Source organism: Pseudomonas sp. GW823-FHT03E05 (genome assembly GCF_058796855.1).
On record NZ_JBXAJB010000005.1, the window covers coordinates 56112 to 112016 of the forward strand.

Annotated in this window: 56 protein-coding genes (2 of these 56 running past the window's edge); 44 read left to right on the plus strand and 12 right to left on the minus strand. The window is 65.4% G+C overall.

Features of this window, described 5'->3' with window-relative positions:
* The 4 genes in view from AC1RCO_RS20690 to AC1RCO_RS20705 are tightly spaced (at most 38 nt apart) and all read right to left on the minus strand, a layout consistent with a single transcriptional unit that may run on beyond the window.
* Window positions 1–238, minus strand: the beginning of a protein-coding gene (locus AC1RCO_RS20690; RefSeq protein WP_011059054.1) for a DUF4136 domain-containing protein. It extends 320 nt beyond the left edge of the window; the window shows 238 of its 558 coding nt (coding positions 1–238); the start codon lies at window positions 236–238; its stop codon lies beyond the left edge, outside the window.
* 38 nt (window positions 239–276) lie between these two features.
* On the minus strand, window positions 277–885 hold the full coding sequence (locus tag AC1RCO_RS20695) for a DUF4136 domain-containing protein (protein WP_019095460.1): 609 nt from the start codon (window positions 883–885) through the stop codon (window positions 277–279).
* Between the two features lie 11 nt (window positions 886–896).
* The gene (locus AC1RCO_RS20700; protein ID WP_011059052.1) at window positions 897–1646 is read right to left on the minus strand and encodes a methyltransferase; all 750 of its coding nucleotides are present in this window, start codon (window positions 1644–1646) and stop codon (window positions 897–899) included.
* Window positions 1643–1948, minus strand: a complete 306-nt coding sequence (locus AC1RCO_RS20705) for a MazG-like family protein (RefSeq protein ID WP_011059051.1) — start codon at window positions 1946–1948, stop codon at window positions 1643–1645. The genes AC1RCO_RS20700 and AC1RCO_RS20705 overlap by 4 nt, the downstream gene beginning before the upstream one ends.
* 190 nt (window positions 1949–2138) lie before the next feature.
* Here AC1RCO_RS20705 and AC1RCO_RS20710 point away from each other — a divergent pair, with 190 nt between their 5' ends.
* Both AC1RCO_RS20710 and AC1RCO_RS20715 read left to right on the plus strand, forming a co-directional pair.
* Entirely contained in the window at window positions 2139–2432 is a 294-nt protein-coding gene (locus tag AC1RCO_RS20710; RefSeq protein WP_011059050.1) for a hypothetical protein, read from the plus strand.
* Between the two features lie 67 nt (window positions 2433–2499).
* On the plus strand, window positions 2500–3846 hold the full coding sequence (locus AC1RCO_RS20715; RefSeq protein ID WP_011059049.1) for an MATE family efflux transporter: 1347 nt from the start codon (window positions 2500–2502) through the stop codon (window positions 3844–3846).
* A gap of 86 nt (window positions 3847–3932) precedes the next feature.
* On the opposite strand, the gene speA is transcribed toward AC1RCO_RS20715, so the two are convergent.
* The 4 genes from speA to AC1RCO_RS20735 all read right to left on the minus strand — a co-directional run bounded on the left by speA (window position 3933) and on the right by AC1RCO_RS20735 (window position 8232).
* Window positions 3933–5846, minus strand: a complete 1914-nt coding sequence (speA, locus tag AC1RCO_RS20720; RefSeq protein WP_041115725.1) for an arginine decarboxylase — start codon at window positions 5844–5846, stop codon at window positions 3933–3935.
* Between the two features lie 222 nt (window positions 5847–6068).
* Window positions 6069–6440, minus strand: coding sequence for a translation initiation factor Sui1 (locus AC1RCO_RS20725; RefSeq protein ID WP_015634001.1), 372 nt, complete (start codon window positions 6438–6440; stop codon window positions 6069–6071).
* 184 nt (window positions 6441–6624) lie between these two features.
* The gene (locus AC1RCO_RS20730) at window positions 6625–7161 is read right to left on the minus strand and encodes an NUDIX hydrolase (RefSeq protein ID WP_011059046.1); all 537 of its coding nucleotides are present in this window, start codon (window positions 7159–7161) and stop codon (window positions 6625–6627) included.
* A gap of 3 nt (window positions 7162–7164) precedes the next feature.
* On the minus strand, window positions 7165–8232 hold the full coding sequence (locus AC1RCO_RS20735) for a DUF2333 family protein (RefSeq protein ID WP_011059045.1): 1068 nt from the start codon (window positions 8230–8232) through the stop codon (window positions 7165–7167).
* Window positions 8233–8520: 288 nt separating this feature from the next.
* Between AC1RCO_RS20735 and gcbA the strand changes: the two genes are divergently transcribed.
* The 18 genes from gcbA (at window position 8521) to AC1RCO_RS20825 (ending at window position 28583) form a co-directional block, all read left to right on the plus strand.
* The gene (gene gcbA, locus AC1RCO_RS20740) at window positions 8521–10188 is read left to right on the plus strand and encodes a diguanylate cyclase GcbA (RefSeq protein WP_015634000.1); all 1668 of its coding nucleotides are present in this window, start codon (window positions 8521–8523) and stop codon (window positions 10186–10188) included.
* Window positions 10189–11159: 971 nt separating this feature from the next.
* Window positions 11160–12203, plus strand: coding sequence for a methyl-accepting chemotaxis protein (locus tag AC1RCO_RS20745; protein WP_370511281.1), 1044 nt, complete (start codon window positions 11160–11162; stop codon window positions 12201–12203).
* Between the two features lie 230 nt (window positions 12204–12433).
* The gene (aroQ, locus tag AC1RCO_RS20750; protein WP_011059042.1) at window positions 12434–12886 is read left to right on the plus strand and encodes a type II 3-dehydroquinate dehydratase; all 453 of its coding nucleotides are present in this window, start codon (window positions 12434–12436) and stop codon (window positions 12884–12886) included.
* A gap of 48 nt (window positions 12887–12934) precedes the next feature.
* Entirely contained in the window at window positions 12935–13393 is a 459-nt protein-coding gene (accB, locus tag AC1RCO_RS20755; RefSeq protein WP_011059041.1) for an acetyl-CoA carboxylase biotin carboxyl carrier protein, read from the plus strand.
* Window positions 13394–13410: 17 nt separating this feature from the next.
* Complete coding sequence (gene accC, locus AC1RCO_RS20760) at window positions 13411–14772, plus strand: acetyl-CoA carboxylase biotin carboxylase subunit (RefSeq protein ID WP_015633996.1); 1362 nt, start codon at window positions 13411–13413, stop codon at window positions 14770–14772.
* 229 nt (window positions 14773–15001) lie between these two features.
* Window positions 15002–15880 carry a 50S ribosomal protein L11 methyltransferase gene (gene prmA, locus AC1RCO_RS20765; RefSeq protein ID WP_065364917.1) on the plus strand — a complete coding sequence of 293 codons (879 nt, stop codon included), beginning with the start codon at window positions 15002–15004 and terminating at the stop codon, window positions 15878–15880.
* A 30-nt stretch (window positions 15881–15910) separates the two neighbouring features.
* A complete protein-coding gene (locus tag AC1RCO_RS20770; RefSeq protein WP_053148860.1) occupies window positions 15911–17215 on the plus strand; it encodes a DUF3426 domain-containing protein in 1305 nt (434 codons plus the stop codon).
* 195 nt (window positions 17216–17410) lie between these two features.
* The gene (gene dusB, locus AC1RCO_RS20775; protein ID WP_011059037.1) at window positions 17411–18424 is read left to right on the plus strand and encodes a tRNA dihydrouridine synthase DusB; all 1014 of its coding nucleotides are present in this window, start codon (window positions 17411–17413) and stop codon (window positions 18422–18424) included.
* Entirely contained in the window at window positions 18421–18741 is a 321-nt protein-coding gene (fis, locus tag AC1RCO_RS20780; protein ID WP_003186237.1) for a DNA-binding transcriptional regulator Fis, read from the plus strand. Before dusB ends, fis begins: the two co-directional genes overlap by 4 nt.
* An 82-nt stretch (window positions 18742–18823) precedes the next feature.
* Window positions 18824–20431, plus strand: coding sequence for a bifunctional phosphoribosylaminoimidazolecarboxamide formyltransferase/IMP cyclohydrolase (gene purH, locus AC1RCO_RS20785; protein ID WP_065364915.1), 1608 nt, complete (start codon window positions 18824–18826; stop codon window positions 20429–20431).
* A 189-nt stretch (window positions 20432–20620) separates the two neighbouring features.
* Complete coding sequence (purD, locus tag AC1RCO_RS20790) at window positions 20621–21910, plus strand: phosphoribosylamine--glycine ligase (protein WP_011059035.1); 1290 nt, start codon at window positions 20621–20623, stop codon at window positions 21908–21910.
* A gap of 98 nt (window positions 21911–22008) precedes the next feature.
* A complete protein-coding gene (locus AC1RCO_RS20795; RefSeq protein ID WP_019096153.1) occupies window positions 22009–24795 on the plus strand; it encodes a hybrid sensor histidine kinase/response regulator in 2787 nt (928 codons plus the stop codon).
* Between the two features lie 64 nt (window positions 24796–24859).
* Window positions 24860–25456, plus strand: coding sequence for a MarC family protein (locus AC1RCO_RS20800; protein ID WP_011059033.1), 597 nt, complete (start codon window positions 24860–24862; stop codon window positions 25454–25456).
* 38 nt (window positions 25457–25494) lie between these two features.
* Window positions 25495–26403, plus strand: a complete 909-nt coding sequence (locus AC1RCO_RS20805; protein ID WP_065364914.1) for a hypothetical protein — start codon at window positions 25495–25497, stop codon at window positions 26401–26403.
* A 3-nt stretch (window positions 26404–26406) separates the two neighbouring features.
* Window positions 26407–27084, plus strand: coding sequence for a hypothetical protein (locus AC1RCO_RS20810; protein WP_065364913.1), 678 nt, complete (start codon window positions 26407–26409; stop codon window positions 27082–27084).
* A gap of 33 nt (window positions 27085–27117) precedes the next feature.
* A complete protein-coding gene (locus AC1RCO_RS20815; protein WP_015633990.1) occupies window positions 27118–27570 on the plus strand; it encodes a hypothetical protein in 453 nt (150 codons plus the stop codon).
* Between the two features lie 27 nt (window positions 27571–27597).
* On the plus strand, window positions 27598–28143 hold the full coding sequence (locus AC1RCO_RS20820; RefSeq protein WP_065364912.1) for a CPCC family cysteine-rich protein: 546 nt from the start codon (window positions 27598–27600) through the stop codon (window positions 28141–28143).
* Complete coding sequence (locus AC1RCO_RS20825; protein ID WP_065364911.1) at window positions 28140–28583, plus strand: SMI1/KNR4 family protein; 444 nt, start codon at window positions 28140–28142, stop codon at window positions 28581–28583. Before AC1RCO_RS20820 ends, AC1RCO_RS20825 begins: the two co-directional genes overlap by 4 nt.
* Here AC1RCO_RS20825 and cobJ read toward each other — a convergent pair.
* The 4 genes from cobJ to cobG are packed head-to-tail and all read right to left on the minus strand — an operon-like array spanning window position 28580 to window position 32964.
* The gene (gene cobJ, locus AC1RCO_RS20830) at window positions 28580–30301 is read right to left on the minus strand and encodes a precorrin-3B C(17)-methyltransferase (protein WP_220223634.1); all 1722 of its coding nucleotides are present in this window, start codon (window positions 30299–30301) and stop codon (window positions 28580–28582) included. The two genes, AC1RCO_RS20825 and cobJ, sit on opposite strands and share 4 nt — an antisense overlap.
* Window positions 30301–31032, minus strand: a complete 732-nt coding sequence (locus AC1RCO_RS20835) for a precorrin-2 C(20)-methyltransferase (protein WP_026020077.1) — start codon at window positions 31030–31032, stop codon at window positions 30301–30303. Before AC1RCO_RS20835 ends, cobJ begins: the two co-directional genes overlap by 1 nt.
* Entirely contained in the window at window positions 31032–31658 is a 627-nt protein-coding gene (locus AC1RCO_RS20840) for a precorrin-8X methylmutase (RefSeq protein ID WP_011059025.1), read from the minus strand. Before AC1RCO_RS20840 ends, AC1RCO_RS20835 begins: the two co-directional genes overlap by 1 nt.
* The gene (gene cobG / locus AC1RCO_RS20845) at window positions 31651–32964 is read right to left on the minus strand and encodes a precorrin-3B synthase (RefSeq protein WP_492618006.1); all 1314 of its coding nucleotides are present in this window, start codon (window positions 32962–32964) and stop codon (window positions 31651–31653) included. Before cobG ends, AC1RCO_RS20840 begins: the two co-directional genes overlap by 8 nt.
* A gap of 138 nt (window positions 32965–33102) precedes the next feature.
* Between cobG and cbiE the strand changes: the two genes are divergently transcribed.
* From cbiE to AC1RCO_RS20965, 24 genes are all read left to right on the plus strand, one after another.
* Complete coding sequence (gene cbiE / locus AC1RCO_RS20850) at window positions 33103–34317, plus strand: precorrin-6y C5,15-methyltransferase (decarboxylating) subunit CbiE (RefSeq protein ID WP_125062434.1); 1215 nt, start codon at window positions 33103–33105, stop codon at window positions 34315–34317.
* Between the two features lie 93 nt (window positions 34318–34410).
* Window positions 34411–35508, plus strand: a complete 1098-nt coding sequence (locus AC1RCO_RS20855; RefSeq protein WP_053156138.1) for a cobalt-precorrin-5B (C(1))-methyltransferase — start codon at window positions 34411–34413, stop codon at window positions 35506–35508.
* The gene (locus AC1RCO_RS20860) at window positions 35505–36233 is read left to right on the plus strand and encodes a cobalt-precorrin-6A reductase (RefSeq protein ID WP_011059022.1); all 729 of its coding nucleotides are present in this window, start codon (window positions 35505–35507) and stop codon (window positions 36231–36233) included. Before AC1RCO_RS20855 ends, AC1RCO_RS20860 begins: the two co-directional genes overlap by 4 nt.
* Window positions 36234–36416: 183 nt before the next feature.
* On the plus strand, window positions 36417–36719 hold the full coding sequence (locus AC1RCO_RS20865) for a type II toxin-antitoxin system RelE/ParE family toxin (RefSeq protein WP_492618007.1): 303 nt from the start codon (window positions 36417–36419) through the stop codon (window positions 36717–36719).
* A gap of 3 nt (window positions 36720–36722) precedes the next feature.
* Window positions 36723–37013: an addiction module antidote protein gene (locus AC1RCO_RS20870; RefSeq protein WP_011059020.1), complete on the plus strand. Its 291-nt coding sequence runs from the start codon at window positions 36723–36725 to the stop codon at window positions 37011–37013.
* A 100-nt stretch (window positions 37014–37113) separates the two neighbouring features.
* A complete protein-coding gene (locus AC1RCO_RS20875; protein ID WP_011059019.1) occupies window positions 37114–37512 on the plus strand; it encodes a DUF2946 domain-containing protein in 399 nt (132 codons plus the stop codon).
* A 49-nt stretch (window positions 37513–37561) separates the two neighbouring features.
* A complete protein-coding gene (locus AC1RCO_RS20880; RefSeq protein WP_401402510.1) occupies window positions 37562–38056 on the plus strand; it encodes a copper chaperone PCu(A)C in 495 nt (164 codons plus the stop codon).
* A 55-nt stretch (window positions 38057–38111) separates the two neighbouring features.
* Complete coding sequence (locus AC1RCO_RS20885; RefSeq protein ID WP_065364904.1) at window positions 38112–38522, plus strand: DUF2946 domain-containing protein; 411 nt, start codon at window positions 38112–38114, stop codon at window positions 38520–38522.
* 88 nt (window positions 38523–38610) lie between these two features.
* Complete coding sequence (locus tag AC1RCO_RS20890; RefSeq protein WP_401261744.1) at window positions 38611–40743, plus strand: TonB-dependent copper receptor; 2133 nt, start codon at window positions 38611–38613, stop codon at window positions 40741–40743.
* 99 nt (window positions 40744–40842) lie between these two features.
* A complete protein-coding gene (locus AC1RCO_RS20895; RefSeq protein ID WP_492618008.1) occupies window positions 40843–42225 on the plus strand; it encodes a PepSY-associated TM helix domain-containing protein in 1383 nt (460 codons plus the stop codon).
* A 155-nt stretch (window positions 42226–42380) separates the two neighbouring features.
* Window positions 42381–44510, plus strand: coding sequence for a TonB-dependent receptor (locus AC1RCO_RS20900; RefSeq protein ID WP_492618009.1), 2130 nt, complete (start codon window positions 42381–42383; stop codon window positions 44508–44510).
* A 41-nt stretch (window positions 44511–44551) separates the two neighbouring features.
* The gene (locus tag AC1RCO_RS20905) at window positions 44552–45340 is read left to right on the plus strand and encodes an ABC transporter ATP-binding protein (RefSeq protein WP_492618010.1); all 789 of its coding nucleotides are present in this window, start codon (window positions 44552–44554) and stop codon (window positions 45338–45340) included.
* Window positions 45337–46296: an ABC transporter substrate-binding protein gene (locus tag AC1RCO_RS20910; protein WP_011059012.1), complete on the plus strand. Its 960-nt coding sequence runs from the start codon at window positions 45337–45339 to the stop codon at window positions 46294–46296. Before AC1RCO_RS20905 ends, AC1RCO_RS20910 begins: the two co-directional genes overlap by 4 nt.
* Entirely contained in the window at window positions 46293–47303 is a 1011-nt protein-coding gene (locus AC1RCO_RS20915; RefSeq protein WP_492618011.1) for a FecCD family ABC transporter permease, read from the plus strand. The genes AC1RCO_RS20910 and AC1RCO_RS20915 overlap by 4 nt, the downstream gene beginning before the upstream one ends.
* A gap of 149 nt (window positions 47304–47452) precedes the next feature.
* Window positions 47453–47752, plus strand: coding sequence for a 7(1) septoil knot domain-containing protein (locus tag AC1RCO_RS20920; RefSeq protein WP_083541081.1), 300 nt, complete (start codon window positions 47453–47455; stop codon window positions 47750–47752).
* 225 nt (window positions 47753–47977) lie between these two features.
* Window positions 47978–49243: an urea ABC transporter substrate-binding protein gene (urtA, locus tag AC1RCO_RS20925; protein ID WP_019094029.1), complete on the plus strand. Its 1266-nt coding sequence runs from the start codon at window positions 47978–47980 to the stop codon at window positions 49241–49243.
* A 147-nt stretch (window positions 49244–49390) separates the two neighbouring features.
* On the plus strand, window positions 49391–50893 hold the full coding sequence (gene urtB / locus AC1RCO_RS20930) for an urea ABC transporter permease subunit UrtB (protein ID WP_011059008.1): 1503 nt from the start codon (window positions 49391–49393) through the stop codon (window positions 50891–50893).
* A complete protein-coding gene (urtC, locus tag AC1RCO_RS20935) occupies window positions 50893–51972 on the plus strand; it encodes an urea ABC transporter permease subunit UrtC (protein ID WP_492618012.1) in 1080 nt (359 codons plus the stop codon). Before urtB ends, urtC begins: the two co-directional genes overlap by 1 nt.
* On the plus strand, window positions 51969–52829 hold the full coding sequence (urtD, locus tag AC1RCO_RS20940; RefSeq protein WP_015633970.1) for an urea ABC transporter ATP-binding protein UrtD: 861 nt from the start codon (window positions 51969–51971) through the stop codon (window positions 52827–52829). The genes urtC and urtD overlap by 4 nt, the downstream gene beginning before the upstream one ends.
* A 103-nt stretch (window positions 52830–52932) precedes the next feature.
* Window positions 52933–53631: an urea ABC transporter ATP-binding subunit UrtE gene (gene urtE / locus AC1RCO_RS20945; protein WP_123397731.1), complete on the plus strand. Its 699-nt coding sequence runs from the start codon at window positions 52933–52935 to the stop codon at window positions 53629–53631.
* 30 nt (window positions 53632–53661) lie between these two features.
* Window positions 53662–54501, plus strand: coding sequence for an urease accessory protein UreD (locus AC1RCO_RS20950; protein WP_492618013.1), 840 nt, complete (start codon window positions 53662–53664; stop codon window positions 54499–54501).
* 57 nt (window positions 54502–54558) lie between these two features.
* Window positions 54559–54861 (plus strand): urease subunit gamma, encoded by a 303-nt coding sequence (ureA, locus tag AC1RCO_RS20955; protein ID WP_011059003.1) that lies wholly within the window; start codon window positions 54559–54561, stop codon window positions 54859–54861.
* Between the two features lie 9 nt (window positions 54862–54870).
* Window positions 54871–55404 carry a GNAT family N-acetyltransferase gene (locus tag AC1RCO_RS20960; protein WP_011059002.1) on the plus strand — a complete coding sequence of 178 codons (534 nt, stop codon included), beginning with the start codon at window positions 54871–54873 and terminating at the stop codon, window positions 55402–55404.
* 7 nt (window positions 55405–55411) lie between these two features.
* Window positions 55412–55905, plus strand: the 5' portion of a protein-coding gene (locus AC1RCO_RS20965) for a GNAT family N-acetyltransferase (protein ID WP_011059001.1). The gene runs 40 nt beyond the window's last position; 494 of the gene's 534 nt are visible here — the first part of the coding sequence; it begins with the start codon at window positions 55412–55414; its stop codon lies beyond the right edge, outside the window.

A 55905-nucleotide genomic window follows, 5' to 3' on the forward strand; every position in this document is an offset into this window, starting at 1 on the left:
GGGCCGGACGCAGGCCGCGCTGGTCCAGTTGCTCGGCCACCGCCTGGCGGATGCGCTGTTCGGTCAAGTCGCTCTTGATCCGTGGATCATCCGGGCGGTATTGCAGGGCGGGTTCTTTCCAGTTCCAACTGCGGTAGGCACCAAAGTCCCGGCTGGCGTCGAAGTCATGATTGACCTGGTTGGCGGCGCAGGCACTGAGCAAGGCGGCACACACCAGTAGAGCGATTCGATGGAACATGCTGTTTCTCCGCTTGAAGACAAAAACCGGGGGCGATCCTAACTGGGAGGATAGGCCGCCATTGCCTTTTGCACCGCCTCACGCAAGGCATCGGCCCGCTCGCCGAGGCTGCCGCGGCTGCTGGTCTCGGCGCTGGCGCTCCAGACCGGCTGGCCGCTGGCGCCGTCATACAGGTTGACCCGCACCACCACCACTTCCACCTCGTAGGTGCGCACCACCGGCACGCTGCCGTACATGCCGTAGCCCGGGCCATAACGGTTATAGCCGCCGTAACCGCCATACCCGTAGTCGTCCTGGACCTGGCGCAGGCGCTTTTCCAGGTGCAGGTCGGCGCTGACCCACAGGTCCGCCGGCCGGTTGTCATGCACAGGGCGCAAACCCTGCTGATCCAGGGCATTGCTGACCGCCTCGGCAATCTGCGCCGAGTCGGCCCAGGCCGAACCGCTGGGCAGGCGGCCATTGAGCCAGGCCCAGTTGCGGTAGCGGCCATAGTCCCGTTGCGGCGCCGGGTAGGCGCTGCGGTCAAAGGTGTTGGCCGCTTGCGGCGGGGCCGGCGGCAGCGGGTTGGAGCTGGCGACATAGGGGTTGCTGCCCTGACAGGCGGCAAGCCCCGAACACAGGAGGATCAGACCCAGGCGGTGTTTCATTGCACACTCCGTTAGACCGGCCGGCACAGCCAATGCAGATAACGCCCAAGCCCGGCGAAACTTGGGTGTCGACGGTGAGCCAGCTCCATTTCCAGCAGATCCGTCAGCTCGGCACGGGCCTGGAACTCCACCGGCATGTAATCGTGGAAAACCCGCACTCCGCTCTGGCTTTCGACTCGCCACAGGCCCTCAAGTTGCGCCGCCAGCTCGCGAGGATCAAGGGGCTGTTGCGGGGTCAGGCTCTGTTTCTCGCCGGCCATGTCGTTCTTGCGCATCTTGCGGAAGTGGCCCTTGAGCAGGTTGCGGTAGACCAGTGCGTCGCGGTTGTAGAAGGCCAGGGACAGCCAGCCATCAGCGGCGGTCAACTGATGCAGCACCGGCAGGATCGCGTGGGGTTCGGCCAGCCATTCCAGCACCGCGTGGCACAGCACCAGGTCGTAGGGTTCGGTCAGTTGCCCCAGCAGTTCCTGCCAGGGCGCCTGGATGAAGGTGGCCTGCTGCCCGGCGTCGGCAAAGCGCTGGCGGGCGCCTTCAAGCATGGGCGCGGCGGGCTCGGCCAGGGTGACCTGGTGCCCGCGCTCGGCCAGCCACAAGGACATGTGCCCCAGCCCGGCGCCGATATCCAGCACCCGCAGTGGCCGCTCGGGCAGCGCTTCCTTGAGATCGGCCTGGAGCACCGCCAGGCGGATCGCGCCTTTGGCGCCGCCATAGATCTTCTCGGCGAAACGGGTCGCCAACTGGTCGAAATGCCGGTCGCTCATGAGCAGAACCGCCGTTCGCTGTCCGCCAGCTTGCTGCGTACCACCTGGTCCATGTCCAACCCCAGCTCGCTGCACAGCAACAGCAGGTAGAGGACGATATCCCCCACTTCCTGGCCGGCATGGGCCAGCTTGTCTGCTGGCAGTTGCCGCGACTGGTCCTCGCTCAGCCACTGGAAGATTTCCACCAGCTCGGCCATTTCGACGCTGGCGGCCATGGCCAGGTTCTTCGGGCTGTGAAATTGCCGCCAATCGTTGCGGTCACGAATGGCGTGCAGGCGTTGGGTCAGTTGCTCTAGGTTCATCGGGGTCTCCTGAAGGCGTATAGCTTCCGGGGGATGGGCGTGGGACGCAAGAGCGCTTTCGCTGGCCAGCCGGCTCCTCCAGAATGCGCAACCCCCGGCAGCTTCTATGCTTAACAGGGAACTCGCCACGGGTGTTCATGGCCCAAGCTTGAGCTCGGGCACTCGGCCCATCTTTCATCAGGACGCGCACATGCAGGTAGAAAGTTTCTTCGAATGGCTCGGCCAGGCCATCGGCTCGGTGATCCGCTTTATCGTCGACCTGCTCAGCGGGTTGTTCAATACCCTGACCCACGCCGGGGGCAACTTTGTCGACGGCCTGTCCCGCGCTCTGGGCATGGACACCTCGATCGTCAGCATCATTGCCCTGATCATCGGCCTGATGTTCCTGTACTCGGCGATCCGCGCCTTCATGCGAGCCTCTATCATCCTCGGCATCATCTGGCTGGTGCTCGGCCTCTGGCTGCTGAGCTGGATCATCCACTGATCCCCCCGCACTAACCCCCGGCGCCCGCGGGCGCCGGGTACAATGCCCGCTCTCGCAAGGAGCCTGCATGCCCCCCCTGATTTCCGATTGGCGTCACCGCCCCACCCATCGCCGCGTCTGGGCCCTGGCCGCGCCGATGATCCTGTCGAACATTTCCGTGCCCCTGGTAGCGCTGGTGGACAGCACGGTGATCGGCCACCTGCCCCACGCCCACCAGCTGGGCGCCGTGGCGGTCGGTGCCAGCCTCTATACCTTCCTGGCCTGGGCCATGGGCTTCCTGCGCATGGGCGCCACCGGCTTCGCCGCCCAGGCCGCCGGGCGCGGCGACGGGGCGGCGCTGCGGCAGATCCTGCTCCAGGGCTTGATACTGGCCATGGGGCTGGCGCTGCTGCTGGGCGCCATAGGCGTGCCCCTGAGCGGCGCGGCGCTGCACCTGATGCAGCCCTCGGCGGAGCTGGACCAGATGACCCGGAGCTTTTTCCACACCCGCCTGCTGGGCCTGCCCGCGGCCCTGGCCAGCTTCGCCCTGGTGGGCTGGTTTCTCGGTACCCAGAACGCCCGGGCACCGCTGGCCATCCTGCTCAGCACCAACGTGCTGAACATCGCCCTCAACCTGTGGTTCGTCCTCGGCCTGGACTGGGGCGTGGTGGGCTCGGCCCGGGCTTCGGTGATCGCCGAATGGAGCGGCGCGCTGGTCGGCCTGGCCATGACCCGGCCGGCCCTGCGGGCCTATCCGGGGCAAATCGCCTGGGCGGCATTGCGCCGCTGGCAGAGCTGGCGCCCGCTGCTGGCGGTCAATCGTGACATCTTCATCCGCAGCCTGGCCCTGCAATCGGTGTTCTTCCTGATCACCGTGCAAGGCGCCCGCCTGGGCGATGCCACAGTGGCGGCCAATGCCCTGCTGCTCAACGGCCTGCTGCTTACCGCCCATGCCCTCGATGGCCTGGCCCACGCAGTGGAGGCCCTGTGCGGCCACGCCATCGGCGCCCATGACCGCCCGGCCCTGCGCCGCTCGCTGGTGGTAGCCGGAGGCTGGTCGCTGCTGGCCAGCCTGGGGTTCGCCGTGCTGTTCCTGCTGGGCGGTCACCTGTTCATCGAAATGCAGACCGATATTCCCGACGTGCGCCAGACCGCCTTTACCTACCTGCCCTACCTCGCCGTACTGCCGTTGATTGCGGTCTGGAGCTACCTGCTGGACGGCCTGTTCATCGGCGCCACCCGGGCCCGGGAAATGCGCAACGGCATGCTCCTGACCGTGCTCCTGCTGCTGCCCTTTGCCTGGGCTCTGCAAGGCCTGGGCAACCACGGCCTGTGGCTGACGTTCCTGCTGTTCATGTTCCTGCGCAGCCTGACCCTTGGCGCCTTCGCCTGGCACCTGCAGCGCCGCGACCGCTGGTTCGCCGAGGCTCGCTGAACCTCGTGCCCGCAGGCCGCACAGCCTGAATTGCGGGCAAAAAAAACCCACCGCAAGCGGTGGGTTTCCAGGGTTCGCCGGGGCTGTCAGGAAGACAGGTAGGACGAACGGGTCAGGCCCAGGCGCAATGCGTCAAGGAACTGGGTACGCTCGGCGGCGCTGATCTTGGCGCTGGCCACCTTGTCGCGGTAGTGGGTCATCAACTCCTCCGGCGACAGGTGCACGTAGCGCAGCATGTCTTCGATGGTGTCGTGGGTCTCGATCCCGGCGTGGTACACGCTGCCATTGGCCCGCTGGTAGATGTTCACCGAGTCGGTGTCGCCGAACAGGTTGTGCATGTCACCAAGGATTTCCTGGTAGGCGCCCACCAGGAAGATCCCCAGCAGGTAGTCCTCGCCCTCGTTGAGGCCGTGTACCGGCAGGCTGGTCTCGATGCTCTGCTCGTCGACGTACTGCTTGATCTTGCCGTCGGAGTCGCAGGTCAGGTCCTGCAGCACCGCGCGGCGCAGCGGCTCTTCGTCGAGGCGGTGCAGCGGCAGGATCGGCAGGACCTGGCCGATGGCCCAGGTGTCCGGCAGGCTCTGGAATACCGAGAAGTTGCAGATGTACTTGTCGGCCAGCTTGTCGTTGAGCTCGTCCAGCACCTGGCGGTGGGAACGCTGGCGCGCCTTGAGCGAGTTGTGCAGGCGCCGGCATACGGCGAAGTAGCACTGCTCGGCCAGGGCTTTCTCGGCCAGGGTCAGCTTGCCGTCGGCGTACTGGGCGGCCACGTCGCTCATGTAGTGAGTGGCGCGCCAGTAGGTTTCGGTAACCATTTCAATGTCGGTCGGGCCCAGCAGGTCCACCAGCCATTGCACGGTTTCCGGCAGCTCCTGCTTGTTGTCGATCTGCGGCACGTCGTCGTTGTGCTTCTCGACGTCGGTGACCTGCACCACCAGCATGGCGTGGTGGGCGGTCAGGGAGCGGCCGCTCTCGGAGAAAATGTGCGGGTGCGGCAGGTTCTGCGCGTCGCAGAATTCCTTGAGCATGCCCACCACCACGCCGGCGTAGTCGTCCATGTCGTAGTTGATCGAACTGGCGTTGCGCGAGTGGGTGCCGTCGTAGTCCACACCCAGGCCGCCGCCGACGTCGATGTGGTCCACCGGCAGGCCGAGGTTGCGCAGCTCGCCGTAGTAGCGGATCGCTTCCTTGAAGCCGTGCTGGTAGTCCGCCAGGTTGGCGATCTGCGAGCCCATGTGGAAGTGCAGCAGGCGGATGCCCTGGTCCAGGCCGGCGGCGCGGAAACGTTCCACCACCGACAGCAGTTGCGCCGCCGACAGGCCGAACTTGGACTTTTCACCACCGGTGTCGGCCCACTTGCTCGAAGCCAGGGACGACAGGCGCACCCGCAGGCCCACCTGTGGCTTGACCTTGAGGGACGCCGCTTCCTCGATCACCAGGCCCACTTCGGACTCTTTCTCGATGACGATGAACACGTTGTGGCCCAGCTTCTGGCCCATCAGCGCTAGGCGGATGAACTCGCGGTCCTTGTAGCCGTTGCAGACAATGGTGCCGCCCTTGGGCGCCAGGGCCAGTACCGCCAGCAGCTCCGGCTTGGAGCCGGCTTCCAGGCCGATGGAAACATTCTGGGTGGCGATGATGTTCTCGATCACCGCTTCTTGCTGGTTGACCTTGATCGGGTACAGCGCGGTGTACTTGCTCTGGTATTCCAGGCGCCCGATGTTAGCGTCGAAGGCACCGGTCAGCTGGCGCACGCGGTCCTGGAGGATGTCCGGGAAGCGCACCAGCAACGGCAGGGACAAGCCGCTCTTGCGCAGCTCCTCGACCTGCTCGAACAGATCGATGGGCAAGCTGCTCGGGCCGTTCGGACGAACTTCGACGCGACCGGCGTCATTGATCGCGAAATACCCGGCCCCCCAATGGCGAATCCCGTAGACACTGCGGCTGTCCGCAACTGTCCATTGGCTGCCATCGTCTTTACGTGTGCGTCGTACGGACATCGAAGTCCCCTATAAAGAAGTCATAGAGCGCCGCCCCACTCCAGGGCTGGCGCAGTCTAAAGAATGAAAATGACGATTAGCCTGCAAGCGCAATAGACCGCGCCCGCCGTGCCGAGTTTAGAAACCGTTCATGAACAGGCTCTGTGAAAACCATGGAGACGACGCCGGTGTCCTGAGCGAATCAAGACAGGGTCCAGTCACAGGTGGTTTTCACAGAGGCTGCTAGCCGCCGGACTTCTTCGCCTTGAAACCGTGCTTGACCAGTTCCGCCAAGAGTAGCTCGACATGGTCGCCCTGGATTTCGATGACGCCGTCTTTCAGGGCGCCGCCGGTGCCACAGCGTTTCTTCAGCGTCGTGGCCAGCTCCTTGAGAGCATCTTCGGCCAGGGGCACGCCGGTGATGGTAGTCACCGTCTTGCCGCCACGGCCCTTGCTTTCGCGGCGCACGCGGGCAATGCCGTCGCCGGCCGGGATCACGGTTTGTTTGCAGATACAGGCGGCTACCGGCTGGCTACAGTCCGGGCAATGTCGACCTGCGTCGGTGGAAAATACCAGGCCACCAAGGGCGGCGAAGGATGCGGCTTTTTTGGCCACCGGCAATCCTCTTGGGAGGACAAAGACTGGTCGAAGCACATGGCGGTGCCATCGACCGCGAAGCCCCACTCAGGCAGGGGCAGCGCTACTGAACCAGGGCAGCCTGGTTCAGCTTGAAAAGTCGCGCAGTGTAACGGCAAAAAGCCCGGTTGCTAAGAGCCAATCAGCGCCAATTTATGCAACTTTAGCGACGCCGTGCCAGATAGCGCTGCAGGGCAGCCAGGGAGTCCGGGCAATAGGGCTTTTCGTGGATTTCCCGCAGCACCTGATCCAGTGGCATGAAGTGCGCTTCGAGGACTTCTTCCGGCTGCAGGCGCAGCGGGCCGTCCCACACCGCACAGAACGCCGAGCACCAGAGGCGGTTGCCGGTGTCCTCGAAGAAGAAATGATCGTGGGCGACCAGCTCCACCCCGCTCACCCCCAGTTCCTCCTCCAGTTCCCGGGCGGCCGACTCGGCGTAGCTCTCGCTGGCCAGGACCATGCCGCCGGCGGCGACGTCCCAGTAGCCCGGGTAGATGGCCTTGCTCAGGGTTCGCCGGTGCACGCACAGCTCACCGGCGGAGTTGAACAGCATGATGTAGGTGCCACGCCCGATCAGGCCGCGCTCGCGCAACTCGGAACGGACCATGGCGCCCAGCAACTGGTCTTCGCCATCGACCCAGGCAATCTGTTCTGCATCGGAGGCGGCGCGGTGGGCCGCCTCTTTGTCGGTTGCGACCATGGATCAGCCTTGATTGAGCAATTGACGCAAGTCGATGACCGCCGCGTTGGCCCGGGAAATATAGTTGGCCATCACCAGCGAGTGGTTGGCCAGCACGCCGAAGCCGCTGCCATTGAGAATCATCGGGCTCCAGACCGGCTCCTGGGACGCTTCCAGTTCGCGAATGATCTGGCGCACGCTGACGGTGGCGTTCTTCTTCGCCAGCACATCGGCGAAGTCCACCTCGATGGCCCGCAGCAGGTGCGACAGCGCCCAGGCCTGGCCACGGGCTTCGTAGAACACGTTGTCGATCTGCATCCACGGGGTTTCCACCACTTCTTCATCAACCTGCGGGCCCTGGCCCGGGGCCGGCACTTCGGTCTTCAGAGCAGTATTGAGCTTGACCCGGCCGACGCTGGCCGACAGGCGCTGGGACAGCGAGCCCAGGCGCGTGCCAACGTCACCCAGCCAGTTGTTGAGGTTGTCGGCGCGGGCATAGAACTGCGCGGTCTTCTGGTTCGGATCGGACAGACGCGCCTGGTAGCGGCTCAGGGAGTTGATGCCTTCCTGGTACTCCGATTCGCTGGACGGCAGGATCCAGCTCTTGTTGTCGAAGTTGAAGCGCGGCTCGGCCTTGGCCAGGTCGGCGTCTTCGGCGGACTGCGACTGGGAACGGGCGAAGTCCTTGCGCAGGGCACGGGTCAGGTCGCGGACCTGGACCAGCACGCCGTATTCCCAGCTCGGCATGTTGTCCATCCACAGCCCCGGTGGAAAACGGTCGTTGGAAATGTAGCCACCCGGCTTGTCCAGCAGGGTGCCGACCACGGTCTTCAGGGTTTCCACGGTGGTGTAGCCCACCACCATCTGTCGGCCTTCCTTCTCGGCGGCGATCTGGGCGTTCTGCTGGACCGGGAACAGCGCCGGCTCCTGGCTCCAGTACCAGCCCAGGGCACCGGTGACCAGCAGATACAGGCCCAGCAAGGTGGCCAGGGCACGACTGAACAGCAGGCCACCGAAATAGCTGCGTGTCGCCGACTTGGGTTCGGCAGCACGATCTGGCGCGCTGCCTGCGCGATTCTTCCAATCCAGCATGGCTATGTCCTTTCAATCACTTGAGTTCATCGGTTCGACCACAACCCTACTCCATCGTGCCTTGCCTTGACGGGATAAATCTTCCGGCAAATGCGCGCCGCGCAATGATTGCGAATCAGCTGGCCACTATAAATGAAGCACAGTCCGGAGCCTACGCGACCAGTCGGTCAGGAACTGAATAACGTCGCTTTGCACATTATTGACGTACGACACTCATGGGACACAAAAGTGGTGCTAGCATAGAGCCACCAGTCGATCTCAGCATGCACCCTAACTAGTAGTCAGGATATGACCGAGCCAGAAGACCCCAGCCGTGAGCGCCTCAAGCACCACTTTGCCCAGCGGGTAATTCATCAGGCACGTCAGATTCTTGAGATATGGCAGCGTCTGCAACGCAGCGAATGGTCGACCACCGACATGTCGGAGCTGTGCGAGGCCAACCTGCGCCTGCTGCGCTTCGCCGAACGTTTCGAACAACCCGAACATACCCAGCTGGCCCGCAGCATCAGCCAGTCCCTGGAAGCGGTGGACGCCAACCGTGGCCGCCTCAGCAGCAACCTGATCACCGACCTCAACCGCCTGATGCAGCGCCTGTCGCGCACCGGGCTGCGCCACGGCGACCAACTGGAACAGACCTTCCTGCCGCCCCTGCGCAAGCCGATCTACGTGATGCTGCAGGACCACGACCGGGCCGAGCGCCTGGCCAAGCAGTTGGAATTCTTCGGCCTCAGCGCCCAGTCCCTGGACAGCATTCCGGCCTTTCGTTCGTCCATGGTCGAACGCCTGCCGGCGGCCATCGTCATCGATGTGGATTTCTGCGGTGCCGGCATGGGCCTGACCCTGGCCGCCGAGGCCCAGGTCGGCCTGGAGCAGAAACTCCCGCTGCTGTTCTTCAGCCTGCATGAAACCGACACCCCGACGCGCCTGGCCGCAGTGCGCGCCGGCGGCCAGGAATTCCTCACCGGCACCCTGGAAGCCTCCAGCCTGCTGGAAAAAATCGAAGTACTGACCTGCGTCGCCCAGTACGAACCATATAAAGTGCTGATCATCGACGACTCCCGGGCCCAGGCCCTGCACACCGAGCGCCTGCTCAACAGTGCCGGGATCGTCACCCGCACCCTGATCGAACCGATCCAGGCCATGGCCGAGCTGGCGGACTTCCAGCCGGACCTGATCATTCTCGACATGTACATGCCGGCCTGCACCGGCACCGAACTGGCCAAGGTAATCCGCCACAACGACCGCTACGTCAGCGTGCCGATCATCTACCTGTCCGCCGAGGACGACCTGGACAAGCAGCTGGACGCCATGAGCGAAGGCGGCGACGACTTCCTCACCAAGCCGATCAAGCCCCGGCACCTGATCACCACCGTGCGCAACCGCGCGGCCCGGGCGCGCAACCTCAAGGCGCGAATGGTCCGCGACAGCCTCACCGGCCTGTACAACCACACCCATATCCTGCAACTGCTGGAAGACTGCAGTTTCCGCGCCCGTCGCGAGGGCAAGCCGCTGAGCTTCGCCATGCTGGATATCGACCACTTCAAGCGGGTCAACGACAGCCACGGCCACCCCATGGGCGACCGGGTGATCAAGAGCCTGGCGCTGTTTCTCAAACAGCGCCTGCGCAAGACCGACTTCATCGGCCGCTACGGCGGCGAAGAATTTGCCATTGTCATGCCCGACACCGACCAGGACGCCGCGTGCAAGGTTCTGGACGAAATCCGCCAGCGCTTTGCCGAGATCCACTACCCCGCCCAGCCCCAGGACCTGTGGTGCACCTTCAGCGCCGGGGTGGTGGAAATGCAGGAGGATTCCGACAGCCTGATGATGGCCAGCCAGGCCGACGAAGCCCTGTACCGGGCCAAGCATGGCGGGCGCAATCGGGTCCAGGCCGCGCGATCAAGTCAAAGTGCCATCTTTTCATCCGAATCCACCGATTCGGTCATAACCTTGTAATACAAACGCAATAAATTCAGGCGCTTACCATTTAAGCCGTTGGTAGAACCCCGATGCGCCTGAAGCTGCTGACCAATCTCAATACCCTGCTGCTCGTTGCCGTTTGCCTCGCCCTTGGGGCGACGCTCTGGTGGTCGCAACGGGCCCTGGAACGCCCCTATCTATTGATGGAGCGCTACCTGGGGCTGTCCCAGCAGTTTCAGAACCAGGTGGCGCGCAATATCGAAGACTACCTGGCCAGCGGCGATGCCCTGCGCCTGAGCAGTGCGGCCCAGGCCCTGGAAACCCTGCAGGGCGAGCTGGGCGAACTGCCGCCACCGCTGGCGCAAAGCCTGCGCCCGAGCCTGGCCAGCCTCGACGACTTCAGCAAGACCGACCTGCTGGCCGCCGGCAAGCTGGCAGGCGATCCCCAGGCCCTGCTGTTGCAGGCCGAACGCGAGCTGGGCGCCAACCTGGAGCAGCTCAGCCAGTACGCCAGCGGGGCCAAGAGCGCGGAAGCCGCGAACTACCTGCCTTTATTGCTCACCGCCTCCCAGCACCTGGGCAAGCTCTCCCTGGCCCGGGACAAGCTGGTGAGCAGTGGCCGCAGCGAGCTGGCCGCCGATGTGGAACGGGAAGTGAACAGCATCCGCGCCCAGGCCGATCAGCTCGAAGCCCTGCCTTTATTGGGCGTGGCCGCCAGCAGCGAATCGGGCACCGATGATTTCGCCGCCATGATGGGCCTGGAAAACACCGAGAAAGCCGCCGCCGAAGATGCCGGCATAGGCTTCAAGCGTGAACTCAACAGCCTGCTCAGCCGCTATCCGGCAGAACTGCAGCGCACCCGCGAGCAGATCCAGAAGCGCGCCGACCTGAGCGCCGCAACCCTGCTGAAGATCAACGCCGTGCGCCAGGCCATCGCCGAGCTGGAACCGGCGGTACGGGCCCAGCACGGGCAGATCCAGGGCGAAGTGCGGCTGATGCAGGGGCTGATGATCGGCCTGATCCTGTTGATCGCCCTGGTGATCGACACCTTGCAGCGCAAGCTGGCGCGGGTTCTGACCAACCTCGCCCCGGCGCTGTCGACCTGGGCCGAAGGCGACTTCAGCCGACCGATCCAGCTGGGCAAGACCAACCGCGAGCTGCATGACATCGAGGAGTCCCTGAACCGCCTGCGCGCCTACCTGGTGGACCTGGTGGGCACCATCCGCCAGAACGCCGAACAAGTGGCCGGCAGCAGCCGTGCCCTGGCCGACCTGAGCAGCGGCCTGCACAGCGGCGCCGAGCGCCAGGCCGGCGACACCGCACAGATCCGCGATGCCCTGGGCGAACTGGAAGCCACCATCCAGCAGGTCGCCGGGGACGCCAGCCAGGCCGCCGACGCCAGCCGCAGTGCTGGCCTCGCCGTGCAGCAGGGGCAGAAAGTCATAGGCCTGAGCCTCACCGGGCTGCACGCCCTTGTCGGGGAAGTCCAGGGCAACGCGCAGATGATCGAACACCTGGCGCAGGAATCCGCCACCATCGGCGGCGTGCTGACGGTGATCCGCTCCATCGCCGACCAGACCAACCTGCTGGCCCTCAACGCCGCCATAGAAGCCGCCCGCGCCGGGGAAATGGGCCGCGGTTTTGCCGTGGTCGCCGAAGAAGTGCGCTCCCTGGCCCAGCGCACCGCCGGGGCCACCGCGGAGATCCAGACCCTGATCGCCGGCCTGCAGGCCGCCGCCCAGCAATCGGTACAAGGCATGCGCGCCCAGGTCGAACACGCCGAGGCCACCGCCGGCCAGGCCCAGGCCGCCGATGGCGCCCTGGACGAAATCGTCGGGGCGATCCAGACCATCGCCGATACCGCCGTGCGGATCGCCGATGTCACTGCCCAGCAGAGCGGCGCGGTGAGCGAAATCCGCGATCACAGCGAACGCATCCACCAGTTGGGCGGCGACAACCTGCTGCGCATCGGCGAAGGCCGGGCCCAGGGCGAAAACCTGCTGGACCTGGGCGGGCAATTACATACGGCCGTCCAAGCGTTCCGCGTCTAGGCTCTGAAACGGGCGCGCAAACCACAACCCACCGCCATCAGCGACGAAACGGGCGACAAGAAGCACGCCCCCCTTCTTGAGGGCAAATGACCGGATTTAACCTGTCGGTCACATATTTTGCGCAAACATCGGTCATCGTGCTGGCTATTGCAGAGAACTGGACAGTCATAAAGTCTTTCCGGCATAGTCGCCGGGTTCTGACAACAGCCCCCGATAACAAGGAACAACCGATGGCCACCCTACTGGTTCTTCACGGACCCAACCTGAACCTGCTCGGCACCCGTGAACCGGGGGTCTACGGTGCAACCACCCTGGCCCAGATCAACCAGGACCTGGAGCAACGGGCCCGTGATGCCGGGCACCATCTGCAGTACCTGCAGAGCAATGCCGAGTACGAATTGATCGAGCGCATCCATGCCGCCCGCGATGAAGGCGTGGATTTCATTTTGATCAATCCAGCAGCTTTTACGCATACAAGCGTCGCATTACGTGACGCGCTGCTGGCGGTGAGCATCCCATTCATCGAAGTGCATTTGTCCAACGTGCACAAACGCGAACCTTTCCGTCATCACTCCTACTTCTCCGATGTTGCGGTGGGAGTGATCTGCGGCCTTGGCGCCAGCGGTTACCGACTGGCCCTGGAGGCCGCCCTAGAACAGCTTGAACGTCAGGCAAACGCTTGAACGACAAGCGATAAACGCCCCTGACCGACCCTTGGGAGTTGATGATTCATGGATATCCGTAAAGTTAAGAAACTGATCGAACTGCTGGAAGAGTCCGGCATCGACGAGCTGGAGATCAAGGAAGGCGAAGAGTCCGTACGCATCAGCCGCCACAGCAAGACTCCAGCCCAGCAGTACTATGCACCGGCTCCGGTTGCCGCTCCAGTGGCTGCGCCTGCCGCTGCCGCTCCTGCCGCCGCCGCTCCTGCAGCACCGGCCGCACCCGCGCTGAACGGCACCGTGGCCCGTTCGCCGATGGTCGGTACTTTCTACCGCAAGTCTTCGCCTACCTCGCCAGCCTTCGTTGAAGTCGGCCAGAGCGTGAAGAAGGGCGACACCCTGTGCATCGTCGAAGCGATGAAGATGATGAACCACATCGAAGCTGAAACCAGCGGTGTGATCGAGTCCATTCTTGTCGAAGACGGCCAGCCGGTTGAGTACGACCAACCGCTGTTCACCATCGTTTGAACCGCGGAGAGTCTTTGATGTTGAAGCCTGCGAAGTTGGAAAAAGTCCTGATCGCCAACCGCGGCGAAATCGCCCTGCGGATCCTGCGTGCCTGCAAGGAAATGGGGATCAAGACCGTAGCCGTCTACTCCAAGGCCGACAAGGAGCTGATGCACCTGGGCCTGGCAGACGAATCGGTATGCATCGGCCCTGCGCAAGCCGCGCAGTCCTACCTGCACATCCCGGCCATCATCGCGGCCGCTGAAGTCACTGGCGCCACGGCGATCCACCCTGGCTACGGCTTCCTCGCGGAAAACGCCGACTTCGCCGAACAGGTGGAAAACTCCGGCTTCGCCTTCATCGGCCCGAAAGCCGAGACCATCCGCCTGATGGGCGACAAGGTTTCCGCCAAGCACGCCATGATCGCTGCCGGCGTACCGACGGTTCCAGGTTCCGACGGCCCGCTGCCGGAAGACGAGGAAACCGCCCTGCGCATCGGCCGTGAAGTCGGCTACCCGGTGATCATCAAGGCCGCCGGTGGCGGTGGTGGTCGCGGCATGCGCGTGGTGCACAAGGAAGAAGACCTGATCGCCTCGGCGAAGCTGACCCGCTCCGAAGCCGGCGCGGCGTTCGGCAACCCGATGGTCTACCTGGAGAAGTTCCTGACCAACCCACGTCACGTGGAAGTCCAGGTGCTGTCCGACGGCCAGGGCAACGCCATCCACCTGGGCGACCGCGACTGCTCGCTGCAGCGTCGTCACCAGAAGGTCCTCGAAGAAGCGCCGGCACCGGGCATCGACGAGACCGCCCGCCAGGAAGTCTTCGCCCGCTGCGTCAAGGCGTGCATCGACATCGGCTACCGTGGCGCCGGCACGTTCGAGTTCCTCTACGAGAACGGCCGCTTCTACTTCATCGAGATGAACACTCGCGTGCAGGTAGAGCACCCGGTATCGGAAATGGTGACCGGTATCGACATCGTCAAGGAAATGCTCAGCATTGCCGCCGGCAACAAGCTGTCGTTCACCCAGGACGACGTCGTGATCCGCGGCCACGCGCTGGAATGCCGGATCAACGCCGAAGACCCGAAAACCTTCATGCCAAGCCCAGGCACGGTCAAGCATTTCCATGCCCCGGGCGGCAACGGCGTGCGCGTCGACTCGCACCTGTACAGCGGTTACGCGGTTCCACCGAACTACGATTCGTTGATCGGCAAGCTGATCACCTACGGGGCCACCCGTGACGAAGCCATGGCGCGCATGCGCAATGCGCTGGACGAAATCGTCGTCGACGGGATCAAGACCAACATCCCGCTGCACCGCGACCTGACCCGTGACGAAGGCTTCTGCAAAGGGGGCGTGAACATTCACTACCTCGAGCACAAGCTGGCCGAGCAACACTGATCGGCACCCGCCACACCGACAAGGCCGCTTTCGAGCGGCCTTGTCGTATCCGCCGCCGCCCTGCAGGAGCGAGCCTGCTCGCGAACCGCGCAGCGGCCATTCCCTGATCAACCGTCCTTGCGACCAAGCACAGGGCATCCCCCTCGCTCCCAAGGGGCGTCTCGCGTAAACTTGCGCGCTTCTCGCGGCCCACTAGGCTGCACATCACATATTTTCAAAGGTGCCCGCCATGCCTTGGCTGCAAGTCCGTCTCGCCATCAGCCCAGAACAAGCCGAAACCTACGAAGACGCTTTTCTTGAAGTCGGTGCCGTCTCGGTCACCTTCATGGACGCCGAGGATCAGCCGATCTTCGAACCTGAACTGAACACCACCCCGCTCTGGTCCCACACCCATCTGCTGGCCCTGTTCGAGGGCGGCACCGAAGCCGCCAGCGTACTCGCCCACATGGAACTGCTGACCGGCGGCCCGCTGCCCGAGCATCACAGCGAAGTCATCGAAGACCAGGATTGGGAGCGCAGCTGGATGGACAACTTCCAGCCCATGCGTTTCGGCCAGCGCCTGTGGATCGTTCCCAGCTGGCACGCCGCGCCGGAGCCCGAGGCCGTGAACCTGCTGCTGGACCCGGGCCTGGCCTTCGGCACCGGCACCCACCCGACCACCGCCCTGTGCCTGGAATGGCTGGACGGCCAGGACCTGAAGGACTGCAACGTGCTGGACTTCGGCTGCGGCTCGGGGATCCTGGCCATTGCCGCCCTGTTGCTGGGCGCCAAACAGGCGGTGGGCACCGACATCGACGTGCAAGCCCTGGAAGCCTCCCGTGACAACGCAGGGCGCAACGGCATTGCCGACGAGCTGTTCCCGCTCTACCTGCCCGAGCAGTTGCCCCAGGAGCAAGCCGATGTGCTGGTGGCCAACATCCTGGCCGGGCCACTGGTGGCCCTGGCGCCGCAGCTTTCGGGGCTGGTCAAGTCTGGCGGGCGCCTGGCGCTTTCCGGCATCCTTGCCGAACAGGGCGAGGAAGTCGCCGCGGCTTATGCCCAGGACTTCGATCTGGACCCGATCGCCACCCTTGATGGCTGGGTGCGCATCACCGGCCGTCGGCGCTAGAATGGCCGCCTGCATAATCCGGATGGCCGCATGACCGACAGTTTCGTCACCCAGTGCCCGCATTGCCAAACCCGCTTCCGCGTCAGCCACGCCCAGTTGAGCGTGGCCCGTGGAGTGGTTCGCTGTGGCTCCTGCCTGCAGGTGTTCAACGCCGCACGGCAGTTGCTCGAGCAGCGCGCGGCCAAGGAAGCTGCCACCTCGAAAGCCGCTGCCAAACCCGTAGCGCCACCGGCTGCTCCCGCAGCGACCGTGGCGCCGGCACCGGCGGCACCCGAGCCGGATCTGCCACCCCCCGCGGCCCCTGCCGCTCCTCAGCGCGCCATCAGCCAGAAGCAATGGTCGGCCGCCGAGATGGACCTGGATCACCTGGACCTCGATGAGGAACTGGCCAAGCTCGAACAGCGCGAAATCCAGCCAGCCAAGGCCTTTGGCCAGGAACGCGAGCACAAGGAAGGCAGCCTCAGCGCCCGGCGCGACACCCAGGACGCCGACGAGGCGCACTGGCCGGACGGACTGTTCGGCAGCGCCGCCGAACGGGACGACAGCGAGCCTTCGCCCCCCAAGGTGCAACCGGACGACGCCGAACCCAGCGCCGAACCACCCAAGCCCAGCCGCACCGAACCGTCGCTGTCGTTCAACCTCGCGGACCTGGACGACGAACCCCAGGCGCCCAGGTTGCGCCTGGACGATGACCTGGAACCTCACTCGCCTGCCAACCCGGACGACCAGGACGACGAGCCCGCCGTCTCCGGCAAGAAGCGCCGCGAGCGCAACGAGCCCGGGGTCAAGGAAGAGGTGCTGCTGGACCTGGTGGACGACCCGCTCCACCTCGACTGGCAGAAGCGCCGCTCGCCCTGGGGCAAGCGCCTGCTCTGGCTGCTGCTGATCCTGCTGGCCGCCGGCGGCCTGGTGGGACAATACGTCGCCTATCACTTTGATGAGCTGGCCCGCCAGGACCAGTACCGCCCCTGGTTCCAGCAACTGTGCCCGGAATTCGGCTGCACGGTACCTTCCCGGGTCGACATCGCCCGGATCAAGAGCAGCAACCTGGTGGTACGCAGCCATCCGGAATTCAGCGGCGCCCTGGTGGTGGACGCCATCATCTATAACCGCGCGCCCTTCTCCCAACCCTTCCCGCTGCTTGAGCTGCGCTTCGCCGACCTCAACGGCCACCTGATCGCCAGCCGCAGCTTCAAGCCCGGGGAATACCTGGGCGGTGACTTGCAGGATGCGGCGGAAATGCCGCCGCAGACCCCGATTCACATCGCCCTGGATATTCTTGACCCCGGCCCGAAAGCGGTGAACTACAGTCTGAGTTTCCACTCGCCTGAGTGAATCGGCTGCACAAGTTCACGGACGACTCTGGATTAACGACAGTTTTATGACTGTTTCGCCTGGATTGCTCCCAGGACGTTACAGAAGAACTGTTCAGATTTTATCCAATTCAGCCTTTATCCGGTCATCGAGAGCGGGTATCATGCCAACCCTTTTTCGAACTCTCATGATCCGGCCCCACAACAGGGAAGTCCTATGTCGGCGGTACGCATCGGCCCATATACAGTGCACAACGGTTTGATTCTCGCCCCGATGGCGGGGGTTACAGACCAGCCCTTTCGTCAGCTTTGCAAGCAATTGGGCGCGGGCCTTGTAGTCTCGGAAATGGTCACCAGCGACATGAGCTTGTGGAACAGCCGCAAATCGCGGTTGCGCATGATCCACGAAGGCGATCCCGAGCCCCGCTCGGTGCAGATTGCCGGGGGTGATGCACAGATGCTGGCAGACGCCGCCCGCGCCAACGTCGAGTTGGGCGCACAGATTATTGATATCAACATGGGTTGCCCGGCCAAGAAGGTCTGCAACAAGGCCGCCGGCTCCGCGTTGCTGAAGGACGAAGCCCTGGTCAACGAGATTCTCCAGGCAGTAGTGGCCGCTGTGGATGTACCGGTCACCCTGAAGATCCGCACCGGCTGGGACCGGGAGAACAAGAACGGCCTGACGGTGGCGAAGATCGCCGAGCAGGCCGGCATCACGGCACTGGCGGTCCATGGTCGGACCCGGGCCGACCTGTACACCGGTGAAGCCGAGTACGACACCATTGCCGCGATCAAGCAGGCGGTGTCGATCCCGGTCTTTGCCAATGGCGATATCGACTCGCCGGAAAAGGCCCGGCGGGTGTTGCACGCCACCGGCGCCGACGGGCTGTTGATCGGCCGGGCCGCCCAGGGGCGGCCATGGATTTTTCGTGAGATCGAACACTTCCTCAGTACCGGTGAAACCCTCCCGGCACCGGAGCTGTTCGAGGTGGAACGTATTCTGCTAGAGCACCTGGCCGCGCTGCATGCCTTCTATGGAGATGTCATGGGCGTACGCATTGCGCGCAAGCATGTGGGCTGGTATCTCGCAACCCTGCCGGGCGCCAGGGAGTTTCGCGCCCACTTCAATCGTTTGGAAGATACGGAAGCACAATGCGCCAACGTTCGTGAGTTCTTTGCCGGACGTTACAAGAGCCTGGAAACAGGGGACGGAGAGGGGGTGGCCGCATGACGATGATGACCGAGACTTTAGTGAGTGGAACAACACCCGTGAGCGACAACGTGAATTTGAAACAGCACCTCAATACACCCAGCGAAGAAGGCCAGACCCTTCGCGGGAGTGTCGAGAAGGCGCTGCACAATTATTTCGCCCACCTTGAGGGCGCTGCCGTCACGGACGTGTACAACCTGGTGCTCTCCGAAGTCGAGGCTCCGTTGCTCGAAAGCGTGATGAACTACGTCAAGGGCAACCAGACCAAGGCCAGCGAACTCCTGGGTCTAAACCGCGGTACCCTGCGCAAGAAACTCAAGCAGTACGATTTGCTGTAAGCATTCAATCAAACCAGAAAGGCGCCCGCGTAAAAAACGGTCGCCTTTTTTGCTGACTCCTTTGCTTTTGATGGAAATTGAGATGACCGACCAGACTACCCGCCTGCCGATCCGCCGCGCCTTGATCAGTGTTTCCGACAAGACCGGGATCCTCGAATTCGCCAAGGAGCTGGAAGCCCTTGGTGTGGAGATCCTCTCCACCGGCGGGACCTTCAAACTGCTGCAGGACAACGGCGTGTCCGCAGTGGAAGTCGCGGATTACACCGGTTTCGCGGAAATGATGGATGGCCGGGTGAAGACCCTGCACCCGAAAATCCACGGCGGTATCCTCGGCCGTCGCGGCATTGACGACGCCATCATGAACGAGCACGGGATCAAGCCGATCGACCTGGTCGCGGTCAACCTCTACCCGTTCGAAGCCACCATCAACAAGCCAGGCTGCGACCTGCCGACCGCCATCGAGAACATCGACATCGGCGGCCCGACCATGGTCCGCTCGGCGGCCAAGAACCATAAGGACGTGGCCATCGTGGTCAATGCCAGCGACTACGCCGGCGTCCTGGAAAGCCTCAAGGCCGGTGGCCTGACTTACGCCCAGCGCTTCGACCTGATGCTCAAGGCCTTCGAACACACCGCTGCGTACGACGGCATGATCGCCAACTACATGGGCACCGTGAACCAGGCCGCCGAAACCCTCAGCACAGAAGATCGCAGCGAATTCCCGCGCACCTTCAACAGCCAGTTCATCAAGGCCCAGGAAATGCGCTACGGCGAGAACCCGCACCAGAGCGCGGCGTTCTACGTTGAGGCCAAGCCTGCTGAAGTCGGCATCGCCACCGCGACCCAACTGCAAGGCAAAGAGCTGTCCTACAACAACGTGGCCGACACCGACGCCGCGCTGGAATGCGTGAAGAGCTTCGTCAAGCCGGCCTGCGTCATCGTCAAGCACGCCAACCCGTGCGGCGTGGCGGTCAGCCCGGACGCTGAAGGCGGTATCCGCCAGGCGTACGAACTGGCCTACGCCACCGACACCGAATCGGCCTTCGGCGGCATCATCGCCTTCAACCGCGAGCTGGATGCAGCCACCGCCAAGGCCATCGTCGAGCGTCAGTTCGTCGAAGTGATCATTGCCCCATCCGTGAGCGAAGAAGCCCGCGCCATTGTCGCTGCCAAGGCCAACGTGCGCCTGCTGGCCTGCGGCCAGTGGTCGGCTGAGCGCGCTGCGGCCTGGGATTACAAGCGCGTCAACGGCGGCCTGCTGGTGCAGAGCCGCGACATCGGCATGATCAGTGCCGATGACCTGAAAGTCGTGACCAAGCGCGCCCCGACCGAGCAAGAGATCAACGACCTGATCTTCGCCTGGAAAGTCGCCAAGTACGTCAAGTCCAACGCCATCGTCTACGCCAAGAACCGCCAGACCATCGGTGTCGGCGCCGGCCAGATGAGCCGCGTGAACTCCGCGCGAATCGCCGCCATCAAGGCCGAGCACGCCGGCTTGCAAGTCGCCGGTTCGGTCATGGCTTCCGATGCGTTCTTCCCGTTCCGCGACGGCCTGGACAACGCCGCCAAGGTCGGCATCACCGCGGTGATCCAGCCGGGCGGCTCGATGCGTGACAACGAAGTGATTGCCGCTGCCGACGAAGCGGGCATTGCCATGGTGTTCACCGGCATGCGCCACTTCCGTCACTGATACGACAACGGTCGCACTGACACCGGCATCTGCTGCGTTGGAGCCCACCTCGATGATGCTCATTGCCAACAGGCAACTGCGCTCATCGAGGTGGGCTCCGCCTTGCATCTACCACTGTCATTGCAACCTCCTGAGGCGTCCAGCTCTTCAGGTTCCAAAACAGAATTAGCGTCATCCGAGGTTTTTGAAATGAATGTACTGATCATTGGTAGCGGCGGTCGTGAACACGCTCTGGCCTGGAAAGTCGCTCAGGACCCACGGGTTCAGAAAGTGTTCGTCGCCCCAGGCAACGCCGGCACCGCCATCGAGGCCAAGTGCGAGAACGTCGCCATCGACGTCCTGGCCCTGGAGCAGCTTGCAGACTTTGCTCAGAAGAATGTGTCCCTGACCATCGTCGGCCCGGAAGTGCCGCTGGTGGCTGGCGTGGTCGACCTGTTCCGCTCCCGCGGCCTGGACTGCTTCGGCCCGACGGCCGGTGCTGCGCAGCTGGAAGGTTCGAAAGCCTTCACCAAGGATTTCCTCGCCCGCCACAAGATCCCTACTGCCGACTATCAGAACTTCACCGAGATCGAGCCGGCCCTGGCTTACCTGCGTGAAAAAGGCGCCCCGATCGTGATCAAGGCCGACGGCCTGGCCGCCGGCAAAGGCGTGATCGTGGCCATGACCCTGGCCGAAGCCGAGGAAGCGGTGCGCGACATGCTGGCCGGCAATGCCTTCGGCGACGCCGGTTCCCGCGTGGTGATCGAGGAGTTCCTCGACGGCGAGGAAGCCAGCTTCATCGTCATGGTCGACGGCAAGAACGTGCTGCCCATGGCCACCAGCCAGGACCACAAGCGCGTCGGCGACGGCGACACTGGCCCCAATACCGGTGGCATGGGCGCCTACTCCCCGGCACCGGTGGTCACTTCAGAAGTGCACCAGCGGGTGATGGATCTGGTGATCTGGCCCACCGTGCGCGGCATGGCCGAGGAAGGCAACGTCTACACCGGCTTCCTCTATGCCGGGCTGATGATCGACAAGGCCGGCAACCCGAAAGTCATCGAGTTCAACTGCCGCTTCGGCGACCCGGAAACCCAACCGGTGATGCTGCGCCTGCAATCGAGCCTGGTGCTGCTGGTGGAAGCCGCCCTGGCCCAGGCCCTGGACAAGGTCGAAGCGCAGTGGGACCCACGCCCGAGCCTGGGTATCGTTCTGGCGGCAGGCGGCTATCCTGGTGACTACGCCAAGGGCGCGGCCATCACTGGCCTGGACGCCGCGGCAGCACTGGAAGGCAAGGTGTTCCACGCCGGTACCGCACTCAAGGATGGCCAGGTCGTGACCTCCGGCGGCCGGGTACTGTGCGCTACCGCCATGGGTGACAGCGTTGACGCGGCTCAGCAACAGGCCTACCGCCTGGCGGCCGAGATCGACTGGCAGGGCTGCTTCTACCGCAAGGACATCGGCTACCGCGCCATTGCCCGCGAGCGCGGCCAGGAGTAAGGCTGTCGTTGACCCCGGCAAGGGCAAACGCCCTTGCCGTGCGGTCATTACGCCGCGCATAGTTATAATCAGGCATCAACCAACGAAGGGATTTCGCCGTGCGCTGGCTCAGGATTGCCCTAGGCTTCACCGTCACCTTGCTGACCCTGCTCTGCTTGAACCCGGCCCTGGCCGCTCAAGGCAGTGGCTGGGCGGTTTTGCTCGACGAACAGGCCGACCTGCAGCTCAGTGACATCCGCTCCCCGCGCTACACCAACCAGTTCAGCCCGATCGAGCTGGACAAGCTCACCGCCGCCGAGCCCGATGGCGCCCTGTGGCTACGCTTCAAGCTGCAACCGGGAACCCATGAGCAGATCCTGCGGATCTTCGCCCCCGACCTGTCCCACCTGAATCTCTACGTGCTCGAAGGCGACAAGCTGATCGAGCAAGTGAACACCGGCTCCGGCCCGTCGCAGGCGCAAAAGCCCCTGCCCAGCAGCGACTTCATGCTGCCGCTGCCGCAAAGCGCCAAGCCACTGGACGTCTATGTACGCCTGGTGTCCGAACACGAACTGCGCCCCTTCATCACCCTGCAATCGGCGGTGATGGGCGCGGCCGACCAGAGCCAGACGCTGATCTACGGCCTGCTCTTCGGCTGCCTGGCGATGCTGATCCTGCACAACCTCACCCGCTTCGCCTACACCCGTTCGCGCAGCAGCCTGTGGCTGGCAGCCTGCGAAGGGCTGCTGACCCTCAGCCTGCTGATGCTGCTGAACCTGTTCGGGCCCTGGCTCCCGGCCTGGGAAGCCCTGCAGACGCCGGGGGCCTATATCGCCCTGCTGCTGACCGCGCCCTGCGGGATGATGTTCGCCTACCGCTTTTTCGCCCCCCTGGGCGCCCATCCGCTGAACCGCCTGCTGCTGGGCAACATCCTGCTGATCAGCCTGTTCGGCCTGTTGCTGCTGTTCGTCGATACCCTGCCGCTGAACATCATCACCTACGGCCTGGTGGCCCTGGCCGGCCTGAGCATGCTGTTCGTCGGCGGCTACCACTGGCACAAGGGCTATCGCCCGGCGCGCCTGTTCGTCGCCGCCATGGTGATCTTCAACCTCGGCACCCTGGTGATCCTGCCGGCCCTGCTGGGGCTGACCCTGGTGGCCCCGCAAGGCCTGATCGTCACCCTCTTGAGCGTGGTGTGCATCGCCGGGCTGCTGATGAGCATTGCCCTGGGCGAGCGCCAGCGCAACATCACCGAGAACCGCTTCAGCGTCAGCCGCGACCTGGCCGCCAGCACCGCCGAGGTCAATGCCAAGGCCGAGTTCCTGGCCAAGATCAGCCACGAGATCCGCACCCCGATGAACGGCGTGCTGGGCATGACCGAGCTGCTGCTGGGCACCCCGCTGTCGGTCAAGCAGCGCGATTACGTGCAGACCATCCACAGTGCCGGCAACGAGCTGCTGACCCTGATCAACGAGATCCTCGACATCTCCAAGCTGGAGTCCGGGCAGATCGAACTGGACGATGTGCAGTTCGACCTCAACGCCCTGATCGAAGACTGCCTGAGCATCTTCCGGGCCAAGGCCGAACAGCAGAACGTCGAGCTGATCAGTTTCATCCAGCCCCAGGTGCCACGTGTCATCAGCGGTGACCCGACACGCCTGCGCCAGGCCCTGCTGAGCCTGTTGGAAAATGCCCTGAAGAAGACCGATGAAGGCGAAGTGCTGATCGTCGTCGCCCTCGACGAGCGCAGCAGCAAACCGCGCCTGCGCATCGCCGTGCAGGACAGCGGCCAGCCGATGGAGGCCGAAGAGCGCGAAGCCCTGCTGCACACCGAGCTGCACAGCAAGAACTTCCTCGCCACCACCCGCCTGGGGGGCAACCTGGGGCTGGTGATCGCCCGTCAACTGATCCTGCTGATGCATGGCGAGTTCGGCATCAAGAGCGGCACCAACCAGGGCAGCACCCTGTGGCTGACCCTGCCCCTGGATGCCGAGCGCCTGGAACACCCGACCGCCGACCTCGACGGCCCCCTGCAGGGCGCGCGGGTACTGGTGGTGGACGACAACGACACCTGCCGCAAGGTGCTGGTACAGCAGTGCAGTGCCTGGGGCCTGAACGTCAGCGCCGTGCCATCGGGCAAGGAAGCCCTGGCCCTGCTACGCACCAAGGCGCACCTGCGGGACTACTTCGACGTGGTATTGCTGGACCAGAACATGCCCGGCATGACCGGCATGCAACTGGCGGCGAAGATCAAGGAAGACCCGAGCCTGAACCACGACATCCTGCTGATCATGCTCACCGGCATCAGCAATGCGCCGAGCAAGGTGATTGCACGCAATGCCGGGATCAAGCGCATCCTCGCCAAGCCAGTGGCCGGCTACACCCTCAAGACCACCCTGGCGGACGAACTCAATCAGCGCGACAAGGCCCCCGCCGCCCCCTACAACCAGCCGGCGCACGCTGCCCAGGCCCCGGCGCCAGTCACCGTGCCCAGCGACTTCCGCATCCTGGTGGCCGAGGACAACAGTATTTCCACCAAGGTCATCCGCGGCATGCTCGGCAAGCTCAACCTGCAGCCCGATACCGCCAGCAACGGCGAGGAAGCCTTGCAGGCAATGAAAGCCAACCGCTACGACCTGGTACTGATGGACTGCGAAATGCCGGTGCTCGACGGCTTCTCCGCCACCCAGCAACTGCGCGCCTGGGAAGTCGGCAACCAGCGGGTGCGTACCCCGGTGGTGGCGCTCACCGCGCACATCCTCGCCGAGCACAAGGAGCGCGCGCGCCAGGCCGGCATGGATGGGCACATGGCCAAGCCCGTGGAGCTCTCGCAACTGCGGGAACTGGTGGAACACTGGGTGACCCAGCGCGACCTGCGCGAGCGCAGCACCGCGCACACCAGTTGAGCCGACAGGCTCTGCGGCGCCTGTTAAACTCTCGCTCGCCCTCCTTTAGTCGTGAGCTCCCACCATGCTCCACGTGCTGTTCAGCGTTTACCTGAAGATGCTGGTGCTCTACAGCCCCTTCTTCGTGCTCTCGTGCTTCATCAGCCTGACCCGCGGCTATTCGCTCAAGGAGCGCCGGCGCCTGGCCTGGAAAGTGGCCCTGGCGACCCTGGTCTCCAGCATCCTGCTGTACCTGTTCGGCCGGGTGATCTTCGGCGTGTTCGGCATCACCGTGGACGCCTTCCGCATCGGCGCCGGCAGTGTGCTGTTCATCTCTGCCCTGGGCATGGCCCAGGGCAAATCGGCGGTGCAGACCGACAACGTGCAGCAGGATGTGACCATAGTCCCGCTGACCATTCCCCTGACCGTGGGCCCGGGCACCATCGGCGCCCTGCTGGTGATGGGCGTCAGCCAGCCGCACTGGGACGACAAGCTCACCGCCATCCTCAGCATCGCCCTGGCCAGCCTCACCGTGGGGGTGGTGCTGTACCTGTCCAACCGCATCGAACGCATCCTCGGCGACCAGGGCTTGCAGATCGTCAGCCGGTTGATGGGGCTGTTCGTCTGCGCCCTGGCGGCGCAGATCATCTTCACCGGGGTCAGGGGCTACCTGGTCCCTTAGGGTCCCGGCCACCCTCCCATCAAGCGACAGGCAACGGAATGCAGACTCTTCAACGACCCACTGGCACGGGCCCCGTCGCCGCGCGCGCCCTGTGCCTTGCGCAGATCGGGCGCGGCCTGGCCTGCCTGCTGGCCGCGCTCCTGCTCATGCCCCTCCCGGCACTGGCTGGCGAATCGCCCCAGGCCAAGCTCGAGGCCTGGCTGAACAAGACCAGTGAATCCATTGAGCGCTTTGGCGACTTCAAGGTGTACCACCGTCGGGACGGCAGCAGCCCCCGGGAAATCACCTACAAGGGCCAGCTCTATCGGCCGCTGAACGCCTGGCAGATCACCGATGTAAAACCCACCGGGGCGACCCGGGGCGGGCAACCGGTACTGCTGGCCACCACCATCGAATGGATGGGCGTCGGCACGGTGCTGATCGCCGTGCAGAACGACACGCCCCTGGCCCGCATCCTCAGCCCGGTCAAGAGCAAGAGCGAACCCGACTGGGGCCAGCCGCAACCCGGACGCAGCGACCTGCTGCTGTTTCCCGAGGGCGCGCGGGCCCTGGTGCCCTCCACCGGGCAAGTGCTGTGGTTCGACGAGCGGCTGCCCGGCTGGGGGTTCTCCCACTACGCCATGCTGGTGTCGGTGTCGCCGGACAACAGCAGTGCTGCGTTCCTCGGCAAGGAAGGGCTACTGCTCAGTTCGGCGGAACAGGGCGTGTATGCCCAGTTGCCGATCAGCAAGGAGCTGAACCTGAGCCAGCTCTGGCCCCTGTTCAACCAAGCCGGCGACCGCGCGCGAAAGGCCCTGGACGAAGGCCGGCGCATTGACCAGAGCCGCCTGCATCACGCCTTGCAGGTGGACTGGGTCGGCCGCCAGTTCAGCTGGCAGCAGGTGCAGGGAAGCTGGCAGCTCAAGGGGCTGGGCCTGAACTCCAGCCCGCTGAAGAAGGAGCATTGAGTGATGACCGTTCTACGTCCATGGCCCGCCCGACAACTGCTGCAACTGACTACGGCCATGGTGCTGGCCGGTTGCGCCAGCCATGGCAGCGAGCAACCCAGCGATATACGCACCGAGCACGCCAAGGCCTCAGACGCGGTGCTGGAGCTTGAAGTCAGCTTCGCCAAAGCGCCGGACTACAAGCCTGAAACCCGCGGCCCCTATGCATCCAGCCAGTACGTGAAGATCGAGGGCGCACCGGCCCTGGAGATACCCTTCTACCAAAAGGGTATCGGCTTCGAACTGGGCGTGGTGGGTGACCCGCGGGCGCTGCTGGCCCTGCCCTACCCTTCGCCCAAGGCCGACTCATCGAGCAAGAACCTGCGGGTCATCGGCCAACGCCTGGACAGCACCCGCTACCGTTTTGTAGTGCTGCCGCTGTCGGGCTGGAACAGCCTCGACAGCTTCGAGGTGGCCTTCGCCCACAACGGCCGGCGCGAGGCCATGACCTTCACCTACAGCACGCAAGTGGCCTGCAACAGCAGCTTTGCGGTGACCACGCCGACCTACGGTTTCGCTATGTCGGTGGCGGCGCGCTTTCCCAAGGGCGTCCAGGGTTGCCTCAAGGCCTGTGATGCACGCCCCGAGTACGCCGGGCAATGCGCCTACAACTCCGGTTTTCGCCAGGTCTCGAACCTGTAGAAACCCCCTTCCAGCAGGAGCAGGAACCACCCAATGCCCTACAGCGCCGATGCCGCTTTCATTCAGGAACAATGGCTGGGCGGGTGTTTCCCCCGGGAAAACACCCTGGTCCTCGGCAGCGGGTTCTACTGCCTGTTCGACCTGCCCTATGAACATCCCCGGCTGATCAACAACGTCTGGATGCCGGCCCTGGACTATCCCCAACAGGATGAGCCTGACTTCGTCACCACCCTGGGCTTGTGCACCGACGGTCCACAGTCGTTCTATGCCCGGGGTGGGGAGACGGCAGGCTACGGCGGCGATGGCTTCCTGGCCTTGCAGGAAAAAGGCTCGGATGCACTGATCTGGCTGGTTGCCCTGCGGGACACCAACCCCTTCAACCGGGTAGAGATCCAGGACCAGTACCTCCATGGCGAATCGACCTCCGGGGTCAGGGTACGAATACCCATTCAGCGCCCTGACCAATTGACCCTCACCTGGCCCTGAACCGCCCCCTCGAAAAGCCGAGCCCCCATGGAAAAACTCACCGCCAACGCAGCCATCGACCTTCTGAGCCGCCACAGGTTGCCCGGCCTCGACGCCGCCGCGCGCTTCTCCCACCTCCTGAACTGGTGGGGAATAGACAGCGACGACCTTGAATTCGCGGCACTTGCACCCAGCCTGCAACAACAGATCCTGACCCAACCGGAGCCCCCGCAAGAGGTGCAAGACCCACGCTACGACGCGCTGCTGCTGATCGCCCTGCGCGCCGAGTATCGCGGCGTGACCCACCTGTACCTGAGGCGCTGCCTGCGTGAAGCCGGGCTGGGTGACTACACCGTCAGCGCGAACATCGAGTGCCTGGAGGCCTGCCCCTGCTGCGGCTACCTGACCCTGGGCGCACGAGGCGAATACGAGATCTGCGACCTGTGCCACTGGGAAGACGACGGCAGCGAAGCGCTGGATGTGCCGAGCGGGCCGAACCATAAAACCCTGGGCCAGGCCCGGGAACAATTCACCCGCGACATGAACCATCTGCCGCTGGACAAATGGCCACGCGCCACCGAGTACCCTGCATGATTCCAGCGCCACTGATTGCCCTGATCGAAGCCCAGCCCCGCTACCGCCCGCTTCCTGAAAGCGCCGAGGTCACCCTGGCGCTGGAAGCCCTGGGCATTGCCCCGGACAGCGAGTTCGCACAGATCTACCTGGCCTGCCACCCCGCCGATTTCAGCAGCCGCGCCAGCGACGAAGTGCTCCTCGACATTGCCGGGCCCGGCGAGGAAGTTCGCATGGGCACCGAGTTCATCCATGAGGTCTGGGAGCTGCCAGAGAACTTTGTGGCCTTCACCTCATTGCAAGGCGAAGGCGGCTACTTGCTGGACAAGGACAGCGGCGGCGTCTGGGATTTCGACCTGGGCGACTGGGAAGCTTTCGTCGCCGGCCGCATCCCCGCCAGATGGGCCGGCTTCTTCGAATTCATCACCTGGCTGCTGACCGCCGAACCCAGCGACTCCTAGAGGGGTTTATTGCCGTACCAGCGCGGGGTGTACACCCAGTCGCCGCCCCCGGCCCGGGGGAAGACGCAGGTGGTGGAGGAACCCACCAGCACCATGGTGCGCATGTCCACCTGCTCCGGGGTCAGCTCGCCCAGGGTGATGACCCGCAGGGTCTGGCCCGGGCGGCCAATGTCGCGCCCCAATACCACAGGGGTTTGCGGCGTACGGTGCTGGCGCACGATCTCCAGGGCCCGGCCCAGTTGCCAGGGCCGCGAGCGGGAAATCGGGTTGTAGAAGGCCAGGGCCAGATCCGCCTGGGAGGCGAGGTCCAGGCGCTTCTCGATGATGTCCCAGGGTTTGAGATTGTCCGACAGCGACAGCACGCAGAAGTCATGGCCCAGAGGCGCACCGGCCTGTGCCGCGGTAGCCAGGGAGGCGGAGACGCCCGGGAGGATCTCCAGATCGACGCTGTGCCAGGCCGGGTCGCTGGATTCGTGCAGGGCTTCGAGCACCGCCGCGGCCATGGCGAACACTCCCGGGTCGCCGGACGACACCACCACCACCGAACGGCCCTGGGCCGCCAGCTCGAAGGCGTGACGGGCGCGCTGCATCTCTTCGCGGTTATCGGTGCAGTGCATCACCTGGTCGGCGCGAAACGGACCGGCCATGCGCACGTAGGTTTCATAACCGAGAATGTCGTTGGCCCGGGCCAGTTCGGCTTTCACTGCCGGCACCATCAGCTCGGCGGCGCCAGGGCCGAGGCCGATCACGGCAAGGCGCCCACGGGGGCGGCCAATCTGCTCCGGGTCCAGGGGCTGGCTGGCCACAGCAATGGCGATGTCCTCGCCCACCTTCAGCGGCGGCAGCAATTGCGGCACGGCCTGTTGCGCCAGTTCGGCGACACTGTCGGCGGCCGGCAGGAAACGCAACGGTACGCCCAGTTGCGCTGCTGCCTGGTGCAGGGCACGGTCGGCCATGTCGCGGTCAGCGGCCAGCAGGCACGCCACCGACTGCACGGCGATGCGCGCCTGATGCAGAGCCTGGCGGATGTGGGTGGCCAGGTCGCTATCAGCTTCGCCGGCCAGTCGCTGCCCACGGCAGGCAACCAGCACGCTGCGGGGGTAGATCAGCAGCTCATTGGCCACGGGCTCGCGCTCGGCGGAACCGACCCGGATGGTCAGGCGGGCCTGGTCGTCCTCGGGCAGCTTCGCTGCGGCCAGCCAGGGTGCTGCGCCTTCGATGCGCACGCTTTCGCCACCCAGCAGGTCGGAGACGAACCGCTTGCCCAGCTCCAGGTCACCCAGGGCATAGCCACTGGGCGGGTTGAGCAGGCAGGTGCCGAAGCGCAGTTCACCACTGGTGGTAATGGCCGCGGCCACTCCAAGGCCCGCAGCGACTTCCCGGGCCATGACGTTGACGCCGCCCAGGCCGCCCAGCAGCGGCACCACGGCGCTGCCGTCTTCGGCCACCGCCAGCACCGGCGGCTCGGCGCCCTTTTCCAGCAGCAGCGGCGCCAGGGTGCGGATCACGATGCCCGCTGCGCACAGGGCGATGATGGGCGTGTCCTGCTGATAGAGCTGGCGCAGGGTCACGCCGAATTCGTGGTAGACCCGGTCGGCGCCTTCGACCCGTTCCGCCAGACCGTGGATCAACGAGTCGGGATACAGCCGCTGGATCTGCCGCGCGGTGTCGAGGCTGCCTTGGCCAAGGATGACGATGGCCGGAGTTGAACGGGCCATCAGCCTTGCCACCTTTCGCCAGGAACGATGATCAGCGAGAAGTACGGCGAGGACATCGGCTCCACGTCATCCAGCGGCACGATCTTCTGGTTGGCCATGGTGGCGCGCTCGACGTACAGCGCACGCCGCGCCAGCCCCAGTTCTTCCAGGACCTGGCGCACCTTGGGGAAGTTGCGCCCCAGCTTCATCACCACCGCCGCATCGGCGTCCGCCAGGCGACGCTTGAGTTCCTCATGGGGCAGCACCCCGGAAAGCACCGACAGGCTCTGGTTGCGATACACCAACGGCGCGCCCAGCACCGAAGCGCCGCCCAGCATCGAGCACACCCCCGGCACCACTTCGGCCTGGTAACGCTCGGCCAACCGGTCGTGCAGGTACATGTAGGAGCCGTAGAAGAACGGGTCGCCTTCGCAGATCACCGCCACGTCGCGGCCGGCGTCCAGGTGCTGCGCCAGCTCCTCGCTGGCGCTGTCGTAGAAGTCGCTGATCACTTGTTCGTAGGACAGCGGCGCCGGCAGCACCTCGGTGGTGACCGGGTACACCAGGGGCAGCAGGGTCTGGGCCTGTTGCAGATGCCCTTCGATGATGCCGAAGGCATTGCCCTTCTTGCCCTTGGCCACGAAGTAGGCCACCACCGGTGATTCGCGCAGCAGGCGCAGGGCCTTCAGGGTAATCAGTTCCGGGTCACCGGGGCCCACGCCAAGGCCGATCAAACGTCCGGGCTGCTGCATCATTCGACCTCCGTGGCCAGGGCATTGACCGCAGCCGCCGCCATGGCGCTGCCGCCCAGGCGGCCCTGCATGATCACGAAGGGCACCCCGCGGCTGTCGGCGGCGAGCATCGCCTTGGATTCGGCGGCACCGACGAAGCCCACCGGGAAGCCGAGGATCAGCGCCGGTTTCGGCGCGCCCGCATCGAGCATTTCCAGCAGGTAGAACAAAGCGGTGGGCGCGTTGCCGATCACCACCACGCTGCCTTCCAGGTGCGGGCGCCACAGCTCCAGGGCCGCAGCGGAACGGGTGTTGCCCAGCTCCCGGGCCAGCGCTGGCACGCTGTCGTCGCGCAGGGTGCAGATCACCTGGTTGTTGGCCGGCAAGCGGGCCCGGGTAATACCCTCGGAAACCATGCGCGCATCGCAGAGAATCGGTGCACCGGCCGCCAGGGCATCGCGCCCGGCCTTGCCGGCGCCCTCGGAAAACTGCAGGCCATCGACGGCCTCGACCATGCCGCAGGCATGGATCACCCGCACGGCGAGTTTCTCCAGGTCGGCGGGAATGCGCTCCAGCCGGGCTTCTTCGCGAATGATCGCGAAGGAGTTGCGATAGATCTCCTGACCGTCGCGGATGTAATCAAGCATCAAGGTTGCTCCGTGGGCGGGCATCGAGCAATGCCTCTGCCGCTTCAATAGAAAGGTTGCGTGCGTGCAGCGTGCCGAAACCCGGCTGCGCTGCATCGCGCAAATACAAGTCATAGCGCCCTGGGGCCACCGCCAGCAGGGTGGCCGGCGCCACATGAGCGGCGGCGCAGGAACGCGGGCAGGCGGACAGGTGCACATCCAGTTGGCGGCCATGGCGCTGGAGCAGTCCTGCCAGTTGCAGGGCGTCGCTTTTGGTGTCGGCCAGGGCCTTGCCGCAACCACTGGAACCGGTGCAGGCAATCAAGTGAGCCAAGGCTTGTTGCGGGCTGCACAGCAGGCCCAGTTGTTCCAGGGCGGCAGTGGCCGCCGGCGCATCCGCCGCGGCGATCGAGGGCAGCAGCAGGCTCTGCCAGGGGGTCAGGCGCAGGCTGGCGTCGCCGTACTCTCGGGCCAATTGCGCCGCGCCCTTGAGCATGGCCGGATCGAGCCGCCCCAGGGGCGTGCCCGCGCCAACATAGACCTGCCCGGGCGCAGCCTGTGGATAAGTACCGATGTGCAGCCCGGCGTCACTGGCCTGGCGCCGCCAGCCACCGATATTCAACAGCGGCCGGCTCAGGCGGGGCTCCAGTTGAGCGAGGAAATCCTCCCGCGACATGTCCATCAGCAGGTGACGCATGCGCGTCTGTTCCGGCCGCGCCAGGTCGAGAAACAGCTCCAGCACGGCCACCAGCAGCTCGTGGCCCTGGTCCTGCGCCACCGCCGCCAGGGGTTCATCCACCGGGCAGCCAGCCAGGCCGAACGCCAGCAGCCCCTGGCCGTCGCGCTCAAGGGCCGACAGCCACAGGTCATGGTGATGTTCGAGCATGGCCAGGGCTTCGCCACCGTCGAGCTGTACGGCGAACTTGGCCGACAGTTGGTGAAAGCGCGGATGGCCCTGCAAGGTGTCGAGAATCTGTGCGGCCAGGGGCCGGGTATCCATCAAGCACTGCCGATCGATCCCGGCGCAGGGGCTGAGCATCAGGTTGCGCACATCGTCACCGGCGGCAGTAGTCGGCCCAAGCCCGGCAGCCAGCAGTGCGGCGATCAGTGCCTGATGCTCCGGGCCGATGCCGCGAATCTGCAGGTTGGCGCGGTTGGTGGCCTCGATCACGCCACCGGCGTAAGCCTGCGCCGCCTCGGCCACTGCCACGGCCTGCTCCGCGCTGATGACGCCGCCAGCCAGCTTGATCCGGCAGATGCCACCGTCCAGCGCCGGGACGATGCGCAGCAACCCCGGGCAGGCCGAGGGGCGGATGGCAGTGGACATCGAGCGTTCGTTCAAGGGGGTGACCGGCCGTGTGGGAAAAGCGCTTCGTCAGCGAAGGCGCGGTATTATGCCTGCTTTGTCCGAAGGCATGAAAAGCCTGCCTGTCGGAACAACAGGTTTTGCGTTCGAGGAATAGAGATGTCGCCCTGGCTGACAGTAGTGGGAATCGGTGAAGACGGCTTCAAGGGCCTGGGCAGAAATGCCCGGCATGCCCTGCTGGGCGCATCAAAGATCGTCGGCGCCCAACGCCAGCTGGACCTGCTGCCACCCTGCATCCGTGGCCAGCGCCAGCTGTGGCCCAGCCCGTTTTCCCTGGAGCCGGTGCTGAGCCAGCGTGGTGCTGCAGTCTGCGTCCTGGCCAGCGGTGACCCCATGCTGTTCGGCGTCGGCGCCAGCCTGGCGCGGCAGCTGCCCGCAGAGGAAATCCAGGTACTGTCCTTCCCTTCGTCCTATTCCCTGGCGGCTGCGCGCCTGGGCTGGCCTTTGCAGGAGGTGATCACGCTCTCTGTGGTCGCACGGCCGATCAGCGCACTCAGCGCCCAACTGTCCGGCGGGGTACGCCTGCTGGTGCTGAGCAATGACGGCCACAGCCCGGCCGCCATCGCCGGCCTGCTGCGCGAGCGCGGTTTCGGCCCGAGCCGGATCAGCGTGCTGGAACACCTGGGCGGCCCCCTGGAGCGGCGCATCGACGGCACCGCCAATGACTGGGCCGACCCGGCAATCGCCGACCTCAACCTACTGGCCATCGAATGCCTGGCCGAAGCCAGCACCCCGCGCCTGTCGCGGCTCGCCGGCCTGCCGGACTCGGCCTTTCGCCACGACGGCCAGTTGACCAAGCGCGACGTGCGGGCCATGACCCTGGCGCGCCTGGCACCGGTGCCCGGCGAGCTGCTCTGGGACGTGGGTGCCGGCAGCGGCTCCATCGGCATCGAGTGGATGCGTACCCACCCCAGCTGCCGCGCCCTGGCCATCGAGGCCGACGACGGCCGCCAGCAATTGATCGAACACAACCGCGAGGTACTCGGCGTGCCCGGGCTGCAACTGATACGCGGCCGCGCGCCCCAGGCACTGGCCGGGCTGGAACGCCCGGATGCGATCTTCATCGGTGGCGGCGTGACCCGCGAAGGCGTGCTGCAGGCCTGCTGGAAACAACTCAAGCCCGGCGGGCGCCTGGTGGCCAATGCCGTGACCCTGCAAAGCGAAATGACCCTGATGGACTGGCGAGAACGCCACGGCGGCGAGCTGACCCGCATCCACATCGCCCAGGCCCAGCCACTGGGAGAGTTCGACACCTGGCGCCAGGCCCTGCCGATCACCCTGCTGGACCTGCACAAGCCCCGGGACCTGCCATGAACCTTGCAGGTGCGGGCTTGCTCGCGAATACGTCCGCCCAAGAGACCGAAGTGCGCCCTTGGCGAGCAAGCTCGCCCCTGCGAGGGCTGGGGCATGCGTGAAGAAACAGCGGAACAGCCCGCGCCCCTGCGCAGCGGCCTGACCACCGGCAGTTGCGCCACCGCCACCAGCCTGGCCGCCGCGCGCCTGCTGCTCGAGGGCAGCAATGCCGACGCGGTGCAGATCATCCTGCCCAAGGGCAAGCAGGTGCAGATGCGCCTGGAATTCTGCCGCCACACCGCCGACGGCGCCGAAGCCGGCACTATCAAGGACGCCGGCGACGATCCGGACGTGACCCACGGCGCCCTGCTGTACTCCCGGGTGCGCCTGACCCCTGAACCGGGCATTCGCTTCGTCGCCGGTCAGGGCGTCGGCACCGTGACCCGCCCCGGCCTGGTGCTGGCGGTGGGCGAGCCGGCGATCAATCCCGTACCGCGCCGGATGATCGGCGAGCACCTGCAACGGCTCGCCGAAGAACGGGCCTACCCCGGCGGTTTCGAGGTCACGGTGAACGTCGAGGGCGGAGCGGAACTGGCCCTGAAAACCATGAACCCGCGCCTGGGGATTCTTGGCGGGCTGTCGATCCTGGGCACCAGCGGCATCGTCCGGCCCTTCTCCTGCGCGGCCTACATCGCTTCGATCCATCAAGGCATCGACGTGGCCAAAACCAATGGCTACCTGCACATCGCCGCCTGCACCGGCAACGCCAGCGAAGACACCATGCGCCGGGTCTACGAGCTGCCGGAAATCGCCCTGATCGAAATGGGCGACTTCGTGGGTGCGGTGCTCAAGCACTTGCGCAAAGTACCGGTGGATAAACTCAGCCTGTGCGGCGGCTTCGGCAAGATCAGCAAGCTGGCCGCCGGGCACATGGACTTGCACAGCCGCCACTCCAGTATCGACCTGCCGCAACTGGCGCAATGGGCCGCCGATGCGGGGGCCGACCCGGCCCTGCAACAGGCGATCCGCCAAGCCAATACCAGCCAGCAGGCACTGGCCATGGCCAGCGCCGCCGGAGTCGCGCTGGGCGATGCGGTATGCCGGCACGCCCTGGATTTCGCCCGCAGCGTGGTGCCGCCCCAGGTCCAGGTAGAGGTCTTTGCCATCGACCGCCAGGGCGGCATCGTCGGCCACGCCGGAGGTTTCCAATGACCCGTATCCTGCTGCTGGGCGGGGTCACCGAGGCCCTGGCCATAGCCCGCACCCTGGGCCCGGAACATATCTACAGCCTGGCCGGGGTCGGCCGGGTGCCCGGTGACCTGCGGTGCCAGGTACGGGTCGGCGGCTACGGCGGCGCCGAGGGCCTGGCGCGCTTTATCCGCGAGCAGCGGATCGGCCTGCTGCTGGATGCCACCCACCCCTACGCAGCACAGATCAGCGCCAATGCCGTGGCCGCCGCGAAGAGCGCTGGCGTGCCCTGCTGGGCCTTGCGGCGCCCGGCCTGGCAGCCGCAACCGGGTGACGACTGGCGCGAGATCGACGGCTGGGCGCAACTGGTGGAGGCCCTGCGCCCCTTCAAGCGGCCACTGTTCACCCTGGGCCGCGAGCCCTTGCAGCACCTGGATGAAATTCCCCCCGGGCAATTCTGGACCCTGCGCGCCCTGGAGGCCTGCCCGGGCAACGAGCACTGCGAAGTCATAGGTGCCCGCGGGCCGTTCCTGATCGAAGACGAGCGGCAGTTGTTCGCCCGCCGGCAGATCGACGTGCTGATCAGCAAGAACAGTGGCAGCAGCGCCACCGAACCCAAGCTGGAAGTGGCCCGCGAGCGCGGGCTGCCGGTGCTGGTCCTCAAGCGTCCGGACCTGCCCGAAACGGATCGCAATTTCAGCAGCACGGCCCAGTTGCTGCTGGCCCTGGGCTTGCCGGATAAAGCCTGACAGACAAAACCATCGCGCCCCACAGCAACATGGGAAACCCCTGGCAGCGCGCGCCAACTCCTTGCTTTAGCCTTCCTTGAACAGCCTCAGTGACGCCGGCGCCGGGCAGGACCGCCTGTCGCTTCACTGGGTTTTTCGCGGGCAAATGGGTTGCCGCGACGTATCCCAAGGAATACATTTTCCATGTTCGTTTTCGAGCAGACTCCTGAGTTCAGCCGCTGGCTGCTGAACCTGAAGGACCCGCAAGGGAAAACCCGTGTACTGGCCAGGATCCGTGCCGCACAGCTGGGCCGTTTTGGCGACTGCGAACCTGTGGGCGAAGGCGTCCACGAAATGCGCATCCACCGCGGCCCGGGTTACCGGGTGTACTTCTCGCGCCGCGGCAAAGTGATCTACCCGCTGTTGATCGGCGGCGACAAGGCCACCCAGAAACGCGATATCCAACGGGCCAGGCAACTGGCCTGCGACCTCAAGAGCGAGGGCTGAAAAATGCGCACCCCAGTGACCCGCTTCGACGCGGCGGAGTACCTCAAGACCCCTGAAGACATGGTCGCCTACCTCGACGCCTGCTTCGAGGAAGACACCGGCGACGGCGTGCTGATCCGCGCCGCACTCAACGACATCGCCCGTGCCCGCGGCATGACCCAGGTCGCCCGTGACACCGGCCTGGGCCGCGAAAGCCTGTACAAGGCCCTCGGCAGCCAGGGCAACCCGGAGTTCGCGACTATCATCAAGGTGATGAAGGCCCTGGGGTTGAAGATCAACGTCAGCAACGCCTGAACCGCTCCTGCGACACCACACCGCACACGGTGTTTTTTTACTTATCCACAGCGATCAGGCTAAATACCCGCCTGATCGCTCAACCGACGGATCGCCCACCATGTCCCGACAACGGCTCGCATTTGCCTGGATCGCCTGCTTCGCAGTGCTGTTCAACATGCTTGCCATGCCGCTTTCCGGGGCCATGCAGCGCAGCGATTCGGGGCTGGACGAGCAACTGCTGTGGGGCAGCTTCTGCTCCTCCACCGGCACCAAGCTGGTGGCCATTTCCCTGGGCAAGCTCGACCAGCAAGCGCCGCAGAACGACGACCATTCCACCATGCAGCACTGCTGGTGCTGCTCCGGCTCGCCGCCGCTGGTGGCCTTGCCCGGGCACGTTCCCCAGCTGTCTTTCACCCGCTTCGCAGTCCAGCCGGGCGCACCGCAACCGCAGGTAGAACGGCTCACCCTGCGCCAGCAATGGCCCAGCCTGAACCCCGGTGCCCCGCCTCTGGCATGATTCCCTTTCGCAAGTGATCTGCGTCTTTGAATCGTTCTGGAGAACTCACATGTCCAAACCATCCCTGGTCAAGCAATCCCTGCTGCTGGCCGCACTGCTGCTGCCTGCCTGTTTCGCCACCGCCCACGACTACAAGGCCGGTGACCTGCAGATCGCCCATCCCTGGTCTCAGGAACTGCCGCCGAACGCGCCCACCGTGGCCGCGTACTTCGTGGTGCACAACCCGGGCAAGAGCGCCGACACCCTGCTCAGCGTCGAGTCGCCGATCGCCGGCAAGGCCGAGCTGCACGAGCACGTCAAGCAAGGCGACATGATGAAGATGCAACAAGTGGCCAAGGTGGCGGTGCCCGCAGGTGGCGAGGCGACCTTCGCCCCCATGGGCTACCACGTGATGTTGCTGGAGCTCAAGGACCGCAGCCTGCTCACCGACGGCAAGCGTTTCCCGCTGACCCTGCACTTTGAAAAAGCCGGTGACGTCACGGTCGAAGTGGCGGTGCAGAAGCAGGCGCCGGACGCCATGCAAGGGCATATGCACGCCCAGTAAGCACTGACCGGCCCTCACCGTGAACGCCCCGCACGCGCCTGGCCGCAGGCGGTCCGTGCCGCGCCGCGACTCGTCTGGAGTCCGCCGCGGCAGCTGGATCAGCCTGTTCGCCATGCTGATGATCTTTATCGGCCCGCTGATTTCCCAGTCGATGCCGATGGATCACGCGATGCCGATGAACATGTCCGTTTCCATGGACATGGGCGACGCTGCGCCCGGCTGCCACGGTGAAAGCCCGCACCACGCACAGAAGGGCAGATCCCAGGGCGAAGAGCATGTGCTCTGGGAAAAATGCGGCTATTGCAGCCTGCTGTTCAATTGCCCGGCACTGCCTTCGGCGCTGTCGTTCGCCGCTCTGTTCACGCCGCCCACACCGTATTTCCTGATCCCCGCCACGCGCCTGGGCCACGCCCGGCAGACCGTGTTCCCCGGCGCCCTGACCCGCGCCCCACCGTTCCTCGCCTGAGTCTTCAGCTCATCTCACACGGCCGGCTGTCAGCGCGACAGACGCGTACCCGCGGCCGTGTCATTCAAGACCGAACGATGGAACATCTATGTTTTCTGCCGACTCTCGCCTGGGCGTTGCCCAGCCACTCAAGACCTTCGCCCTGAACCCTGCGCGCCAGCACTTCAACCGCGCCCTCGCGGTCCTCTGCGGCGCTCTGCTGACGCCCCTGGCGCTGGCCGACGATGCCGCAACGGACCACTCCCGGCACAGCACCGAACTGAGCCCGACGGTGATCACCGCCATCGCCCCCAGCTCGCCCCTGACCGTGGTCACCAACCCCAAGGACCCGCGCCAGCCGGTGCCGGCCAGTGACGGCGGCGACTACCTCAAGACCATTCCCGGCTTTGCCCTGGTACGCAACGGCGGCACCAACGGCGACCCGGTGCTGCGAGGCATGTTCGGCTCGCGGCTGAACATCCTCACCAACGGCGGCATGATGCTCGGCGCCTGCCCGGGCCGCATGGACGCGCCGACCTCTTATATCTCTCCGGAAACCTACGACCGGCTGACCGTGATCAAGGGCCCGCAGACCGTGCTCTGGGGCCCGGGCGCCTCGGCCGGCACGGTGCTTTTCGAGCGCGAACCGGAACATTTCGGCGAACTCGGCACCCGGGTCAATGCCAGCCTGCTGGCCGGCTCCAACGGGCGCTTCGACAAGACCCTGGATGCCGCTGCCGGTGGCCCCCTGGGTTATGTGCGGGTGATCGGCAACACCGCCCACGCCGACGACTACCGCGACGGCAACAATGACACCGTGGCCTCGCGCTACGACAAGTGGAACGGTGACGTGGCCCTGGGCTGGACCCCGGACGCCGACACCCTGCTGGAACTCACCGCCGGCAAGGGCGATGGCGAAGCCCGCTACGCCGGGCGCGGCATGGACGGCTCGCAGTTCAAGCGCGAAAGCCTGGGCCTGCGTTTCGAGAAGTCCAACCTTGGCGAGGTGCTGGACAAGGTCGAGGCCCAGGTCTACTACAACTACGCCGACCACGTGATGGACAACTACAGCCTGCGCACCCCATCCGGCACCGGAATGATGGCCGGCCCCATGGCCTCCAACGTCGACCGTCGCACCCTCGGGGCGCGGATCAAGGCCACCTGGCGCTGGGCCGACCTGCAACTGATCGGCGGCCTGGACGCCCAGACCAACGAACACCGCAACCGCGCCAGCAGCGGCGTCGACACCTACAAGGAGCTGCCTCGCACCAAGGACGCCGACTTCCACAACTACGGAGCCTTCGGCGAGCTGACCTGGTACGCCGCCGAGCGTGACCGCATGATCACCGGCGCGCGCCTGGACCGCGCCTCGGCCAAGGACTACCGGCAAAGCATCGGCTCGGGAATGATGACCCGCCCCAACCCCACCGCCGGCGACACCCGGGCCGATACCCTGCCCAGCGGCTTCGTGCGCTACGAGCATGACCTGGCCGACAGCCCGACCACGCTCTATGTCGGCCTTGGCCACACCCAGCGCTTCCCCGACTACTGGGAGCTGTTCTCGCCGAAAATGGGCCCGGCCGGCTCGGTGAACGCCTTCGATTCGATCAAGCCGGAAAAGACCACCCAGCTCGACTTCGGCCTGCAATACCAGGGTGAAGACCTGGAAGCCTGGGCCTCGGGCTACATCGGCCAGGTGCGCGACTACATCCTCTTCGACTACAACTCGAAAATGATGGGCATGAGCACCTCTCGGGCCGAGAACATCGACGCCCGGATCATGGGCGGCGAACTGGGCGCGGCCTACAAGCTGACCTCCAACTGGAAAGCCGACGCGACCCTGGCCTACGCCTGGGGCAAGAACAGCAGCGACGGCAAGGCCCTGCCACAGATGCCGCCGCTGGACGCGCGCCTGGGCCTGACCTACAGCGAGGACGACTGGAGCGCCGGGGCCTTGTGGCGCGTGGTCGCAGCGCAAAACCGGGTGGACCTGAACAAGGGCAACGTGGTCGGCAAGGACTTCGGCAAGAGCGGCGGCTTCGGCGTGTTCTCCCTCAACGGCGCCTACCGGGTGACCAAGAACCTCAAGCTCAGCACCGGGGTCGACAACCTGTTCGGCAAGGCCTACGCCGAGCACCTGAACCTGGCGGGCAATGCCGGCTTCGGCTATCCGGCGACGGACCCGCAAGCCATCAAGGAACCGGGGCGCACGCTCTGGACCAAGGTTGACCTGAGTTTCTGATGCCCCTTCGCCGGCACGCCGTCTCCTTGTCGCAGGAGCCGGCTTGCCGGCGAACAGCCCCCATAAGAAAAGATCCACAGCCCTGCGGAGCCTTCCCCGATGAACCGACCCAAAGTGTCTTTCTACAACCTGGCCTGGCGCTGGCATTTCTACGCCGGGCTGTTCGTCGCCCCCTTCATGGTGATGCTGGCCCTGACCGGCATCGTCTACCTGTTCAAACCGCAGCTGGACCCGCTGATGTACCCCAGCCTGCTCAAGGTGCCTGCCGCCCACCACAGCCTCAGCGCCGATGAGCTGTTGCAACGGGTTCAGGCCGCCTACCCCCAGGGCCATATCAAGCAGTACCTGCCCCCTGTGGATGCCGAGCGCAGCGCGCAGTTCGTGGTGCAGCACAAAGGCCAGGAACTCAATGTATTCATCGACCCCTACCACGGCGACGTGCTCGGCGAGCAGGATGCCAAGGGCAACCTGCAGGCCATGGCCCGGGCCATTCATGGCGAGCTGATGATCGGCACCCCGGGTGACCGGCTGGTGGAACTGGCCGCGAGCTGGGGCATTGTCCTGGTGGTCTCGGGCCTGTACCTGTGGTGGCCGCGGGGCAAGTCTTCGGCCGGGGTACTCTGGCCACGCTGGAGTGCCTGCGGCCGCCTGTTCTGGCGTGACCTGCACGGTGTGCTGGGTTTCTGGGGCTCGGCCTTCCTGCTGCTGATGCTGCTCAGCGGCATGACCTGGACCGGCTTCTGGGGCAAGCAGTACGCCGACCTGTGGAACCGCTTTCCGGCGGCCATGTGGAACGACGTGCCGACCTCCGACCAGCAGGCCGGAGAGCTCAACAGCGCCAGCCGCCAGACCGTGCCCTGGGCCCTGGAAAACACCCCCATGCCGATGTCCGGCGACCACGCCGAGCACATGGCCCACAACGCCGGCAATACCGCTGCGGCCGCCCCCGCCATCAGCCTGCAGGCGGTGCAGGACATCGCCCGTCAGCGCCAGGTCGAAGCGGGCTACAGCATCACCCTGCCGAGCACGGCGACAGGGGTATTCACCATCGCCGTATTCGCCGACGACCCGCGCCACGACGCCACCCTGCACGTCGACCAGTACAGCGGCCAGGTGCTCGCCGATGTGCGCTGGAAGGACTACAGCAACGTGGCCCGGGCCACCGAGCTGGGAGTGATGCTGCACGAAGGCAAGATGTTCGGGCGCTTCAACCAGATCCTGGTGCTGGTGGTGTGCCTGATGATCCTGCTCGGCGCCGTGAGTGGTCTCATCATGTGGTGGCAACGACGGCCCCAGGGCCGGCTCGGTGTACCACCACTGCGCCACGACCTGCCACGCTGGAAGACCGCAATGCTGGTCATCGGCCTGCTGGCCCTGGCCTTCCCGCTGGTGGGGGCTTCGCTGGTCGTGGTCTGGCTGCTGGACCGCCTGCTGCTATCGCGCTGGAACCGTGATCCTGAATCAGCCTCATCTTCAACATGAATCAGCCGAGATGCGCATTCCAGAGGGCTCTGTACACTCCGCGCGCTTCAGTCGCGCACAGTTATAATGTTACTTTATAACGCTTGGTGTAAGATCCCCGCCCGCAGCCTCATCCGCTGCGGGCAACCCTCTGGAAGAAGTGATTCACCGTCCCGATGAACAAGTACCTGCTGCCCAGCCTCTGCCTGATGGCCCTGACTTCCCCGGCCCAGGCCGACGGCTCCGCCCTGACCCTGCCCACCGGCACCATCTCCGCCGCTGCCAGCGAAGCCGACGACAGCATCCGCCTGGCCACCCCCACCAGCGCCGGTTCGCGCCTGGGCCTGAGCGCCCTGGAAACCCCGGCCAGCACCGACAGCCTGAGCGGCGATCGAATCCGCGCCCGGGGCGATCGGAGCATCCAGGACGCGGTATCGCGCAGCGCCGGCATCAGCCGCACCGGCACCCCGGGCGACGGCGGCACCTCGCTGTCGGCACGGGGCTTTACCGGGCAGAGCTCGGTGATGCAGCTGTATGACGGCAACCGCATGTACACCGGCATGGGCACCGTGACCTTCCCGGTGGACACCTGGGCGGTGGAGCGGGTCGACGTGCTGCGCGGCCCGGCCTCGGTGCTGTACGGCGAAGGCGCCACCGGTGCGGTGATCAACACCGTTGCGAAAAAGCCGTTCAGCGGCGAAATCGAAAACCACCTGCGCCTGGGCTACGGCTCCTTCGATCGCCAGCAGCAGGCCCTGGACAGCGGCGGCTCCCTGAGCGACACCCTGAGCTACCGGCTCAACCTCAACCGCGAGCGCAGCAACGGCTGGATCGACCGGGGCAATTCCTCCGGCGACTTCGTCAGCGCTGCCCTGCGCTGGCAGGCCCGTGACGACCTGGCCTTCACCCTGGCCCACGACTACGGCGACCAGAACCCGATGAACTACTTCGGCACGCCGCTGATCGACGGGCGTTTGCACAAGAGCCTGCGGGACAAGAACTACAACGTGCGCAATGACAAGCAGCACTACAACGACCAGTGGACCCGCCTGACCAGCCAATGGCAGATTTCCGACAACCTCAGCGCCAGCAACGAGCTGTACTACCTCAAGGCCCAGCGCCGCTGGCAGAACGCCGAGAACTACAACTTCAACAGCCTGGGCCGGCAACTGACCCGCAGCGGCAACTTCGGCATCGGTCACCAGCAGGAACAGGTCGGCGACCGCCAGACCTTCACCTTCAAGCACTCGCTGCTGGGCCTCGACAGCCAGACCCTGACCGGGGTCGACTACAACCGCATCCGCTTCCACCTCAAGAGCAACTCGCCCTTCAAGGACACCTTTGCCGACGGGCAGCCGATCGACCTCTATCACCCGGCCCAGGGCGACTTCGCCAGCGACAGCCCTTACCGCGATCAATTCAAGACCACCACCAAGCAGATGTCGGTGTTCGCCGAAAACCGCCTGCAGCTCAGCGAGCGCTGGTCCCTGGTGAGCGGTGTGCGCCGCGACTACGTGCATATTGATCGCGATGACTTGAAGGACGACAGCCGAAGCGACAAGACCCTGACCGGTAACAACTGGAAGGCCGGGCTGGTGTTTGCGGTGACCCCGGACACCTCCCTCTATGGCCAGTACTCCACCAGCACCGACGGTGTCGGCGGGCTGATTTCCCTGAGCAAGAGCCAGCAGCAATTCGACCTCTCCAGCGCCAGGCAGACCGAGATCGGCCTCAAGCAGATGTTCTGGGACCAGCGCGGCGAATGGACCCTGGCGGCCTACCACATCGTCAAGAAGAAGCTGCTGACCGATGTACCGGGCGACCCGGACCTGAAACAGCAGGTGGGCCAGCAATCCTCCAACGGCCTGGAAGCCAGCCTGGACCTGCAACTGCCCCGCGCCTGGCAACTGCAGGCCAACGCCGCCATCGTTCGCGCCCGGTACGACGACTTCCAGCAGGACGTCGACGGCGTGCAGGTCTCCCGCGACGGCAAGCGCCCGGTGGACGTGCCCCGGCGCACCGCCAACCTGTGGCTGAGCAAGGCCCTCGACGATGACCTGCGGGCCGGCGCCGGAGTGCGCTACGTAGACGCACGCTACGCCGACATGGCCAACCGGAATCAGTTGCCCAGCTACACCGTGGTGGATGCCGCGCTGTCGTGGAAAGCCCTGCCCAGCACCACCCTGGGCCTGCAATTGAACAACCTGTTTGACCGCCAGTACGCGCAAAGCCAATACAATGACGGCCAGCAATGGATACTCGGCGAGCCGCGCTCGTTCTTCGTCACCGCTGACTACACCTTTTAACCTCACCTGCGGCCACCGCGCGGGGACCACACGGATACGGCATGACCTCGCTGAACCTCACCAACCTGGCCTGGACACCCTTGGGCCAGGGCCACTGCCACCACCAGTTCCAACTGCGTGAGGCCAGCCTGCAGGTGGCGGCCGGCGAGTTCGTCGGCCTGATCGGGCCCAACGGCAGCGGCAAGACCAGCCTGTTGCGCTGCGCCTATCGCTTCAGCAAGCCGCAGCAGGGCGAGGTGCAGCTTGAGCATCAGAATGTGTGGAAGCAGTCGCCGCGCTGGTGCGCGCAACGCATCGCCGTGGTCCTCCAGGAGTTTCCCGACGCCTTCGGCCTGACTGTGGAAGAGGTGGTCGCCATGGGCCGCACCCCGCACAAGGGCCTGTTCGACGGCGACACCCAGGACGACCGGTGCATCGCCCGCGAGGCCCTGGAATCGGTGGGCCTGCTGGGCTTCGAGGACCACGCCTTCGCCACCCTGTCCGGCGGTGAGAAACAGCGGGTGATCCTGGCCCGCGCCCTGGCCCAGCAACCCCAGTTGCTGATCCTCGACGAGCCCACCAACCACCTCGACCCGCGCTACCAGCTGGAGTTGCTGCAGCGGGTCAAGCGCCTGGGCATCGGTACCCTGGCGAGCATCCACGACCTGAACCTGGCCGCGGCCTTCTGCGACCGCCTGTATGTCCTCGACCATGGGCGCATCGTCGCCAGCGGCACGCCGGGCGAGGTGCTCACCGTCGAGTTGCTGCGCAACGTCTTCGGCGTCGAGGCGCTGATCGACGCCCATCCCCTGTCCGGCTACCCACGAATCACCTGGATCACCCAACCATGACCTTGCGCTCCCTGCTTCGCTCCAGCCTGCTCCTGGCCCTGTCTCTGGGGGCCGCCCAGGCCTTCGCCGAGGCCACCCATTACCCGCTGACCATCACCAGCTGCAACCGCGAAGTGACCTTCAAGCAAGCGCCGAAACACGCCCTCAGCCATGACATCAACATGACCCAGATGATGCTCGCCCTGGGGCTCAAGCCACGCATGGTGGGCTACAGCGGGATCAGCGGCTGGAAGGCCGTGACCCCGCAGATGAGCGCCCTGCTCGACGGCCTGCCGGAACTGGCGGCCAAGTACCCGTCGGTGGAAACCCTGCTCAATGCCAACGTCGACTTCTTTTTCGCCGGCTGGGACTACGGCATGCGCGTGGGCGGCGACCTCACGCCCCAGACCCTGGCGCCGCTGGGGATCAACGTCTACGAGCTGACCGAGTCCTGCGCCTTCGTGATGAAGCGCCCGGCCGCCAGCCTCGAGGACACCTACACCGACCTGCGTAACCTCGGGCGGATCTTCGACGTGCAGGATCGCGCCAACGCCCTGATCGCGCAGATGCAGGAGCAGGTGGCCCAGGTACAGAAGGACCTGCCCAGGGACAAGCCGCGGGTATTCCTCTATGACAGCGGCGAAGACCGGGCCATGACCTCGGGCCGCCTGGGCATGCCCCAGGCCCTGATCGACGCGGCCGGCGGGCGCAATATCCTCGATGACGTCGACGCCAGCTGGACCCGGGTCAACTGGGAAACCGTGGTCGAGCGCAACCCGCAGGTGATCGTGATCGTCGACTACAGCGAAGTCAGCGCCGAGCAGAAGCAGCAGTTCCTGCTGAACAACAAGGCCCTGCAAGGAGTCGATGCGATCAAGAACCAGCGCTTCATCGTCATCCCCTATGTGCAGGCCACGCCGGGCATCGACAACGTGCTGGCGGTGGAAACCCTGGCCAAGGGTTTCCACGGCGAATGACCAGTCCCCGCTATGCCGCACTGTTGATGGCCCTGGGCGCCCTGCTGCTGGCGTCCTGCGTGGTGTCCCTGGGCTTTGGCCCGGCGCGGGTGCCGGTGGAGGTGGTGGGACGCATTCTGTTGCACAAGGCCCTGGGCCTGGGCGTTGTGGACTGGAGCCCGGGCCAGGAGCACATCGTCTGGCTGATCCGCGTGCCGCGCATGCTCCTGGGGGCCCTGGTGGGTGCCGGGCTGGCACTGATCGGCGCGGTGCTGCAGGCGGTGACCCGCAACCCGCTGGCCGACCCGCACCTGCTGGGGGTGACCTCCGGCGCCACCCTCGGCGCGGTGATCGTGGTGCTGCACCTGGGCCAGGTCATTGGGCTTTTGACCCTACCCCTGGCGGCCTTTGTCGGCGCCCTGCTGAGCATGGCGCTGGTGCTGGGGATCGCCGCCCGCAACGGCCGCCTCGACAGCGACCGGCTGTTGCTGTGCGGGGTGGCGGTGTCGTTCGTGATGATGGCCGCGGCCAACCTGCTGCTGTTCATGGGCGACCACCGCGCCAGCTCCGCAGTGATGTTCTGGATGCTCGGCGGCCTGGGCCTGGCGCGCTGGGAACTGCTGGCGATCCCCGCCGTCAGCGTGCTGCTGGGGCTGGTGTTGCTGCTGGGCATGGCGCGCCCGCTGAACGCCCTGATGGCCGGCGAGCAGACCGCCGTGACCCTGGGGCTGAACGCGCGCAATGTGCGCCTGAAGGTGTTCCTGATTGCCTCGCTGATGACCGGAGTGCTGGTGTCCATCAGCGGCTCCATCGGTTTTGTCGGGCTGATGGTGCCGCACATTGCCCGGCGCCTGGTGGGCGCCGAACACCGCCGGCTGCTGCCGGTGTGCGTACTGCTGGGCAGCGTGTTCCTGGTCTGGGTGGATGTGGCTGCGCGCACCCTGATCGCCCCCGAGGACCTGCCCATCGGCGTGGCCACCGCGGCCATCGGCGGGGTGTTCTTCATCGGCCTGATGCGCCGCCGCTGACTGTGCCCGCCTCTGTAGGAGCCGGCTTGCCTGCGAAGGCGCCCGTAGGCCTTGTGCCTGGTTCGAGGGCCTCTTCGCTGGCCAGCCTGCTCCTACAATCGTCGCCCTTGCTTTAAGATCGCGCGCTTGGATCTCTCAGGATGAGTCTCATGTTCAGAACCGCGCTCCTGACCTTGCTGCTCGGCACCTCCCTTGGCGCCGTGGCCGACACCTCTGTCGACGTCTCGAAAATCTACGGCAACATCCAGATCGTCAACAGCTTCCCCGATTACAAGGTCAAGGTGGTGAACTCCTTTCCCGACCTGAAGGTGAAGCAGGTCAACTCCTTTGCCGACGCGCCGGGCAAGTGGAAGATCGTCAACAGTTTTCCCGACTACAAGATCCAGATCGTCGACTCCTTTCCCGACTTCACCATCAAATATGTCGATTCCTTCCCGGGCGTGAACTGAAGCCACCCCCAGGCCACGGCTGCCGCCCAGCGGCAGCACCACAATGACGCACCCCGACGCACCAGCCCCTTGCCCAAGCCTCGTCTTGGGGCATCACCTCCCCCGCCCGCGCCGTTAAAGCGACGTTTTCATGCCTTGCGCCGACTCGGCACACCCCTTGCAAAACAGCCCTTCAGCAGTCCGCATCTACCACCTGAAAAATCAAGAGTTCATGGAGATCGCACAATGAAGCGTCGTAGTTTGCTCAAGGCTTTCACTCTCACGGCAAGCATTGCCGCGATGGGCATGACCTGGACCGTCCAGGCCGCCGAAACCATCAAGGTGGGGATCCTGCACTCGCTGTCGGGCACCATGGCGATCTCCGAAACGTCCCTCAAGGACATGGCGCTGATGACCATCGACGAAATCAACGCCAAGGGCGGGGTCAACGGCAAGCTGCTGGAGCCGGTGGTGGTGGACCCGGCCTCGAACTGGCCGCTGTTCGCCGAGAAGGGCCGCCAGTTGCTGACCCAGGACAAGGTGGCGGTGGTATTCGGCTGCTGGACCTCGGTGTCGCGCAAGTCGGTGCTGCCGGTGTTCGAGGAGCTCAACGGCCTGCTGTTCTACCCGGTGCAGTACGAAGGCGAAGAGATGTCGCCCAACGTCTTCTACACCGGCGCCGCACCGAACCAGCAGGCGATCCCGGCGGTGGAATACCTGATGAGCGAGGACGGCGGCAGCGCCAAGCGCTTCTTCCTCCTGGGCACCGACTACGTCTACCCGCGCACCACCAACAAGATCCTGCGTTCGTTCCTGCACTCCAAGGGCGTGGCCGACAAGGACATCGAAGAGGTCTACACCCCGTTCGGCCACAGCGACTATCAAACCATCGTCGCCAACATCAAGAAGTTCTCCGCCGGTGGCAAGACTGCGGTGATCTCCACGGTCAACGGTGACTCCAACGTGCCCTTCTACAAGGAACTGGCCAACCAGGGCCTGAAAGCCACCGACGTGCCGGTGGTGGCCTTCTCGGTGGGCGAGGAAGAACTGCGCGGCATCGACACCAAGCCCCTGGTGGGCAACCTCGCGGCCTGGAACTACTTCGAGTCGGTGGATAACCCGGTGAACCAGAAGTTCGTCGCCGCCTGGAAGGCCTACGCCAAGGCCAAGAACCTGCCGGGCGCGGACAAGGCGGTGACCAACGACCCGATGGAAGCCACCTACGTCGGCATCCACATGTGGGCCCAGGCGGTGGAGAAAGCCAAGTCCACCGATGTCGACAAGGTTCGCGAGGCCCTGGCCGGGCAGACCTTCGCCGCCCCTTCGGGCTACACCCTGACCATGGACAAGACCAATCACCATCTGCACAAGCCGGTGATGATCGGCGAGATCCAGCCCGACGGTCAGTTCAACGTGGTCTGGCAGACCGAAGGCCCGATCCGTGCCCAGCCCTGGAGCCCGTTCATCCCGGGCAACGACAAGAAGCCGGACTACGCGGTCAAGAGCAACTGATCCGAACCTGACGCCTTCCCCGTAGGAGCGAGCTTGCTCGCGACGAGGTCCGCAGGACCTCCAACGAAAACCGCCCGGCTGGCCGCTGCGCGGATCGCGAGCGAGCTCGCTCCTACAGGTTATCCGGGCGCTTTCAAGGACACCGATATGCCCACTGCCCTCTACCGTTTGATCCTCGCCGGCCTGCTGTTACTGCCATGGACGGCCCAGGCCGGGGATGCCGAAGACTTCGTCGCCGGCAACTCCGGCGAGCAGGCCCGGCTCCTGGAAACCTGGGCCGCGCAGCCCGACCCGGCGCGCCTGGAACTGCTCAACGCCCTGCAGCAGGGCCAGTTGAACATCGCCGGCGAAAGCAGAACCCTGCGCCTGAACAACCGCCTGCGGGGCCTGATCGACAGCGCCCTGGCCAGCCACCAGTTGCTCGCCAGCGACGCCAACAGCCGTCTGGCCGCCGCCCGCCAACTGCAGAAAAGCGCCAAGCCGGCGCAACTGAAATTCCTCGATGCCCGACTGGCCGCCGAGCAAGCCCCCGACGTGCACGATGCCCTGAGCCTGGCCCTGGCCAACCTGCAACTGGTGGACAGCGACCCGGCGGTGCGCCTGGCCGCCGTGCGCCTGCTGGGGGAAACCGGCGACCCGCTGGCCCGCACCCGCCTCGAAGGCCTGCTCGAACCCGGGGTCGAAGCCGATGCCGCGGTACGCACCGCGGCCGAAACCAGCCTGGCCCAGGTCAAGCGCAAGCTGCTGGTGGGCGAAGTGCTGGGCCAGGCCTTCAGCGGCCTGTCCCTGGGTTCGATCCTGCTGCTGGCGGCCCTGGGGCTGGCCATCACCTTCGGCCTGCTGGGGGTGATCAACATGGCCCACGGCGAGATGCTGATGCTCGGCGCCTACGCCACCTACGTGGTGCAGTTGCTGTTCCAGCGCTACGCCCCGCAGGCCATCGAGTACTACCCGCTGCTGGCACTGCCGGTGGCGTTCTTCGTCACCGCCGGGATCGGCATGGCCCTGGAGCGCACGGTGATCCGCCACCTCTACGGCCGGCCCCTGGAAACCCTGCTGGCCACCTGGGGCATCAGCCTGATGCTGATCCAGCTGGTACGCCTGCTGTTCGGCGCGCAGAACGTCGAGGTGGCGAACCCGGCCTGGCTCTCCGGCGGCATCCAGGTGCTGCCCAACCTGGTACTGCCCTACAACCGCATCGTGATCATCGCCTTCGCGCTGTTTGTCGTGGTGCTCACCTGGCTGCTGCTGAACAAGACCCGCCTGGGCCTGAACGTGCGCGCGGTGACCCAGAACCGCAACATGGCCGCCTGCTGCGGCGTGCCCACCGGGCGCGTGGACATGCTCGCCTTCGGCCTCGGCTCGGGCATTGCGGGCCTGGGCGGCGTGGCCCTGAGCCAGATCGGCAACGTCGGCCCGGACCTGGGCCAGAGCTACATCATCGACTCGTTCCTGGTGGTGGTACTCGGCGGGGTCGGGCAACTGGCCGGCAGCGTGCTGGCGGCCTTCGGCCTGGGGGTGGCGAACAAGATCCTCGAACCGCAGATCGGCGCCGTGCTCGGCAAGATCCTGATCCTTGCGCTGATCATTCTGTTTATCCAGAAACGCCCGCAGGGACTCTTCGCACTGAAAGGACGGGTGATCGACTGATGAATCAACCACTGCTCATTACCGCCACCCAGCAAGCCGGGCCCAGGGTCACGATCACCGTCGGGGCGTTGCTGCTCCTGGTGCTGCTGGCCCTGCCGCTGCTGTCGCTGCTACCGGCGGACAACCCGCTGCAGGTCTCGGCCTACACCCTGACCCTGGTGGGCAAGATCCTCTGCTACGCCATCGTCGCCCTGGCCCTGGACCTGGTCTGGGGCTACGCCGGGCTGCTGTCCCTGGGCCACGGCCTGTTCTTCGCCCTGGGCGGCTACGCCATGGGCATGTACCTGATGCGCCAGGCCGCCGGGGATGGCCTGCCGGCCTTCATGACCTTCCTTTCCTGGAGCGAACTGCCCTGGTACTGGGCCGGCACCGAGCATTTCCTCTGGGCCCTGTGCCTGGTGGTGCTGGCCCCGGGTCTGCTGGCCCTGGTGTTCGGCTTCTTCGCCTTCCGCTCGCGGATCAAGGGCGTGTACTTCTCGATCATGACCCAGGCCCTGACCTTCGCCGGGATGCTGCTGTTCTTTCGCAACGAGACCGGCTTTGGCGGCAACAACGGCTTTACCAACTTCCGCAGCATCCTGGGCTTCGGCATCACCGAACCGGGCACTCGGGCGGTGCTGTTCCTGGCCACGGTGGCGCTGCTGGTGGGCAGCCTGTACCTGGGCTGGCGCCTGGCCCGGAGCAAGTTCGGCCGGGTGCTGACGGCCCTGCGCGATGCCGAGAACCGCCTGATGTTCTGCGGCTACGACCCGCGCGGCTTCAAGCTTTTCGTCTGGGTCCTGAGCGCCGTGCTGTGCGGCCTGGCCGGGGCCCTGTACGTGCCCCAGGTGGGCATCATCAACCCCAGCGAAATGTCCCCCACCAACTCCATCGAGGCCGCCGTGTGGGTCGCCCTGGGCGGGCGCGGCACGCTGATCGGCCCGCTGCTGGGGGCCGGTGTGGTCAACGGCATGAAGAGCTGGTTCACCGTGGCCTTTCCCGAATACTGGCTGTTCTTCCTCGGTGCGCTGTTCATCGTCGTGACCCTGTACCTGCCCAAGGGCGTGATCGGCCTGCTGAACAAACGAGGTGAACAATGAGAGTCACAGCAACGGCGGACTTCATGCTCGAACCCATTCTCGACACCAACAAGGACGCCGGCACCAGCCGCGACGCCATCGGCCTTGGCCACGCCGCCGGCAAGGGCCTCAACACCCGCCACGGCACCATCCTGACCCTGGAGGACATCAGCGTCAGCTTCGATGGTTTCAAGGCCCTCAACGACCTCAACCTGTACATCGGTGTCGGCGAGTTGCGCTGCATCATCGGCCCCAACGGCGCCGGCAAGACCACGCTGATGGACGTGATCACCGGCAAGACCCGCCCCTCCCGGGGCAAGGCCTGGTTCGGCGAAACCCTGGACCTGACCCAGATGAGCGAAGTGCAGATCGCCCAGGCGGGGATCGGCCGCAAGTTCCAGAAGCCCACGGTGTTCGAGGCCCTGAGCGTGTTCGAGAACCTGGAGCTGGCGCAGAAGACCGACAAGTCGGTGTGGGCCAGCCTCGGGGCACGCTTGAGCACAGAACAGCAGGACCGCATCGCCCAGGTGCTGGAGACCATTCGCCTGAGCCCTTCGGCTCAACGCCAGGCGGGCCTGCTGTCCCACGGCCAGAAGCAGTTCCTGGAGATCGGCATGCTGCTGATGCAGGACCCGCAACTGCTGTTGCTGGACGAACCGGTGGCGGGCATGACCGACGCCGAGACCGAATTTACCGCCGAGCTGTTCAAGACCCTGGCGGGCAAGCACTCGCTGATGGTGGTGGAACACGACATGGGCTTTGTCGGCTCGATTGCCGACCACGTCACCGTGCTGCACCAAGGCAGCGTGCTGGCTGAAGGCTCCCTGGAACAGGTGCAGGAAAACGAACGGGTGATCGAGGTTTACCTCGGCCGTTAGCGCAACCGCCGTTCGCCGGCAAGCCGGCTCCTACCCCTCCCGCAGGAGCTGGCTGGCCAGCGAAGACCGCCCCGCAATCCCCACAAAACTCGAGTACCCGACCATGCTCCAAGTCGACCAGTTGCACCAATACTACGGCGGTAGCCACATCCTGCGCGGCCTGAGCTTCGAGGCCCGGATCGGTGAAGTCACCTGCCTGCTGGGGCGCAACGGCGTGGGCAAGACCACCCTGCTCAAGTGCCTGATGGGCCTGCTGCCGGCCAAGGAGGGCGCGGTCAACTGGGAGGGCCGGGGCATCACCGGCTACAAGCCCCATCAGCGCGTCCACGCCGGGATCGCCTACGTGCCCCAGGGCCGGGAAATCTTCGGCCGCCTGACCGTGGAGGAAAACCTGCTGATGGGCCTGTCCCGCTTCCCCGGCTCCCAGGCCAAGGAAGTGCCGGCCTTCATCTACGAACTGTTCCCGGTGCTGTTGCAGATGAAGCAGCGCCGTGGCGGCGACCTCTCCGGCGGCCAGCAGCAACAACTGGCCATCGGCCGGGCCCTGGCCAGCCGCCCGCGCCTGCTGATCCTCGATGAGCCCACCGAAGGCATCCAGCCCTCGGTGATCAAGGAGATCGGCGCGGTGATCAGCAAGCTCGCGGCCCGGGGCGACATGGCGATCCTGCTGGTGGAGCAGTTCTACGACTTTGCCGCCGAACTGGCCGACCAGTACCTGGTGATGTCCCGGGGGGAAATCATCCAGCAGGGCCGCGGCGAAAATATGCAGGCCGAGGGTGTACGCGGCCTGGTTACGATCTAATCTGTAGCCTCCTAACGATAACGACCCAGCATGAACCTACCTGCCGCCACCGCCCTGTTCACTCCCAGCTGGCACGCCGAACTGGAGCTGGCCTATGCCCGTTGCGGTGCCACCACGCGCCCGGTGCTGCGCCGCCACCTGGGCCCGCTGCGGGTGCAGAAGCACCTGTATGCCGAAGGCCCCGAGGTTTGCCAGCACATCATCGTCCACCCGCCCGGCGGCATTGCCGGCGGTGATCGGCTGGCCATCAGCGCCCGGGTCGACAGCGGTGCCTGGGCCCAGTTGACCAGCCCCGGGGCGGCCAAGTGGTATCGCTCCACCGGCCCGGCCAGCCAGGCCCTGAACCTGCAGGTAGCGCCGGGCGCGACCCTGGAGTGGCTGCCCCAGGAAACCATCGTCTTCAGCGCTGCCCAGGCCGAGCTCACGACCCGCATCGAATTGCAGGGCGATGCCCGGCTGTTCTACTGGGACATCATTGCCCTGGGTCGCCCGGCCAGTGGCGAGCGGTTCGAGCAGGGCCATTTCCAGGCCCACCTGGACCTGTACCGCGACGGCCGCCCGCTGTGGCATGAACGCCAGCGCATCGGCGGTGGCGACGGCCTGCTGGATTCCCCCATCGGCCTGGATGGCCAGCCGGTGTTCGCCACCTTGCTGGTGACCGGTGAAATCGACAGCGAACTGCTGGAACGCTGCCGCGCCCTGGCGCACCCGGTACGCGGCGACCTGAGCCAACTGCCGGGCCTGCTGGTGGCCCGCTGCCTGGCCAGCGAAGCTCTGCAGGCCCGGGCCTGGCTGATCGAGCTGTGGCGCCTGCTGCGCCCGGCGCTGCTGGGCCGCGAAGCCAGGCCACCCAGAATCTGGAACACCTGACCCGCATGCCCTTTTCCACTGCACCTTTTTCTACTGCCTGACAACGGATTGACCACGATGGATCTGACCCCACGCGAAAAAGACAAGCTGCTGATCTTCACCGCCGGCCTGGTGGCCGAGCGGCGACTGGCCCGCGGCCTCAAGCTCAACTACCCGGAAACCATGGCCTATATCTCCGCGGCGCTGCTCGAAGGCGCCCGGGACGGGCAGACCGTGGCCGAACTGATGCACTACGGCACCACCCTGCTCAGCCGCGAGCAGGTGATGGAAGGCATCCCGGAGATGATCCCGGACATCCAGGTGGAAGCCACCTTTCCCGACGGCACCAAGCTGGTCACCGTTCACCAACCCATCGCCTGAGGCCGTGCCATGACCTATCGCATCCGCGATGCCCTGCATGCCGACCTGCCGGCGATCCGCGACATCTACAACGACGCCGTGCTCAACACCACGGCGATCTGGAACGAGCAACCGGTAGACCTGGGCAACCGCCAGGCCTGGTTCAGCGCACGCCAGGCCCAGGGCTATCCGATCCTGGTGATCATCAACGCCGAGGAGCAGGTGCTCGGCTACGCTTCCTTCGGCGACTGGCGGCCTTTCGACGGCTTCCGTCACACCGTGGAACATTCGGTCTATGTGCGCAGCGACCAGCGCGGCAACGGCCTGGGCCCGCAGTTGATGGCGGTGCTGCTGGAGCGCGCCCGGGGCTGTGGCAAGCACGTGATGGTGGCCGCCATCGAGAGCGGCAACAGCGCCTCGGTCCGTCTGCATGAGCGCCTGGGGTTCATCAGCACCGGGCAGATGCCTCAGGTGGGCACCAAGTTCGGGCGCTGGCTGGACCTGACCTTCATGCAGCTGATTCTCAACCCCGGGGCACAACCGCCCGCCCCGCACAAGGAGTGAAATCTCGATGAACGCCGCCCAACTGCGCCTTGTCCATGGAGAAAGCTTTGCCCATTACCGTCAGGGACTGATCGAGTTGCTGCTGGACTCGGTGCAGCACGGGGCGTCCATCGGCTTCATGGCCGATCTCGACGACAGCCAGGCCCGCAGCTACCTCAGCAGCGTGCAGGCCGGGGTCGAGGACGGCAGCCTGCTGTTGTGGGTGGTGGTACGCGACGAGAAAGTCCTGGCCAGCGTGCAACTGGCCCTGTGCATGAAGGCCAACGGGCGCAACCGCGCCGAGGTGCAGAAGCTCCAGGTCCTGCACAGCGCCCGCCGCCGCGGCCTGGGCCAGCAGTTGATGAATGCCCTGGAACAGGCCGCCCGCCAGCACAAGCGCGGGCTGCTGTACCTGGACACCGAGGCCGGCTCCGCGGCGGAAGAGTTCTACCGCGCCCTGGGCTATACCCGGGTCGGCGAACTGCCCAACTACTGCCAGAGCCCGGACGGCACCTATACCGC

Excerpts from the sequence above, each read along its gene's own strand:
- AC1RCO_RS20805 (WP_065364914.1), top strand. The coding sequence starts at position 25,495 with ATGCAGACTCTTCAACGACCCACTGGCACGGGCCCCGTCGCCGCGCGC.
- AC1RCO_RS20730 (WP_011059046.1), bottom strand. The coding sequence starts at position 7,161 with ATGGTCGCAACCGACAAAGAGGCGGCCCACCGCGCCGCCTCCGATGCA.
- cobG (WP_492618006.1), bottom strand. The coding sequence starts at position 32,964 with ATGTCCACTGCCATCCGCCCCTCGGCCTGCCCGGGGTTGCTGCGCATC.
- AC1RCO_RS20880 (WP_401402510.1), top strand. The coding sequence starts at position 37,562 with ATGTCCAAACCATCCCTGGTCAAGCAATCCCTGCTGCTGGCCGCACTG.
- AC1RCO_RS20875 (WP_011059019.1), top strand. The coding sequence starts at position 37,114 with ATGTCCCGACAACGGCTCGCATTTGCCTGGATCGCCTGCTTCGCAGTG.
- AC1RCO_RS20715 (WP_011059049.1), top strand. The coding sequence starts at position 2,500 with ATGCCCCCCCTGATTTCCGATTGGCGTCACCGCCCCACCCATCGCCGC.
- AC1RCO_RS20870 (WP_011059020.1), top strand. The coding sequence starts at position 36,723 with ATGCGCACCCCAGTGACCCGCTTCGACGCGGCGGAGTACCTCAAGACC.
- AC1RCO_RS20950 (WP_492618013.1), top strand. The coding sequence starts at position 53,662 with ATGAACCTACCTGCCGCCACCGCCCTGTTCACTCCCAGCTGGCACGCC.
- AC1RCO_RS20855 (WP_053156138.1), top strand. The coding sequence starts at position 34,411 with ATGCGTGAAGAAACAGCGGAACAGCCCGCGCCCCTGCGCAGCGGCCTG.
- AC1RCO_RS20890 (WP_401261744.1), top strand. The coding sequence starts at position 38,611 with ATGTTTTCTGCCGACTCTCGCCTGGGCGTTGCCCAGCCACTCAAGACC.
- AC1RCO_RS20910 (WP_011059012.1), top strand. The coding sequence starts at position 45,337 with ATGACCTTGCGCTCCCTGCTTCGCTCCAGCCTGCTCCTGGCCCTGTCT.
- AC1RCO_RS20820 (WP_065364912.1), top strand. The coding sequence starts at position 27,598 with ATGGAAAAACTCACCGCCAACGCAGCCATCGACCTTCTGAGCCGCCAC.
- AC1RCO_RS20770 (WP_053148860.1), top strand. The coding sequence starts at position 15,911 with ATGACCGACAGTTTCGTCACCCAGTGCCCGCATTGCCAAACCCGCTTC.
- AC1RCO_RS20960 (WP_011059002.1), top strand. The coding sequence starts at position 54,871 with ATGACCTATCGCATCCGCGATGCCCTGCATGCCGACCTGCCGGCGATC.
- AC1RCO_RS20745 (WP_370511281.1), top strand. The coding sequence starts at position 11,160 with ATGATCGGCCTGATCCTGTTGATCGCCCTGGTGATCGACACCTTGCAG.
- AC1RCO_RS20695 (WP_019095460.1), bottom strand. The coding sequence starts at position 885 with ATGAAACACCGCCTGGGTCTGATCCTCCTGTGTTCGGGGCTTGCCGCC.
- purH (WP_065364915.1), top strand. The coding sequence starts at position 18,824 with ATGACCGACCAGACTACCCGCCTGCCGATCCGCCGCGCCTTGATCAGT.
- AC1RCO_RS20915 (WP_492618011.1), top strand. The coding sequence starts at position 46,293 with ATGACCAGTCCCCGCTATGCCGCACTGTTGATGGCCCTGGGCGCCCTG.
- aroQ (WP_011059042.1), top strand. The coding sequence starts at position 12,434 with ATGGCCACCCTACTGGTTCTTCACGGACCCAACCTGAACCTGCTCGGC.
- cbiE (WP_125062434.1), top strand. The coding sequence starts at position 33,103 with ATGTCGCCCTGGCTGACAGTAGTGGGAATCGGTGAAGACGGCTTCAAG.
- AC1RCO_RS20800 (WP_011059033.1), top strand. The coding sequence starts at position 24,860 with ATGCTCCACGTGCTGTTCAGCGTTTACCTGAAGATGCTGGTGCTCTAC.
- AC1RCO_RS20825 (WP_065364911.1), top strand. The coding sequence starts at position 28,140 with ATGATTCCAGCGCCACTGATTGCCCTGATCGAAGCCCAGCCCCGCTAC.
- urtC (WP_492618012.1), top strand. The coding sequence starts at position 50,893 with ATGAATCAACCACTGCTCATTACCGCCACCCAGCAAGCCGGGCCCAGG.
- AC1RCO_RS20865 (WP_492618007.1), top strand. The coding sequence starts at position 36,417 with ATGTTCGTTTTCGAGCAGACTCCTGAGTTCAGCCGCTGGCTGCTGAAC.
- prmA (WP_065364917.1), top strand. The coding sequence starts at position 15,002 with ATGCCTTGGCTGCAAGTCCGTCTCGCCATCAGCCCAGAACAAGCCGAA.
- accC (WP_015633996.1), top strand. The coding sequence starts at position 13,411 with ATGTTGAAGCCTGCGAAGTTGGAAAAAGTCCTGATCGCCAACCGCGGC.
- AC1RCO_RS20860 (WP_011059022.1), top strand. The coding sequence starts at position 35,505 with ATGACCCGTATCCTGCTGCTGGGCGGGGTCACCGAGGCCCTGGCCATA.
- AC1RCO_RS20710 (WP_011059050.1), top strand. The coding sequence starts at position 2,139 with ATGCAGGTAGAAAGTTTCTTCGAATGGCTCGGCCAGGCCATCGGCTCG.
- AC1RCO_RS20920 (WP_083541081.1), top strand. The coding sequence starts at position 47,453 with ATGTTCAGAACCGCGCTCCTGACCTTGCTGCTCGGCACCTCCCTTGGC.
- AC1RCO_RS20735 (WP_011059045.1), bottom strand. The coding sequence starts at position 8,232 with ATGCTGGATTGGAAGAATCGCGCAGGCAGCGCGCCAGATCGTGCTGCC.
- speA (WP_041115725.1), bottom strand. The coding sequence starts at position 5,846 with ATGTCCGTACGACGCACACGTAAAGACGATGGCAGCCAATGGACAGTT.
- AC1RCO_RS20815 (WP_015633990.1), top strand. The coding sequence starts at position 27,118 with ATGCCCTACAGCGCCGATGCCGCTTTCATTCAGGAACAATGGCTGGGC.
- urtE (WP_123397731.1), top strand. The coding sequence starts at position 52,933 with ATGCTCCAAGTCGACCAGTTGCACCAATACTACGGCGGTAGCCACATC.
- purD (WP_011059035.1), top strand. The coding sequence starts at position 20,621 with ATGAATGTACTGATCATTGGTAGCGGCGGTCGTGAACACGCTCTGGCC.
- AC1RCO_RS20895 (WP_492618008.1), top strand. The coding sequence starts at position 40,843 with ATGAACCGACCCAAAGTGTCTTTCTACAACCTGGCCTGGCGCTGGCAT.
- dusB (WP_011059037.1), top strand. The coding sequence starts at position 17,411 with ATGTCGGCGGTACGCATCGGCCCATATACAGTGCACAACGGTTTGATT.
- gcbA (WP_015634000.1), top strand. The coding sequence starts at position 8,521 with ATGACCGAGCCAGAAGACCCCAGCCGTGAGCGCCTCAAGCACCACTTT.
- AC1RCO_RS20700 (WP_011059052.1), bottom strand. The coding sequence starts at position 1,646 with ATGAGCGACCGGCATTTCGACCAGTTGGCGACCCGTTTCGCCGAGAAG.
- AC1RCO_RS20705 (WP_011059051.1), bottom strand. The coding sequence starts at position 1,948 with ATGAACCTAGAGCAACTGACCCAACGCCTGCACGCCATTCGTGACCGC.
- urtB (WP_011059008.1), top strand. The coding sequence starts at position 49,391 with ATGCCCACTGCCCTCTACCGTTTGATCCTCGCCGGCCTGCTGTTACTG.
- AC1RCO_RS20810 (WP_065364913.1), top strand. The coding sequence starts at position 26,407 with ATGACCGTTCTACGTCCATGGCCCGCCCGACAACTGCTGCAACTGACT.
- AC1RCO_RS20835 (WP_026020077.1), bottom strand. The coding sequence starts at position 31,032 with ATGCAGCAGCCCGGACGTTTGATCGGCCTTGGCGTGGGCCCCGGTGAC.
- cobJ (WP_220223634.1), bottom strand. The coding sequence starts at position 30,301 with ATGGCCCGTTCAACTCCGGCCATCGTCATCCTTGGCCAAGGCAGCCTC.
- AC1RCO_RS20900 (WP_492618009.1), top strand. The coding sequence starts at position 42,381 with ATGAACAAGTACCTGCTGCCCAGCCTCTGCCTGATGGCCCTGACTTCC.
- fis (WP_003186237.1), top strand. The coding sequence starts at position 18,421 with ATGACGATGATGACCGAGACTTTAGTGAGTGGAACAACACCCGTGAGC.
- AC1RCO_RS20840 (WP_011059025.1), bottom strand. The coding sequence starts at position 31,658 with ATGCTTGATTACATCCGCGACGGTCAGGAGATCTATCGCAACTCCTTC.
- urtD (WP_015633970.1), top strand. The coding sequence starts at position 51,969 with ATGAGAGTCACAGCAACGGCGGACTTCATGCTCGAACCCATTCTCGAC.
- accB (WP_011059041.1), top strand. The coding sequence starts at position 12,935 with ATGGATATCCGTAAAGTTAAGAAACTGATCGAACTGCTGGAAGAGTCC.
- AC1RCO_RS20905 (WP_492618010.1), top strand. The coding sequence starts at position 44,552 with ATGACCTCGCTGAACCTCACCAACCTGGCCTGGACACCCTTGGGCCAG.
- ureA (WP_011059003.1), top strand. The coding sequence starts at position 54,559 with ATGGATCTGACCCCACGCGAAAAAGACAAGCTGCTGATCTTCACCGCC.
- urtA (WP_019094029.1), top strand. The coding sequence starts at position 47,978 with ATGAAGCGTCGTAGTTTGCTCAAGGCTTTCACTCTCACGGCAAGCATT.